We start from the raw sequence: 44,711 nt of genomic DNA, 5'->3' as shown, positions 1-44,711 counted from the left end.
ACAGCAGCTCGACAGCGCCTACCAGCTCACCGACAGCCTCAGCCAGAGTGCGGCGAACCACAACGCCGACGCCCTCGACAGCCGGACGAACCTCAAGCAGGCGGGTGAAGACGCCGACGACCGCTACGGCAATAGCGAACAGCTTTCGGATTCCGATCAGAGCAACGCCCGCGGTGCCACCGACAGCGGCGGCCGGGGCGAAGCGGCACGCATGAAAGCGCCGTGGCTGCATATGGCCTCGCCCGCCGGCATTACGCTGAGCACCCCGGAATCGACCCACCTGGCCCAGGGCAGATCGCTCAGTATCTCCAGTGGCGAGGACGTCAATATCGCCACCGGCAAGAGCCTGGTGGCGTCGATCTCCGAGAAGCTCTCGCTGTTCGTCTACCGCGCCGGGATGAAGCTGTTCGCCGCCCGCGGCAAGGTCGAAGTTCAGGCCCAGAGCGATGCGATGGAGTTGACCGCGCAGAAGGACGTCAAGATCACCTCCACCGAAGGGCGGGTCGAGATCAACGCCGCCAACGGCATCCTGCTGAACAGCGGTGGCGGCTATATCCGCATCGAAGGCGGTAATATCGACGTCCACGGCCCCGGCAAGATCGATATCAAGGGGGCCCAGCACAGCTTTGGCGGGCCGGCGAGCATGGATGCCGCCATGCCCGAGTTGCCGGAGGGCGCCTGTGAGACCCAGTTTGCCGGAGACGATTCGGCTTCTGCGGGTGCCAGCGCGCTATAGCCGGAGAGGCCGAGATCATGGAGCGTCAGAAAACGTCCCCAAAGCAGGATAGCCCGGCCTCTAGGGTTGGCGCGGCCAGGCCGTTCGACCCCAACTGGCTACAGCCGGATAGACATCGATATGCACTATTGAATCCGCTACACGTTGCGTCCAGCGATCGCGACGACCTGGATAGCCACACGTTGAAAACGCCGAGCGTCAAGGTACGTGATCCGCTGCTACCTCAGTTGGTCTGTTTGGAGTCACTCTCGCTGACACAGCGTGAGCATCTGGCCAAGCGGATCGAGCAGTACGCCAAGCGCGGTAGCGTCTTCCTGTCTGCCTTGCTGCAAAGTGAAGCGGACACCGAAGAGGTGATCAGGCACTTCCGTTTCACTCTCGAACAGCCACGTCCGGGAAGCCGGAGACGCTGGTGGCTACGTTGCTACGATCCGCGAGTTTTTCGTCACTTGTGCTGGCTGCTCGAGACCGCGAGCATGGATCGCCTGCTGGGTCCCATCACCTGCTGGCGTTGGCCGAATCAGTACGGCCAGTGGCATGCGCTCGAGCGCCATGAAGCATCCGATCTTTCGACTCGGGCGCCTTTGCTGTCTGCCTCACAGTCGTCGTGTATCGACCGCATGGCCTCTCTCAACGCCGTCATCGACCGGCTGGCCATGCTGAAGCCGGAAGCCGTGGCCTCGTTCGACGACTACAGGGATTTGGACGGTCTGCTGGTCAAGGCACAGCAGCTCGGCTTGACCGACGCCGAGGGCCGCCAACTCTACGCCGAGCAAGCCGCTCGTTTTCACCCACACATTCACGATCACCCCGAGATGCGACGGCGCCTCGATCAGACGGTCGAGACACAGGGCAGCTACGTGCGCCGCTGTGAAGACCTCTCAGCCCAGTCGTTACTCGCCATGGCACGGGAACTGGAGACCATCACATGAGTGGAGCATCCGAGGACGTACAGTCGATCGCCAATTGTCGCGTGTGCCAGCGCAGCGGGTTGCCGATTCTGCCGCTGCGATATGCCGTCACGCGAACGGATGGGGGAGATCAGGCCGGGCATCCTCCTGGCCCCGAGATTAGTGGCGCTTTGCTCGATGAGAGCCTCACGGCAACGCCATTACCTGAAGGGCAACGCTATACGCTCAGGCTGCTGCGCGCGGGGTTTCTCTACGTGTTCAACGAGACGCGTGGCCGCTGGATCGGCCATGTCGTCACCGACAAGGGCTATCTGATCGAGTACGTCGACGTCTCTCACGACGAAGTGGTGGCGATCGATCCCGATAGTCCGCAGCCCATCGATGGCCGCTTGCAGCCGCCTGCCGACGAGCAGGAGTTCGCCTGCGCCGCCAACCCCTCGCACGCCTATCCCGGGCGCTGCGTGATGATTCCCGGTGCCGACAAGGCCGATAACGTCTATCTCTCCTTTTCCGACGGGGCCTGGACCAAGCGGGTGTGGAAAGAGCACGCGACGAACGCGAACCAGCGACGTGACAACATGCGTCGGGTCTCGCTCGGGGCATGGCGTGGTGGTAGCGCGCCCTACGCAGAGTCGCTGGAAAAATTGGGGGACATCGTCGCTGAGGCCGGGCGTATCTGGACGCCGCCGGATCAGCATGGTGCTTCCGGCACATGGCGGCCCGGCGCTTCGGGAACCTGGGAGCGTCAGGACGGACACGCTTTCGAGTTCAGCCCATTTCCGTTCCATGGCATGAAAGAGCAGGTCGAGGGACTCAAGCGGTGGGCAGACGAGCAGGCCGAACCGCTGGATATGACACCCATGCTGGTCGCGCTGGAAGACCCGGTGGGGATTTCGGCAGATCTGGCTGGTTTGATGGCGGTGCGTCTAAAGGAATTCATGAACAGCGATGGACGTCGCTGGCCCCTTGCCACTGCTGCCACGATCAACGCGCTGGAACCTGCCATTCGAGAACAGGCCAAATTCCGCTATATCGACAAAAGAGTTGATTCAGGGCCTCTGCATCGACCCATCTTCGCCGGTCCCGGACAGCCACCCTGGGAAGAGCAGCAACGTGTCCATGCCTATCATGATCGTCTGGAAGCAAGTCGAGAGGCAGGCACAGACTTTTTCAAGCATGAGCGTGATAAAGCACGGAAAGAGGTTTCCGAGGGAATCACTCCTGAGGAGCTCCAACGGGAAGCCGATGACGCTTGGGAGCGATACCGTAGTCGCTTACGGGATGGCCAGCCTGAATTCTGGAAACAGACGCAGTTCAAGCCGGAGCAGGAACGTTTCGATCAGAACGTTATGTTGCCACTGGTTCATGCCCACCAAGCTTGGCTGACAGGGTCTTCCATCCAAAAGCAATTCGAAGCCCACTTCGACGACGAAGATGCCGAATCAGGGCAGGCATTTACCGATACAGTGGTGTTGTGCATCCAAGACACGCAGCAGTACGGCCCCGCTTTTGAAAAGTACGTAGAGTGGCTAACCGCACCCAGCATCACCGACGACAATTGGTTGCTGCGTGGTTTCCTGCTCAATTTGAAAGTGGTTCGTGACGCTGTCAACACGCAGGCAGCGCCAGAACTGAAGATTGATCAAGTTGCAACGCTATCGTGGACTGGTCTGGTATCAAGCTACCAATCTGCGACCGAACGCTTCCCAGACACGCAGGCGGCTCCCGGAAGATTACTGGGCGCAGTTATGGCTCCCATGCTGAGCGCGTTGGACGAGCAGACGGTTCGACCGGCGCTGATTGCGCTGGGTGTTATTTCGGGCCGCAAGGTAACCCATACGCGTGTGTCTGGACATGTCAGCGATGCCATCGATGGACTCATCGCAGAGATGCAGCGTGTCAACCCAGCCCTGCAAGGCGCCGATCAAACCTTGCTCAAGGAAAAGCTGCGGATCGAGACTCGTGGCAGTTATCGCCATATGCAATCACTGGGCAAAGGCAATTTCGATATTTCCATGGTCTTCGATACACTTTCCATCGAGGAAATCGATACCTCTAGCGACGGGCGCACGGTCGCTAACCGAGTCGGTGATACGGTCATGGATTACAATCAATGGCGCCGGACACAGGGTTCGGTCTGGGGCTCTATTGGGGATCGCAACACTCAGCTAGGTATTGTTAGCTTAGTCTTAGGCATGTGGGCACTTCGGGCCCAAGGAAAAGCTATGGATGAGGCGACTGCCGAGAATCGCACCGAAACGCAATGGCGTTTTGGGGCGCTGGTTGCGGGTGCCGCTGGCTCGGTCGCGGATACGGGTCATGCCATTCTGGAACGCTCCAGTCGGGTAGGCGGAAGACTGTCACAAAAAGCCGGCAAGATATGGCAAGGTGTGTTCCGGATTGGCGGAAGATTATTGGGTTTTGCGGCCGCGGTGGTGATGTCTTTCTGGGATCTTCATAATGCTTACGACAAAGCGCTAAAGGGGAGCGTTCTCTTAGCAAGTCTCTACTTGGGGTCTGCCGTTTTTGGAGCAGGTGCTTTTATTGCATTAACCTTTTTAAGCGCAACTGGGATTGGCATTGCTCTGGCAGCGGCAGCAATCGTAGTAAACATCTTTATTGCGTTGATGAGCAATAATGCGCTTCAAGATTGGATGGAGAAATGTTACTTCGGCGTAGAAGACTCCGATGAACGATTCCCGAGCTTTACATCTGAAACTGATGCATTTGAAGCCTTGAGCAATAATTAGGAACTAAGATATGAACTTCAAAGGTCTCGGACCCTATAAGTGGAAATACAAACTTAACCGTCCTCTGACCGACGAGGAAAGAAAAAACCATTTGGATGTAAAAAGCAGCGCGAGTAGAGAGATAGACGATGATCTCTCTGTGATTCGCTTAAATAGCACGTACTTAGAACTTGTAGATCGTTGGTATGCTGACAAAGGGCATGCTGTGATCTACGGAGCTCTGGGGGCATCCCCCATGATTTATGGTGTAGTAGCCGGACTACAGGTCACCATTGAAAAGATTGATCACCTTGAGATTGCATTATTTGGCATAGTGGCCTCCGCAATATGTTTTGCCATCTTGGTCATGTTTCTATGGTTTATTCACCTTGAAGCATTCCGTCGCACCCATTATCCTATCCGTCTAAATCGTAAAGCTCGCATGGTTTATGCCTTCAAGCCCAACGGATCAGTTATCCGTGCCTCGTGGGATCATATTTTTTTCTGCAAAGACAGTCACTATGTGCCCTTAATGGGCCGAAGGTTTTACGATATACGCGCGCACATCCTGGGTGAAGATGGCCTCACAGTTCGGGAAACCTTTACGCTGGGATATCCCTATTTTGGTGACGAGGAGCGTCTCCCCCTTCTGTGGGAATATATCCGAAGTTATATGGAAGACGACAAAGGTGTAAAGAAGAATTATGAGGCAACCAAGCTTTGCATGCCGGTTGGTGAGCGTCGAGAAGGTCTTTATTTCGGTGTCGTTCGAGGCTTTGGTATAGCGGCTTTTTCACCTTTCATTGCACAGGCTTTGATGTCGCCTATTTGGGCGGTGATTACTTGGGGGCGACTAATTGCCATGTACACAAGCCGCGTTCCACGTTGGCCTCAAGAAATTCAAGCCGAGTGCAGAGTCGATGAGAGCGATCCTTACCGTAAAGACTGGCATGACAACAAGGAGTTCAGTTTTATCGAAGGTCCATGGCCTATGATCTGGTTTGTGATCGGTAGTGCGGTCGCGGCATTAACGATTTATTGGACGATAGCCAGTATGGTTAATGCCATGTGAAGATGTCTCTGTGGCGCTTTTTAACGTGCATTAAGATTCCTGGCGCTTTGCATTTGGCTCTGGTGGTTAGAGAAACTTGAATATGAATATTACCGGCCTGGGGCCTTATAAATGGAAATATAAAATAGATAGGCCATTGGTTGAGGAGGAAAAACTTAACTGCCTCCACAAGAAAGACAAAGCTAGCAAAGAGCCTGATTATGACCTTTCTGTAATTTGTCTTAATAGTACTTACATGGAGTTGGTTGACCGATGGTATTCTAGCAAGGGGCATGCTGTAGTTTATGGGATTATGGGAGTGGCCCCTTTTGTTTTGGGCGCGGTTATAATGCTAGTTGCTGCTTTGGAAAGGCAGGGCACTTTTGCGATGTGGTTTGGGCTTGGGATTTCTTTCCTTTTTTCGCTTGTGGCGATTTGTTTTTTTTATTTGTTTTGTCTTGAGGCATTTCGAAGAACTCACTACCCTATTCGAGTTAATAGAAAAAATAGAATGGTTTATGCTTTTAAGCCCGATGGAAAGATTATTAAGGCATCTTGGGATGATCTGTTTTTTTGCAAGGCCTCAAGCAAACCTCCTTTAGGTGAAAGGGATTATGACATCCGCGCTCATGTCCTTGATGCTGATGGCGAAACTATTCGAGCCACCTTTACTCTGGCTATGCCGCACTCGGGAGCAGAAGAACGACTTGTAGATCTGTGGGAATATGTTCGGAGGTATATGGAAGAGGATAAAGGGGTGGTGGAAAACTATGAGCTGACTCAGTTTTGCTGGCCTATCAGTGGGCGTCGTGAGGGCGTGCGGTATGGCATAATTGGTGGGTTTAGTCCCGCGGCTGTTGCTCCGTACTTAATTCAGCTACCTTTTTCTCCGTATTTTGCTTTGATTACTTGGGGTCGTTTGATCGCCATGTATACGAGCCGTGTGCCACATTGGCCGGAATCTGTAGAAGCTGAATGCAGCGTTGCCGATAACGATCCTTATTTCAAAGACTGGAGAGATAATCGAAAATTATCTTTCAAGCAAGGCGTTGTGCCTGTAATTGGGTTTGTTATCGGAAGTATATTTTGGGGTATCGCCACTTACTATGCAGTTACAAATCTGATGCATGCTATGTAAGCTCCTTGTCTATTCGGGCACACTAGCTGCTGGCCTGGCGACCGAACTGATAGGTGGTGGTAATGCACATGCTCCAAAGTTAGCTATTGGTGCTGGAGCTATTGGGCTAGGTGGGTGTCCTCCATGAGGCCGCCGCGGAGTAATAAACGGAGCCCCTGACTGTTTGAAAGCTGTCAAGAGTATGGGGTTAACATTTCTTCATGTTCTGAGAGTTGTCTTATGCGCATTTCTGGTTTTCTCTTCTTTGGCGCTCTGTCTTTTCTTGTGAGTGGCTGCGATGGTGACATGGGCTGGGGGGAAGAAAAATCTTCGGAGATAGAGCCGTCGATTGAGTTTAGCACCAGTTTTCGCCCAATGCTGGATACAAAACACCTAGTGTCTGCGATTCTATCGGGAAGTGGAATGGCCCTGGAAAGCGAGCCAGGGGATAACCCGCCTCAGTATGCCGATTTGGCGTTTTTTCCTGTTCTTAATGCTGAGGAATTTGAAAAAATGGCAGACTCGTCTTATGGCCACTCACGTGGCCATTTGCCAAATCTATCTAGTACTGACTTCGATAAAAACTTTGTTTTCTTGGTTGCCTACCCCCGCTCTGATTCCTATCAAGCGGCTCGATCGGGAACGCAGGCGCTTTTCTTTACCAAGGTTGAGGTGGGCTATCCGGATGACAAGGTTGCATTGAAACTGTCGGCTAGTCGTTTAGGGGAGATGAGTATGGCCACCATGCTCTCTGGGGGCTGGAAAGGAGAGCTTTACGTAGTAGAACGACGTAAACGCGATCAATTAGAGGTCAGTATTGGCGATAAATCCTACCACTACTCACTCTGTAATGCTAATTGCTAGAGGGCGGTTAGTTTGGTTGTATGGAGACGAGATTGTCGACAGCAGTCGTCGTGTTCAATCACTTGGTAAATGAAATTTCGATGTGTCGATAATCTTCGACTCGCTGTCCGTCGATGAAGTCTATATATATGTCGATAGGTGTATGATCATTAATCGAGGTGGTGACTCGGTTATGCGTTGTAATTAGTGTGGCAAGCAGAATTCTCGGTTTGGGTCTGTGTTGGAGGGCGCAATACTCAGCTAGGTATTGGCACCCCTGTTTTAGGCATGCGGGCTTTTTCTGTCCAATGCCAATTCATGGACGAGAGAGTTGCCGATGAGCACATTGAAAAACAATGACGTTGAGTATGTCGATGTTATTTTTTGGCATTGTAATTTTTTCGAGAGCTGGGTTTAATGTCTTCTTGAACCTTGTGGTTCTAGTGATAACGGCTGTTATTGGCTTCCTTTGACTTGATAGAATAGGTAAGCGGCTTGATAAAACTATTTTTTTGGGAGTAACAGGAATGGCAGTTTTCCTAGCGTTAAAGCCCAAAGGGAATCAATGCTGGCTATGTCGGACGGCAACGAAGAGAATTAACCATGATGCTTGGTTGGACTCGACCTTTTCAAATTAATCGGCGCATATCTCAAGAAGAGATGCGCTCTCATTTTCTACTGCAGAAGGCTTCCTCCTATCTGCCAGACCCTTATGGTGCGCTTATTCGTTTTAATTCTGAGTTCTGTGAGATGATCGACTGTAGTGAGCGCCAAAGAGGAATGGCGAAAACACTTGTGTGCCTACTGGGGATCTTCGTTCTTTTTGTTTTCGGGATCTCTGTCTTTTTCATGCTTTTGTCTGATTATTTGTCGCAAGCAATCGGTTTCGTTTTTTTTCTGGTTTTTGTTTTTGTCTTCGCCGTCGTCACGGGAGGAGGAGGTTTGTTTCTCTGGCAAATGTATCTTAGATATGAATTCTTTTCTTGGAGATATTTTCCTGTCCGATTCAACAGGATGTCGGGTAAGGTTTTTGTATTCAGGAGCAAAGAGTTTGGCGGGGTTTTGGCTCTGGATTGGGGTGATATCTATTGGCATATAGGGACGGATGGAACGGGCAAAATATGTACCCTGAGAGGACATGTGTTAAATGGCTCTACGGTTGTTGAAACCTTTTCCGTAGGTAATTTTTTTCATCGGGACGAGGTTTATCGCATACTCTCCCTTTGGTGTTTTCTGGAAAAATATATGGAGCATGGTCCTCAAGACGCGGCTCCTGCTGCTGGAGATGAATTTATTTATTACTCGACGAAAGTGAGTTTTAGGAATTGCTTCGTTAGGGTTGTTTCAAACCTCTCTCCTCTCCTGGTGTCGCTACGCCACAAGCTTTTCTTTCTTTATTATCCAATTTTGTTTTCTTTAGTGCTCACACAATGGCTGGTGCTAAAGTCATGCCGTGAGCCAAGGTGGCCAGAATTTGTTGAGAAGTCATGCGCTCCTCGTGCTAAAAAATCTTTTGCTTGGGTAGAGCCTGAAAGAATTGGCCAGTTCCTAAGTAATGATCTGTTCTATAAACGGCTGCTCGAAAAAGAACAGTTCAACAAGAATTTGTTTGAGAATGGTTCGGGTTTCGTTGGGTTTTAGTTTTTTAGGAGATGTTGTTTTGAAAGGCGATAAAATATTTGTCTTGTGCGGGCTTTTGGTTTTTTTGTCGGGCTGCGAAGGGGGTCAGTCTGAGAAAGTGGAAGCCGTCGTAAGTATTCTCGAGTGCGAGCCTGGCAACATCTTTTATGAGTCAGATGATGCGAAGGCTGTTGTTGTTGCAACTGCCCCAGTCATGGGCCCTCCCCCAGAAGGGCATGTGAGCATTGCTTTCAAAAGCAAAGGGAAAATTTTGAGTACTGGATCAGCTAAATTGCACCAACAGCTCGGGTCGATTGGGTCTAGCGATCCTGATTATACTTCTGTGTATGAAGCGGAAGTCGGCTCGGGTGAACGGTTGGAATCCCTAGATGAGTGCGAGGTTACCAGGTATACGAGTGACTCAGGTAAAGAGGTCAGCTTTACTGTCAAACCGTTCTCGCAATAAAGAGGCTGTCTGTCAAAGTTCGCGGATGACAGTGTGCTGTTAAGGAGCCCGAAGGTGTTGGGTGGTTATAATGTCCGGTGACTTCGATTCAGGCGTGCGAGGCGCCTTATCGATTTGCCTTCGATGAGCCTCGGGGGCACTGGATTGGTCATGTCGTTACCGATAAGGGCTTCCTGATCGAGTAGTCGACATCTCACATGACGAGCTGCTGGCGCTCGACCCCGACGAGCCGGGACCGTTCGATGCCGATATACATGCGCCGGTAGAGGACGACGAGTTTCCCTGTCGCGGCAATCCGGAGCATGTCTACCCAGGACGCTGTATCACGGTACCGGCGGCTCAGGACGCTACAGAGCTTTACCTCGCCTTCTCGGATGACCGATGTCCTCAAACGCTCTCCCGTTCCACCAGCCTCACCCCCAGATCCATTCGCTTCTCCGCCTCCGGGAGTTTGCTGGCAAGACTGGCCAGCAGCAGCCGGGCGGTGTGCTGGCCGATCTCCCGGCGTGGCGGTTCGATGGTGGTGAGAGGGGGCACGGTGCTGGTGGTGAAGTCCAGGTTGCCGAAGCCGGCAAGGGCGATGCGGCCGGGAACGTCCCACGCCTGTCGCTGGCATTCGCACAGTACGCCGAGCGCCACCATGTCGTTGGAACAGGCAATGGCCTCGATCTCCGGATGATCCTGCATCAGAGCGTGGGTCAGTCGTCCGGTCTCCTCGGCGTGGCTGCGTCCGCTCAGCTCCCGCAGTTCGACCGTCCCGCCGGCGGCCTCCACCGTGTCCCGAAAGCCGTGGTAGCGGTCCCGTGCACGCACGTCGCGCTGGAAGTTGGTGCTCACGAACGCCATCCGGCGGCGTCCCTGCCGCAGCATGTGCTCGGCCACCAGGCGGCCGCAGGCGTGGTGAGAGAATCCCACTACCATGTCCAGCCCCGGCTGGCCGTAGTCCCACATCTCGACGATGGGCGTATCGTTGTTGGCCAGCACCGATAGCGACTTGCGGGTGTGCAGGAAGCCGGTCAGCACCAGGCCAGCGGGGTTCCAGCTCAGAATCGAGCGAATCAGCTCCTCCTCCCGCGCATCGTCGAATTCGGTGTTGCCGATCAGCAGTTGATAACCGGCGCTTCGCAGATGGCGCTCGAGGGTTTCCAGCGTCTCCGAGAAGAACGAGTTGGTGATGGTGGGCACCAGCACGCCGATCACGTTGGATCGCGACGACGCCAGCCCGCCGGCCATGGTATTGGGCAGATAGCCCAGCCGGTCGATGGCCGCCTGGATCTTCTCGGCGCGCCTAGGGGAGACCTCGTCCGGACGACGCAGATAGAGTGACACCGTGCTCGGCGACACGTTTGCCAGTCTGGCGACTTCTCCCATGGTGACGCGCTGCGAACCGCGTCGTCGTCGTTTGGCCAAGATTCCGTTACCTCGTTCCCGACCCCGCGCTCGGGTCGGATAAGCAGATGAAGTTTTTTTCGTTCCCCTTTGGGTCCCGCGCGCTAGGCACTGTCGGAAAACTGCCTGCGCTCGCCCATACGGCGTTAAAAATCGGCTGGTGCGCCAGCCCGGTCAAGATGCTCATTTACACCGCGTAAACTCCGCTCTTTCATCGATTTTTGCCTTGTCTAGCCTTCGCTCGTCGACTTTTCAGACAGCGCCTAGTGTAACGGGTCTGGCGCGGCGCTTCGTGAGGGGAGAAGCACCGCGCTCGGACCGCGACCTGGATCGGGGTCTACGACGAATGGACGATAACGACGCGTTGTTCGTGTCTATTCGTAGCGCTACGATTTTAGGCCATGTCGAGGAAGAATTCTCCTGAACGGGCTCGAAAGAGGCCAAATATCTGACGGCAGCGCTGGTTTTGCTTTTTTTCGCAGCGCTACGAAATGGAGCCAACCATGAAGTCACTGCGCTATTCCCTGGCCACCCTGGCCCTGATCGGCACCACCCACGCGGCCGTGGCTGCCGACAACCTGGAGATCATCGTGCCGTTCGCGGCAGGTGGTGCGACCGACATCGTCGCCCGCAGTTTCGAGCCGACCTTTTCGCAACAGCTCGGCGTCACGTCGGTGGTGCGCAATGTCGCCGGTGCCAGTGCCACGGTGGGCACGGCGGAAGTCGCCAATAGCGAGGGCAATCCCAACATCATCGGCTACGAGCCTGCCGGGGCGCTGTCGATCCAGCCCTCGCTGAAGAAGTTGCCCTACGGCCCGGACAGCTTCACCTACATCTGCCGCACCGTGTCCAATCCGATGTTCCTGATGGTCTCGAAGTCCTCCGACATCACCTCGTTCAAGCAACTGGTCGAGGAGTCCCAGGATCAGCCGTTCCTCTACGGCTCCTCCGGCCCGGGGACGCTGCCGCATCTCGCCATGGCGGCGACGGTGGTCAACAGTGATCTCAAGGCAGAGCACGTGCCCTACAGCGGTTCGGGCCCGGCGATGAACGCACTGGCCGGCAACGAGATCCAGATCATGGCGGATACCGAGACCATTCTCGAAAACTATGATCTGCGCCCGCTGGCGGTGTTTGCCGATCATCGTGTCGAGGGCTACGACGACGTGCCGACGGTGGAGGAGCTTGGCCTGCCTGCGCTGGATTTCGCGGTCTGGCAGGGCGTCGTCGCGCCCAAGGGGATCTCCGACGAGCGTGCCCAGCAGTATGCCGAGGCGTGCAAGGTGACGGTCGAATCGGACAAGTTCAAGAGCTTCGCCGACAAGGCCAAGGCGGGGATCGCCTATCTCGGGCCGGATGACTTCAAGGCGTTCGTCCAGAAGCGTTTCGAAACCAACAAGCAGGTGCTCGAGGACGCGGGCCTGGCGCCGTAATCCGTTCTTTCACTCTCTTGTTTTCTCGATCTCCCAGGAGCCGCGGTTCATGTTCGCTTCCTTGATCCACCCTCGGGTATTGACCGCGCTGGCGCTGCTGGTGGCCGGCGCAGGCCTCTCGATCACCGCCTGGCAGGGGCCCGAGAGCGCCATGCTGGTGCCGCGTATCGTGCTCACGATCTGGTGTGTGATGGCGCTGGCGATCCTGGTCGGCGAGCTGATCCGCCATGCGCCGAGGCAACCCAAGGCGTCGCCGCGGGTGGCGCGCTCGCCGCTGCCGCTGCTGATGGCGGCGGTGCTGGTCGCCGCGGTGGCCACGGCGAGCCTCGGCTTCCTGATCCCGGCGCTGCCGCTGGTGGCGTTGACGCTATGGCTGTTTCGAATCCGGCGGCCGCTGCCGTTGGTGCTGGGGACGATCTTGATCGGCGGCGGGCTGTGGTTCCTGTTCCATCACGTGCTGATGATCCGGTTGCCGGCGCTGTTGACGAGTGGTCTGGTTTGATGGAGGGGAATCTGAGATGGACGTGATTCTGGCGGCGGTCGGCGACGCCTTCACCTGGCAGGCGCTGCTCGCCATCGTGATCGGCACCTGGGCGGGCATCATCATCGGCGGGCTGCCCGGGCTGGGCTCGGTGGTGGGCTTGACGATCTTCCTGCCGTTCACCTTCGGCATGGATGTCATCACCAGCATGGCGCTGCTGATCGGCGTCTACTGCGGTTCGGTCTACGGCGGTTCGATCACGGCGATCCTGATCAACACGCCGGGTACGCCGCAGTCGGCGGCGACCACCTTCGACGGCTACCCGATGACCCAGCAGGGTCGGGTCGACGAAGCGCTGGGCTGGGCGACCTTCGCCTCGTTCTTCGGCGGCGTGCTCTCCTGCGTGCTGTTGATCTTCTGTGCGCCACAACTGGCCAAGTTCGCCGTCAACTTCGGTTCGATCGAGGTCTTCGCGCTGGTCTGCCTGGCGATGCTGTGCATCGTCGGGATCTCCCGCGGCAGCCTGCTCAAGGGCCTGGTGTGCGGGATGATGGGGTTCTTCTTCTCGACGGTCGGCAGCGACCCGATCACCGGCGCCGACCGTTTCACCTTCGGCACCTATGCGCTGAGTTCGGGGCTGGATCTGATTCCGGTGGTGGTAGGGGCGTTCGCGCTATCCGAAGTCTTCGTTCGCTTCTCGGCCCGTGACGAGGAGGCCACCACCATCCCGGAGGCGCGGCTGCGCTTCCCCAGTTTGCGCGAGATCGGTCGACGCCTGATCGAACTGGTGCGGGGCTCGTTCATCGGCAGCTTCGTCGGTGCCTTGCCGGGTACCGGCGCGGCCGCGGCGGCCTTCATCAGCTATGCCGCGGCCCAGAAGCTGTCGCCGCGGCGGGCCAACCTGGGCAAGGGCGAGCCGGATGGCATCATCGCCTCCGAGTCTTCCAACAACGCGGTGACCGGCAGCGCCTTCATTCCCACCCTGGCGCTGGGCATTCCCGGCGACGTGGTCACGGCGATGATGATGGGCGCGATGGTGATCCATGGCATCACGCCGGGGGTACGGCTGATGGCGGACCAGGCGCAGACGGTCTACGCGCTGTTCGTGGTGCTGATCATCGTCAACGTTGCCATGCTGATTCTCAGCAAGCCCTCCATCGGCCTGTTCCGCTACCTGTTCAAGCTGCCGCTGGGCTTCGTCATGGGCGGCATCGTGATGTTCAGCTTCATCGGTGCGGTGTCGGTACGCGGCAATCCGCTGGATCTGGTGGTCGCGGCGCTGACCGGGATTCTCGCCTACGTGCTACGCCGCGGCGGCTATCCGCTGGCGCCGCTGATCATCGGCATGGTGCTGGGGCCGGCGCTGGAGAGTTCGCTGCGCCGGGGGTTGTTGATCTCGCGAGGCGATTTCCTGTCGTTTTTCACCCATAGCGGTATCGCCACCACGCTGTTCGTGCTGATCGGTCTGTTCCTGGTCTGGACAGTGGCGGCGGGCATACTCGACTGGCGGGCAAAAATCGCTGATCGTCGCCAGCCAGCGGAGTCCGGGGCAAGGAGCGCCACGACACAGGAGGGGCGGCCATGACGCTGACGCTCGTCTCGTTTCTCGGCTTCACGGCGCTGGTTGCGGTCATTTCCTGGTGGAAGACGCGGCGCGACGATCTCAGTCAGATATCGGGCTATTTCCTGGCCGGGCGCAGCCTGAGCTGGATCGTGATCGCCGGCTCGCTGTTTCTGACCAACATCTCGGCGGAGCAGTTGACCGGGCTCAACGCCAACGCCTTCAGCAACGGCGCCAACGTGATGGCGTGGGAGACCGTGGCGGCGCTGACCCTGATCGTGCTCGCCTTCGTCTTCCTGCCGCGCTATCTGCGCTCCGGCATCGGCACCGTACCGCAGTTTCTCGAGCACCGGTACGGCCGGCGCATGCGAATCGTCGCCTCGTTCATCTTCATCTACGCCATCGTCATCGGCTTCCTGCCGTTCGTGCTCTACGCCGGCGCGATCACCCTCGGCCAACTGTTCGATATCGGCACGCTGTTCGGCATCGGCCAGACCGCCACCACCTGGGTGATGGTCATCGCCATCGGCGTGGTCGGGGGAATCTACGCGGTCTTCGGCGGGCTCAAGGCGGTGGCGGTCTCGGACACCATCAACGGCATCGGCCTGCTGATCGCCGGGCTGCTGGTACCGATCCTGGGGCTCTACACGCTGGGCGGCGGCGATCTGTTCGGCGGCTGGCAGGTGATGACGACCCAGGCGCCGGAGCGGCTCAATGCCGTCGGCACCTCGCCGGACGCCAACATCCCCTGGTACGGCATGATCTCCGGCGTGCTGCTGATCAACCTGTTCTACTGGTGCACCAACCAGGCGATCGTGCAGCGGGCGCTGGGCGCGCGTTCGCTGGCCGAGAGCCAGAAGGGCGTGCTGGTCGCCGGATTCCTCAAGATGGCCGGGGTGCTGATGCTGGTGCTGCCGGGCATCATCGCCTGGCATCTCTACCAGCAGGGCATGCTGGAGATCCCCACCAAGCCGGGGAGCGAGGCGCTCAACGCCGATGTCGCCTATCCGGTGCTGGTGCGCTCGATCCTGCCGCCCTGGCTGACCGGCTTCTTCTGCGCGGCGATGTTCGGGGCGATTCTCAGCTCCTTCAACAGCGGCGTGAACAGTCTCTCGACGCTGATCAGCCTGGATATCTACAAGTCGCTGATCAAGCCGAACGCCACCGACCGCGAGACCGTCCGCGTGGGGCAGCTGTTCGCCACTGCCACCATCGCGATCTGCATCGTGATCGCGCCCTATATCGCCAACGCCGACAGCCTCTACACCCTGATGCGCACCATCATGGCGGTGATCAACGTGCCGATCTTCACGGTGATTCTGTTCGGCGTGATCTCCAAGCGAGCGCCAGCGCTGGCGGGTTACGTCGGCCTCGTCTTCGGCATGGCGTTCTTCTACCTGACGCACTTCGTGCTGGGTGACGATCTCGGCTTCGTCCAGGTCCACTGGCTGCTGCTGGTGGGGATCAACTTCCTGCTGATGCTCGGCGTGATGACGCTGGTGCGCCTGCTGAAGCCGCTGCCCGAGCCGGTCGAGATCCCGGACACGCGGGAAGTCGATACCACGCCATGGCGCTACGCCCGGCACGCCAGCTGGTTGCTGGTGGCGCTGTTCGTGCTGGTCTACGCGGCGCTGTCACCGCTGGGCGTGACCTCTGCTTCCGGCTCTTTCGTCATTGTCCTGGGCGTCAGCGGGGTCACTCTGCTGCTGCTTTACGGCCTTTACCGCCTGATCGCTTCTCGCCTGCGCGGCAAGTCCGCGCAGATGGCCCGGTCCAGCACGTAAGTTCATCCCATTCTCTATCCGTTGCGGAGTCACTCTCCATGAAGATCACTGATCTCAAGACCCACGTACTGGCCGCGCCGCTGGAACAGCCGTTCTCGTTCTCCCAGGGCTGGGTGCATCAGCGCACGGCGATGCTGGTGGAGATTCACACCGAGGATGGCCTGATCGGCTGGGGCGAGTGCGTCAACCACGGGCTGCAGCCGCCGCAGGTTGCCCAGGCGATGGTCGAACACGCGCTCAAGCCGCTGGTGATCGGGCGTTCGGTGTTCGAGCGCGAGGTGCTGTGGGAGACGATGTACAACCACACCCGCCCCTACGGCCAGAAGGGCGTGGCGCTGTTCGGCATCGCGGCGATCGACATCGCGCTGTGGGATCTGGCCGGCAAGGCGCTGGGCCAGCCGATCCACCGCTTGATGGGTGGCGCGTTCCGCGACGAGATCCGCCCCTACGCCACCGGCTTCTATCGCCGCGAGGGCGGCAACTATCCCGAGGAAGTGGTCGAGGAGGCGCTGCGCCATCAGGCCAACGGCTACCGGGCGATGAAGATCAAGACCGGCTTCGGCATCGAGGCGGACATCCGCGACATGCGTGCGGTGCGCGAGGCGGTGGGCGATGAGATCGCGCTGATGATGGATGCCAACTGCGCCTACAGCGTGCCGGCGGCGCGACGCATCCTGATGGAGCTCGAAGAGACGCGGGTGCATCTGTTCGAGGAGCCGCTGAGCCCGGAGAACCGCCACGGCTATCGCGAGCTCAAGGGCGTTTCGCGTACCTGGATCGCCGCCGGCGAGAACGAGTATTCGAAGATCGGCTACCGCGACTGGATCAGCGAAGGTGCGCTGGACGTGATTCAGCCGGATATCGGCGCCGCCGGCGGCCTCACCGAGTGTCGCAAGATCGCCGCGCTGGCCCAGGCCTTTCACGTACCAATGATCCCGCACGTCTGGGGCACCGGCGTGGGGTTGGCGGCCGCCGTCCAACTGATCGCCACCTTGCCGCCGCAGCCGCTCTCGCTCACCCCCGACGAACCCATGCTCGAGTACGACCAATCGGCGCATCCGTTCCGTCAGGAGCTGATTGGCGGCGAGTTCCAGCTCAACGCCAACGGCTGTGTCGAAGTGCTCGACAAGCCGGGCCTCGGCATCGAGATCGATCGATCCATCATCGACCAGTACACCGTCCAGTAACTGGCGCCCACAGGAGATCTCATGAGTCAGAACCGTAAAATCCTGCTGCTGGGCGTCGATGGCCTGATTCCCGAGCTGGTCGAGCGCTTCTGCGCCGAGGGCGTGCTGCCGAACATCCAGCGCCTGCGCGACGAGGGTGGCTCGACGCGGCTGCTGCCCTATATCTCGACCTGGGGCGATACCAATTTCGTCACCTTTCTCACCGGCCAGGCGCCCGGCACCAGTTGGGTGGGCCAGCGCCTCCCGCCCAGCGGCACTGCACACCTGCTGGAGCTGATGCGCGACGCCGGCCAGCGGGCGGCGCTGGTCCATTTTCCCGAAAGCCTGGTGCCCGCGGGCGAGCGCGATCTCTGCTTCGCGCCGTTCTGGAGCGGCAGCGGACCGGCGCCGATGGAGCTGGCGCCGGCGTGCCTGCACAGCACCCATCTCGACCGGTGGACATCGACACCATCGACCGAAGCGCTGGGCTGGCCACCCACCGGCACGCTGGCTCACCACCAGAAGCACAATCGGTTCGCCATCGAGCGCACGAATGACGGTTTCGTCGCGTTGATTCCCGCCCATCGCGGCGAGCCGGTACCGGTAACGTTGCGCCTCGACGGGGAGCGTCTGCGTCTCGAGATCGCGAAAGCGGAAGCGAGCCTGAGGGTCGGCGAATGGAGCGACTGGCTGCCACTGGCAGACGAGCACGCCATTGAGGGCAAACCGGCGGCGGTGCGCTTCAAGCTGCTCGATCTCGACGTCGCCAGCGGCAGGATCGACCTGCTGCAGTCCCAGATCACCGCGCCGGAAGGCAGCAGTGGCAGGCCGGGCCTGGCGCGCCGGCTGATCGAGCGCCACGGCCCGTTCATCTCCAAGTGGGCGGTCTCCGCCGACCCGGACACCCGCTACTTCGAAACCAGTTTCGAAGAGGGGCGCTACCAGCTCGAGTGGCTGGTCGACAGTGCGTTGACCCTGCTCAATGACGAGGGCTTTTCGCTCTTCGCCACGGTCTTCCGGCTCAACGACGAGACCCATCACACCTGCCTCGCCCAGTGTGATCCCGAATCCAAGTTCTACACGGCCAGCGATCACGAGCGTTATCTCGACGTCATTCGGCGCTCGTACCGCATTCTCGATGCCGCCGTGGGTCGGGCGTTGGTGGGCTGCGACGAGGACACCATGCTGGTGCTCGCCTCCGACCATGGCGACGTGCCCAACTCCCACCTCTGTGATATCCACAGGCGGTTGGCCGAATTCGACCTGTGCACGATCGACGGCGAGGGCAAGCCCGACGTCGCCGCGAGCCAGGCGTTGCTCAAGGACGAGCGCGGCGGGCTGGAGATCTTCGTCAATCGCGACCTCGTGCCGGCAGCCGAGATCGAGCGGGTACAGACGCGCATCCTCAAGGCGCTGACCACCTGGTATGTCGATACCGACACCGGCGAGCGTAACGTGGTCGCGCTGGCACTCAAGAAGCAGGACGCCAGCCCGCTGGGCTACTGGGGCGAGCGCATGGGCGACGTGCTCTTCGCCTACGCCCCCGGCTTCGTCTGGGGCACCAACCAGCGCGGCGATACCGTCGACGAACTCGTCACTCCCGGCGCCAACCACGGCCCGCAGGTGCCCACGGCCAGCACCGGGTTCGCCTCCAACCACGGCGTGGCTTTCTTCCACGGCGCCGACATTCGATCAGGCGTCGAACTGCCATTCGATACCGCTCGCGGCATCCAGCGCATGGACAGCGCCGGGGCGACTTTCGCCCGACTGCTGGGACTCTCCACCGACTCGCTGGACGGCAAGGTGCTGGAGGGCATGCTCGAGCCCACGCGACGCGAGCGGGGTTAAACCTGCGCGATATAGCAGTAGTGGGTCGTGCACAGCCGTGAGGTGCGCAGTTCCAGTGGCTCTCCCTGATAGTCGCTGGCGATGCGACGAATCTGGATGAGCGGCGTTCCCTCCGCGACGCCGAGATGATCGGCGTCGTCCTTCGTGGCCAGGACGGCTGTCAGCTGCTCGTCGGCACGGGCAATGCTGACACCGTAATGCTGCTGGTAGAGCTGGTAGAGCGTATTGGGCAGGATCTCCGGCTGTTTCTCCAGGCCCGGAAACCGCTCCGCGTCGACGACGATCTCCTCCACGAGTACCGCTTCACCATCGAGCTCTCGCGTCCGGCGAATCCGGACCACCTGCGCGCCCTCGGCAAGCCCGAGAAGCTCTCTCTCCTCGGCTCTCGCCTTGCGCCGGCTGCGGCTGAACACCCGCGAAATCGGCAGCATCCGCTCGCCGTCATGGCGAACGATATTGAAGAAACGAAACAGCGTCCGGTCCGTGTCGTGGGTGGCCACGGCCGTTCCCTTGCCCTGCCTGCGGACCACGATGTTGTCGTTGACCAGCTCGTCCAGCGCCTTGCGCAGCGTTCCCACGCTGACGCTGTAGCTGCTCGCCAGTGCCGATTCGCTGGGAATGAACGTTCCCGGCGGCCACTCGCCGTCGGCGATCCTCTCCATGATCAAGTCTTTGATCTGTTTGTATAAAGGTTGAAACGTCGGAGCCTTCGGCACGCTCATGGCAGTCATCTTGTCCCTGTTGAAGGTAGCGCTTTGACGAGGTTGTGACCCCGCTCGCCGACAGTATATAGGCCCAAAGTCTCATCTGGAACATGGTTGACTGTCTTTTAAACTATGTCTTATATATGAGTTGCGGTTTTTCAGTCACTACCAGCGAGGACGGGACATGAGTGTCGATTTTGTCGTGCACGACGCCGATGACGATGTGGGCGTCGTGGTGGTGGAGGGCATCGAGGCGGGCCAGAAGGTGACCGGCTGGATCATGGATCAGGATCGGACGATGGAGTGCGAGGTGAAGAGCGCGATCCCCATCGGCCACAAGCTGGCGATCCGCGATCTGAAGGAGGGGGATGCCGTCATCAAGTACAGCGTGGACATCGGGCGAGTGGTGCAGCCGATCCGCGCGGGAGAGCACCTTCACGTTCACAACGTCAAGACGAAGAGGTGGTAAGCATGGAACTCAAGGGGCAAACCTTTCTCGGCTATCGCCGTGACAATGGTCGGGTCGGTATCCGCAACCACGTCATCATTCTGCCGGTCGATGACATCTCCAACGCCGCCGCGGAGGCCGTCGGCAACAACATCAAGGGCACGTTGGCGATGCCACACCCTTATGGCCGCCTGCAGTTCGGTGCCGATCTGGACCTTCACTTCCGGACACTCATCGGCACCGGCTGCAATCCCAACGTGGCAGCGGTGATCGTCATCGGTATCGAGCCCGGCTGGACGCAGAAGGTCGTCGATGGCATCCGGGCCACGGGCAAGCCGGTGGAGGGGTTCTGGATCGAGCAGAATGGCGACCACAACACGATCTGCGCGGCATCGCGCAAGGCGCGGGAGTTCGTGCAGTACGCCAGCGAATTGCAGCGGGAAACCTGCCCGCTGCACGAGCTGTGGGTCTCCACCAAGTGTGGCGAGTCCGACACGACCTCGGGGTGCGCGGCCAACCCCACCGTGGGCAATGCCTTCGACAAGCTGTACGGCGAGGGATGCACGCTGCTGTTCGGCGAGACCTCGGAGCTGACCGGGGGCGAGCATCTGGTCGCCGAACGCTGTGTGTCACCGGCGGTTCGCGAGAAGTTCCAGGCCACCTTCGATCGTTACAGCGACATGATCGATCGCCACAAGACCAACGATCTCTCCGAATCCCAGCCCACCAAGGGCAACATCGAGGGCGGGCTCACCACGATCGAAGAGAAGGCGCTTGGCAATATCCAGAAGATCGGCAAGCAGTGTCGCGTCGATGGCGTGCTGGACAAGGCGGAGTCGCCGACCGGCAAGGGGCTCTGGTTCATGGACTCGTCGTCGGCCGCGGCCGAAATGGTCACGCTCTGCGCTGCCGCGGGTTTCGTGGCGCACTTCTTCCCCACCGGCCAGGGCAACGTCATCGGCAACCCGATCCTTCCCGTCATCAAGATCTGCGGCAACGCGCGAACCGTGCGCACCATGAGCGAGCACATCGATGTCGATGTCACCGGCCTGCTGCGTCGTGAGATCAACCCCGATCAGGCGGGAGACCAACTGCTGGAAATGATGCTGAGAACGGCGAACGGGCGTCACACCAACGCCGAGGCGCTGGGGCATCGCGAGTTCGTCTTCACCCGGCTCTACGAAAGCGCTTGAGTCGCGCCACCCCTGGAGATCGATAGTCAGTCGGCGGCCCGCACTTCTCGCAAGCGCGAAAGCGTACGAGGCGGGCCGGATGTTTCCATATCAATACAAGAGTGAACATCATGCGCCAGCGAAACACGATCCATGCCTTTCTCAAAGCCGCGTCGGCAATGGCCGCCGCGCTCCTGTTCTCCACCACCCTGCAGGCCCAGGAGAGCCAATTTCCGGAACGGGACGTGCAGTACATCATTCCCTTCGGCCCCGGCGGGGAGTCCGACATCAGCGCCCGCCTCCAGCAGAAGTACTTCCAGCAGATCACCGGAAACCAGCTCATCATCCAGTACATGGCGGGTGGCGGCGGCGCCGTGGGCTGGTCCCAGCTCAACGAGATGGATGGCGACGGCTACACGATCATGGGCACCAACCTGCCACACATCATTCTCCAGCCGATGCAGCAGGGCGCCGGATACCAGACCGAAGATATCGAGAACTTCATCTTCTTCCACTATTCGCCGGATGCGCTGCTGGTCGCCAACGACAGCCCTTACAAGACGCTGGACGACTTCATCGCGGCGGCGAAGAAGACGCCTGGCGCCGTGACCGTATCCGGAAGTGGCACCTACTCCGCCAACGACATCGCCAATCAGCGTTTCGAGGCGCTGGCCGACATCACGACCACCTACATTCCCTTCAAGGGCACGGGGGCCTCGGTAGCGGCACTGCTCGGCGATCAGGTACAGGCGGAGTGGGGCTACACCACGACGGCGGCGAACCATAGCGACAAGATGCGCCCGCTGGCGGTCGCCACCGATGAGCGCCACCCGCTGTTTCCGGACGTCCCCACGTTCAAGGAGCTGGGATACGACATGACCGGCGGCGCCTATCGCGGCATTGCCGTTCCCCGCAGCACTCCCGAAGACGTCACGCGGAAACTCTCGGAGATCTTCTCCGACATCAACGCCAATCCGGAATTCAGAAAGTCCATGGAAGCGCTGGGCTTCGTCCTGATCGATGAAGACGTGGACCAGGTCGAGGATTTCCTTGCCGAGCAGCAACGCCAGTACCAGCGGGTGGCGGAGCGCATGGAAGCTGGCCAGTAAGGCTCACGGCTCTCGCGGAGGGAGATCATGGAAACTCTGGGTTTTATGCTGGCCGCGCTTTCGCCATTCAACCTGCTGCTCGCCGTTGCCGGCGTCGCGGCGGGTATCATCATCGGTTCGCTCCCCGGCCTTTCGGCCACCATGGCGGTAGCCGTGCTGGTGCCGGTGACCTTCGGGATGCCGACAGAATCGGCGCTGATCCTGCTCGGGGCGATCTATACCGGCGCCATCTACGGAGGCTCCTACGCTGCGATCCTGGTCAACACGCCGGGCACGCCCTCGGCCATTGCCACGACGTTCGACGGCTATCCGATGGCGCGACGTGGCGACGGCGATCTGGCGGTCACGCTGTCGACGCTGTCGTCGGTGATCGGGGGTCTGGTCGGGGGGCTGGCGCTCTTCTGCCTGGCGCCGCTGCTGGCACTGGTGGCCCTGAAGTTCGGCCCGGTCGAATATTTCTGGCTGGCGATCTTCGGCCTGACCCTGATCTCGTCGCTGTCGGAGGGCTCGACGCTCAAGGGGTTCATCGGAGCGGGAATCGGCCTGCTGCTGTCGACGGTCGGCGTCGCCGTGGTCGGGGGCGATACCCGATACACCTTCGGTTCGCAGTTTCTGCTGGGCGGGGTCGAGACGATCTCGGCACTGATCGGGCTCTACTGCATTCCGGTCCTGATCGAGCTGGTCGCGACACCGAGCGAGCACCTGAAGCCGCCCGAGGCCTCCCGCGGGGTGCGCTTTCGCGAGGGAGTGACGCTGATGTTCAGAGGCAAGTGGAACGCCTTGCGCAGCGCCATTATCGGCACGATCGTCGCCATTCTGCCCGGCGCGGGAGGCTCCATCGCGAGTCTCGTCTCCTACTCCGAGGCGCGTCGTGCGTCGCCGCGATCGGAGCAGTTCGGCAAGGGCGAGCCGGATGGCATCATCGCGACCGAAACGGCCAACAACGCCACGGTGGGCGGCGGTTTCATCCCCACCTTCGTGCTCGGGATACCGGGGACACCCCCGGATGCGGTCATCCTCGGTGCCCTGCTGGTACAGGGGTTTCGCACCGGGCCGGAGATGTTCACCACCAACGCCTCGGTGACCTACACCTTCATGGGCGGGCTGCTGGTGGCTACGGTCCTCATGCTACCCATCGGGCTGTTGATCGGGCGCTACGCCTTCAAGTCCATCGTGAGCGTGCCCAAGGCCATTCTGGTGCCGACGATCGCGTTCATGACGATCATCGGCACCTATGCCATTCGCAACAATCCGTTCGACGTGGTGGTGATGGTGGTGCTCGGTGTGGCCGGGTGGTTGCTGGCGCGGTGGGGAATCAAGCCCTCGCCGATCGTACTGGGGCTGATCCTCGGCCCGATCGCCGAGCAGGGTTTCGTGCAGGGCTACCTGATGGGCAACGCCACCGGCTCCGTGGCCGGCGTGTTCTTCGGCCGCCCGCTCTCCCTCGGCATCATCGCGCTGACCGTTCTGTTCGCGCTTTATCCGCTCTGGAGCGCGCGACGAAAACGCACACAGGGGGAGGTGGTGGCTCATGAACAGTCGACCTGACTTGCACTCATCGGGATCCGCCGGCGTATCGATCGCCCTGGGTCTGGCTACCGTGGTGCTGGCCGCCGGGGCGCTCTGGTTCGCGCGCGACATGTCGATGCTGGCGGCCATTTTCCCACGCACGATCGGCGTTCTATTGCTGATCTTCGGGTGCTGTCTCGTGGTACAGGCGCTGCGGGGGCGGGAGCGGGTATCGCCTCAGGCACCCGGCCACTGGGGGCGGCAACTGGCGCTGGTGGTGATCGTGCTGGCATGGAGCCTGACGCTCAAGTGGCTCGGCTTCCTGGCCTCGAGCGTACTGGCCTGCGTGCTGCTTATGGGAATCGCCCACTTTCACGCCTGGTCGGCGCGACGCGTGGTGGTCTATCTCGTGACCCTGCTGTTGATCATCGCCGGCTTCTACGGACTGTTTGCGGGATTGCTGAACGTGCCGTTGCCGCGGGGCCGATTCTGGAGCTGACTCCGGCTTTGTACGAAAACTGCCTGTGCTCGGCCATACGGCGTTAAAAATCAGCTCAAAATACTCATTTACATCCGTAAACTCCGTACTTTCGCTGATTTTTGCCTTGTCTGGTCATCGCTCGACGACTTTTCGTACATAGCCTTGGCAGCCCTACGACGATTTTTACCGACAGATGGAGTATCTAAATGGTTGACGTAGTGATCAGCGAGTTCATGGATGCCGCCGCCGTCGAGACGCTGACGCGGCGTCATTCGGTCCACTTCGATGCCGCGCTGGTCGAGGACCGGGAGCGGTTGCTGTCGATGGGGGAGGGCGTGCGTGCGCTCATCGTGCGCAATCGAACCCGTATTGACGAGGCGTTGCTTTCCCGTTTTCCCGACCTCGAGGCCGTGGGCCGACTCGGCGTCGGTTTGGACAATATCGACGTGGCGCGTTGCCAGGAGCGCGGCATCGCCGTGCTTCCCGCCACCGGCGGCAATGCTTCGGCGGTGGCGGAGTATGTCATCACGGGCATGCTGATGCTGCGCCGCGGCGCCTATCACTCGACGGCCGCGGTGCTCGATGGCGACTGGCCGCGGCAGGCGCTGGTCGGCCACGAGAGCCAGGGATGCGTGCTCGGGCTGGTTGGCTTCGGCGGTATCGCGAGAGAAGTGGCAAGGCGCGCCCAGGCGCTGGGCATGAGCGTGATCGCGTTCGATCCCTTCGCCGATCCGAAGGATCCGGCCTGGCAGATGGCGGAGCGTGTCGAGACGATCGAGTCCCTGCTGACCCGCAGCGACGGCGTGAGCCTCCATGTGCCGCTGACCGAGCAGACGCGCCATCTCATCGACGCCGATGCGATCGCCTCCATGCGCGAGGGCAGCGTGCTGATCAACACCGCCCGAGGCGGGATCGTCGACGAGGCGGCGCTCACCGAGGCCTTGTGCGAAGGGCGTATCGGTGGCGCCATGCTCGATGTGTTCGAACGCGAACCCCTGCCCGCCGACAGCGTCCTGACGCGCGCCCGGGCCTGCAATCTGGTCCTGACGCCCCATGTCGCCGGCGTCACCCATGAGTCGAACGTCACTATCAGCGCCATGACCGCACGCAACGTGAGCCGGGTGCTGGAGGACAACGCATGAGCCGCCGGCGACTATCGATTGCCCAGGCCCGCGAACTGGCCATGCAAGCCCTGCTGGGAGCGGGCGTGGGGGCTCGGGAGGCCGGAGTCACCAGCCGGGCGCTGGTCGCCGCCGAATGCGACGGTCTCTCCTCCCATGGCCTGGCTCGACTGCCGTTCTATCTCGATCAGATCCTGAGCGGCAAGGTCACCGGCGGCGCCGTCCCCGAAGTCCAGGTCAGCGGCAGCGTGGTTCACGTCGATGCCGGGCATGGGCTGGCGTTTCCGGCCATCGCGGCGGGGGTCGACCGCGTCGTGCCGGTGGCGAAGGTGCTGGGGGTCGCCGCTATCGCGATCCGGCGCTCTCATCACTTCGGGGTGGCCGGTCATCCGGTGGAGTCGCTGGCCCGGTCCGGCCTGCTGGCGATGGCGTTCAGCAACGCGCCCTCCGCCATGGCGCCCTGGGGAGGAAAGGTGCCGCTGTTCGGCACCAACCCGATCGCCTTCGCGTCCCCGCGAGCCTCGGCCGAACCGCTGGTGATCGATCTGTCGCTGTCCAAGGTGGCGCGGGGCAAGGTGATGTTGGCCAAGAAGGCCGGCGACACGATACCTGCCGGCTGGGCCATCGATAGCGAAGGGCGCGACACCACCGATCCCGATGCGGCCCTCGCCGGCAGCATGGTGCCCATGGGCGATGCCAAGGGCGCTTCGCTGGCGCTGATGATCGAGCTGCTCACGGCCGGGCTCACGGGTGGCCACTTCGGCTTCGAGGCGACGTCGTTCTTCGACGCGGAGGGAGAGCCGCCCAATGTGGCGCATCTGCTGCTGGCGATCGACCCCGCTCGCTTCGGCGCCGGCTATCTGCCCCGGGCGGAGCGGCTGTTCTCGGCGATGCTCTCGCAAGAGGGCGTGCGGCTCCCGGGGCAGCGACGCTACGACTTGAGACGCCAGGGCGAGCTGGAGGGCATCCTGCTGCCGGAAACGCTGGTCGACTCGCTGCAGCGCTACGCCACGGCCCCGCCCTGATCAGGGCCTGGGCGGCGGCGGGGCTCTCCTCGAGGTGAGAACGTCTGCGCCACGTGTGCCTCACTCGTCGATCAGGCCGCCTTCCTCGTGAAACGGATAGGGCCCGGCATGATCGCCGATCACGCCGTGGTGGGTGATCAGTTCATTGGCGTGCCAGAGATGGAGCTGGTACCCCGGCGGTTCCATGACGAAGGCGGAGGGGCCGTCCTCGCGCAGGTCGAGGGCGACCTGGTGGGCGGTGCTGGGGCAGCAACTGGCGATGGTGCCGGCGAAGCGCTGGAAGATCGTGCGATGCACGTGGCCGCAGAGAATGCGCTCCACGTTGGGGTAGTCGCGCACGATCGCGGCCATCCCGCTGGCGCCGGCCAGGCCGATGGCGTCCATGTGCGCGATGCCGGTGGCGAATGGCGGGTGGTGCATGAAGATCAGGGTTGGGCGTTCGGGCTGCTCGGCCAGCCGCGTGGCGAGCCAGTCGAGTCGCTCGGCGCAGAGTTCGCCGCGGCTCTCGCCCGGCACCAGGGTATCCAGCGCCAGCATCCTCAGCGGGAAGCGTTCGATGGCGTACTGGATGAACGGGCCGTCGCCGAGATAGTCGTGGGCGGGAAAGGCGTCGCGCAGCGCCTGGCGATCGTCGTGGTTGCCGGGGATCAGATACCAGGGGATCTCCAGCGGCGCGAGGAGTTCGGCCAGCGTGGCGTACTCTTCCGGCCGGCCGAAATCGGTGGCATCGCCGGTGATCAGGACCACGTCGGGCCGGGGAGCGAGCGCGTTGAGTGCCGCCACCGCCGGGGGGAGATAGCGGTCGGTTTCGACCACGCGGTAGGCCTTCTGGCCGGGCCGGCGAATATGCAGGTCGGTGAGTTGTGCGATCAGCATGCAGGGTTCCTGGTTGTCCGGGTTCAGGCCACGCGGGCCTGCTCGATGATGACGGAGACGGCATCGTCCGGCTGCCAGACGGCGTCGGGGGCGGCCAGGGCGGTGAAGCGCTGACCGTCGGCCAGCGCCAGTTCGAAGCGGATATGACTGCCGAGGAAGAAGCGCGCCTGGATTCGGGCGGGCAGCCCCTGGCCCGGGGCCGCGAGCTCGACCTCGTGCGGTCGGAAGGTCAGCGATTCGACGCCGTGGCGGGATGTCACCTCGCCGCCCTCCAGCCGACACAGGGTGCCGAGAAAGTCGGCCACGAACGGGGAGGCGGGGGCGCGGTAGAGCGTCTCCGGCGCGCCGAGCTGCTCCAGTCGCCCGGCGGACATCACCGCCACCCGGTCGCCCAGCATCATCGCCTCCTCCTGATCGTGGGTGACGATGACGCAGGTGATGCCGAGGGTCTTGAGCAGCTTGGCGAGATCCACCCGCAGCTGCTGGCGCAGGCGGGCATCGAGCGCGGTCAACGGTTCGTCGAGCAGCAGCACGCGGGGCTCGATGGCGATCGCCCGAGCCAGTGCCACGCGCTGACGCTGCCCCCCGGAGAGCTGATCGATGCGCCGCTCCGCCAGCGCTTCCAGCTCGACCAGTTCGAGCATCTCCGCCACGCGTCGGCGCCGGCTGGCGGCGTCCACGCCACGAATCTTCAGACCGTAGCCGACGTTCTGCGCCACATTCATGTTGGGGAACAGCGCGTAGCCCTGGAACACCACGCCGACGCCTCGCGCTTCCGGCGCCACCTGGGTGACGTCGTCGTCGCCGAAGTGAATCCGGCCACCCACGTCGGCGCGCTCCAGTCCGCAGATCATGCGCAGCAGGGTGGTCTTGCCGCACCCCGAGGGGCCCAGCAGCGCCAGCGTCTCGCCGGCGTGGATCGACAGGTCCAGCGGCGCCAGGGCGCGGGTGCCGTCGGGCCAGGTCTTGGCGCAGTTGTCGAGCCTGATGGTCAACGGTTGTGTCATGTCGATGAGTCGCTCATGTGCGTGATGGGGTCATGTCGATGCGCCAAGGCCGAGGCTGCCGTGGCGCGTCGAGCGGGCAGCGATCCACTGCAGCCCGACCATCAGCGGCAGCAGCATCAGCAGGAAGACGAGGGTGTAGGCGGAGGCCACCTCGAGACGCATCGAGGCGTAGCTGTCGGCCAGCCCCACCGGCAGCGTCTTGGTCAGCGGCGTATGCAGTAGCCAGGTCAGGTTGAACTCGCCGATGGAGAGCGTCACCACGGTCAGCGCGCCGGTGACGATGCCGCTTCTGGCGGCGGGCACGATGATGTCGAAGAAGCGCCGACGGCGACTGGCGCCGAGGGTCGCGGCAGCTTCGTCCAGCACCACCAGGTCGGCCCCCTGCATGCCGGCGCGCACGGCGCGCACCATGAACGGCAGCGTGAACAGCACATGGCCGATGACGATGAATAGAACGCTACTGCGCAGCCAGCCGACGCTACCCCAGGAGACGATCAGCGCCAGGGCGGTGGCGAGCCCCGGCACGGCGACGGGTAGCGTCAGCAGCTCCTCCAGCAGGCGGGAAAGCCGACCGGGGAACAGCGTCAGCACCCAGGCGGCGGGCACGCCAATGGTGGTGGTGATCGCGAGCGTGGCCAGTGCCACGCCGTAGGAGCGCCAGATCGTGTCGGCGTAGAGATCCCAGACCTGGGCGATCCAGTCCAGGGTCAGTCCGCTGGAAAGGCCGACGAAATAGTTCCTGGTCACGCCGGCGGTGATCGACAGCAGCACCGGGCCGATCAGGAAGGCGGCGACGGCGAGCGTGGCGGCCAGGCCGAGCCGGGTGTCGCAGCGGGAATGCCTCATGCGGGAACTCCTGCGGTCATCTCAATTTCCCCTTGCCGTGCGGGCGGCCAGGCTGTTGGCGAGGTAGAGCACCGCCCAGGTGGCCAGTCCCAGCACCACCGAGAGCGCTGCGGCGACCGGTAGGTTGGCGTAGTTGGTGAACTCGTCGTAGATGGTGATCGGCAGCACGTCGATCCTGGTGCCGAGGGTGAACACGGTGCCGAAGGCGCCCATGGCGGTGGCGAAGCACATCGCCCCGGCCGCGGTCAGCGCGCCGGTCAGTGCCGGCAGCTCGATATCGACGAACCGTCGCCAGGGGCTAGCACCCAGCGTCTGCGCCGCTTCCAGCCAGTGTTTGTCGATCCCCTCCACTGCCGCCATCAGCACGCCGATGGTGCGCGGCAGCAGAAAGTAGAGATAGCCGATGAAAAGCCCTGCCATGCCGTAGGCCAGTACCACCGGTTCACCGGACAGCGCCTTCGAGAGCGTGTTGAGCACGCCCTGGCGGCCGGTGGCGAGAATCACCAGGAAACCCACCACCACGCCGGGAAAGGCGAGCGGGAAGAGCAGCAGTGACATCAGCACCCGCCGCCCGGGAAAGTCGGGGTGGCGGGCCAGGAAACGACTGACGGGCAGGGCGATGACGAGGGTGGCCAGCGTTGCCCCCAGCGACAGCGCCACGGTGTTGATCAGACTCTGCCAGTAGCGGGGCTGGGTCACCACCAGCCAGTAGGCGGAAGCGTCCATGCCCTGTGACGTGGCGGCGCCGATCCCGGCCAGCTTGACCATCGGCAGCAGCCAGAAGGCGAGGAACAGCACCACGGCGGGGGCGGCGATCACCAACCAGGCTCGACGTCGGCCCATGTCGTCAATCCACCTCGTTGGCATAGCGCTGGGAGAAGGCGCGCTGCGCCGCCGCCATCCTGGCGTAGTCCACGGTTCCGGCGCGGGCGTAGTCGCTGTCCGGCAGGAACTTCGCCTGCGCTTCCGGCGACGCCGCGCCGGGGCGGACCGGGCGCAGATAAGCGTTGGCCCAGATCGCCTGGCCCTTGTCGGAGAGCACGTAGTCGAGCACCTTCTTGCCCGCTTCCGGGTGCGGGTCGTTGGCGACCAGACTCATCACGTAGGGCACGGTGACGGTGCCCTCCTGGGGGATCACGAACTGCACGTTGACCTTGTCGTCGTAGCGCGCCCGATAGGCGTTGAAGTCGTAGTCGAGCAGGATCGGAATCTCGCCGGAGAGCACGCGGGCGTAGGCGGTCTGCTTGGGCACGATGGGGTCGTTGGCCTGCAGCTTCCGGAACCACTCGATCGCCGGGGTGAAATCGTCCAGCGAGCCGCCCAGCGCCCCGTTGACCGCAACCGCGCCGACATAGCCCACGAACGCCGACGACGGATCGAGATAGCCGACCATGCCGCGATACTCGGGCTTGAGCAGGTCGTTCCAGGAGTGCGGTACCGGCGCGCCGTTGAGCGCATCGACGTTGACCATGAAGCCCAGCGTCCCGGAGTGGATGGCGAACCACTTGCCGTCGGGATCTTTCAGGCCGTCGGGTATCTCGTCCCAGTGGGCCGGCTTGTAGCCCTGCACCAGCCCCTGCTCGGCGGCCTGGATGCCGAAGGTCACGCCGTAATAGACGACATCGGCGACCGGGTTGTCCTTCTCGGCGGTGATCGAGGCCAGCGACTGACCGGAGTTCTTGTTGTCCTGCGGCACGTGGATGCCGGTATCCGCCTCGATGGCCTTCAACTGGGTGCCCCAGTCGGCCCACTCCGGCGGGCAGTTGTAGCAGATGGCGTTGTCGGCGGCCTGGGCCGATAGCGAACCGAGAGCCGCGACGGTGAATCCCAATGCCGTGACGGCGATACGAAGCGTCTGTTTCAACATGATGAACCGATCCTCTGGTTTGGCGATGCAGTGAGTGGGCGATGCGAGCTGAGTGACGATGCGGCGTCAATGACCATGCATTGGTGCTAATCGACCGGCAGGCGGGCGACGGTGCCGCCCCCGCACAGGCGATGGGGCAGGCGCACGGAGCGACTGCTTTCGCCGCCGAGCGCATTGAGCAGTTCATGGCAGGCCTGGCTGCCGATCTCGGTGCTGGGCTGGTGGACGCTGGCCAGCGACGGCACCATCAGCGCGCCGAAGGCCATGCCGTCGAAGCCGCAGACGGAGAGGTCGTCCGGCACGCGCAGACCCAGCGTCGCCAGTTCCGCGATCACCGAGGCGGCCAGCAGATCATTGGAGCAGAACAGCGCGGTGGGCGGCCTGGGCGAGGAGAGCAGGCTCCTCAGACGAGCTCGGTCCGCCGCGGTGTGCCGGGGCATCGAGACATGGGTCGGTACGGGCAGGCCCAGGCGGGCGGCGCGCTCCAGGACGCCGTCGAGACGCTTCGATGCCCGGTCGGAGGCGTCCAGCGGCCCACTGACCATGGCGAGCCGACGGTGACCGCTGGCGACCAGATGCTCGACCATGTCGCCGGCGGCGGCGCGATTGTCGACGCTGACGAACGGATGCCGATCGCTCTCGTTGTAGGCGAGCACGAATGGCAAGCCGCTGGCGGTGAGCTCGGCCAGCGTGGCGCTGCATGCCGGGTCGGCCACGGTCAGGATCATGCCTTCGACGCGGTGGTCGAGCAGGCTGCGCGCGGCCGCCCGCTCGCGTCGACTGTCGTACCCCGTGGTCGCCAGCATCACGCTGTAGCCCGCCTTCAATGCGCGCTCCTCGGCACCTTCGAAGCAGGCGGCAAAAACCGGGTTGGACATTGTCGGCAGCAGTAGCCCCAGCGTCCGGGTGCTGCCCGATCGCAGGCTGCTGCCCACCTTGCTGGGCCGAAAACCGAGCTGCCTGGCGGTAGCGAGTATCCGCTCGCGAGTGGCGTCGCTGAGCAGCTCCGGCCGGTTGAAGGCACGCGACACCGTGGCTGGGGAAACCCCGACCCGCTCGGCGATCTGGACCAGTGAGGGACGTGATGACGGCATGAGAGCGACTTCGCCTGCAACGATGAAAACGTTTGCAGTCTGGCGCTGATGCATGACGCTGCCATGACGCCGGGATGTCAATTGGATGACGTCGGACAGCTCGACGAGTTCGATATCAACCGTCTGTTTTTGAAGGTTAATTAACGATGGCCTTCAAACTGCTCCGGACCCGCTCGAGAGATTTCATGATCGAGCGCTCGAGTGATCCCAAAACAATCAGACACTACCTGTTTCTCGATTACACAGGACGACAACCAAAAGACAATACTCGTTGGCTGGCGGGATGATGTGGATAGGTAACATGAAAGTAGGGAAGTCGACATAAAAACTGCATGTCTTTGGACTGACTTTCATGACGTGTGCCTCTATGGCAGAGATGCCATCCGTGAGCTGATTTACAAAAAGGTGCCTGTTGGTGTGTAGGTTTTTTTGAAAAACCGTTATCAAAACAGCCGTGCCGATGACAGCGCTTATGATTCAGACAATGATTATCAGGAGTGAATCAAATGCCTATCGAATCAAGAGACAGCGAGCGTCGCTCGGATCCCTGGAGTGAAGCTCCTTCCGGCGGATTCGAACAACTGTTGACAGGAAGTTCTCGGCACGTAAAAGACCCTGTCCCCATCAACGGCCCTATTGGTCTGACTCTACCAACTCCCGAGCGAAGCGAGAAAGGCCAGGAGATGCTCGATAAGCTGGAAGGCGATGAATACGCCCCTTACATGGATGGCAAACCGTCACTAGTGACCATAGACGCGCCTATCTCGCAAGATGACATTGAATACGTCAGCGACGAGTATGTTGGCGGCGGCGGTGTCGTCCTCTCCTACTGGTTCGACATGCTCGAGGTCAGAACCAAGAGTGGTGACAAATTTCTGGTGCAGAAAGACATCACTCCCGAGCTCTACGAGCAGGTCGAATCGAAAATGGAGGGTGGCGATGCGGAAAGCCTCGATGACGAGTATGCATGGTCTAGCGCTGATGTCCCAAAGGATGACAAGAGTTGGCTCGACCGGAAAAAGAACCAGGGCTTCGAAGTCATTACCCCTGATTCCGAGGTTACCCTTCCTACCGGCCTGAATGACTTCGAGTACTCCGAATTCGGGGGTGGCAGTGATGACTTCCACTCCGGCGTTCAGATTACAGTCGATGATATCGATGCGTTTAGCACCGAGGGTGGAACCCTTATCTATAAAGACAGTGATGGCAAGCGCTACGCCGTTTCTGAGGAGTATACGCCTGAGGTCTATCAACAAATCAAGAATCTCAAAGATACCTGGGATGGAATCGAAGAAAAAGTCGACAGCGACGAGTATGAATTGCTCAACGGTAGCGATGACATTCCCGTGTTAAGTGGAGACGACGAAGTCGAGAACGTTACCGACGAGAAGGGTAAACTCGTCGAAGGCGTCAAGCTCATCCATAAAGACGGTGAAACGCTGGTAGTGCTCGAATCTAGAACTCCACAGCACTATGAAACCATCACGGACTATGCAGCAGACAAGCATCGCGGTGAAGCCGATGACCCCTTCCGGGACCGGGACCTGCCACTCGCGAGCGAAACGGACCTGATGGGGGCGGAAACTACGGTTGAAGAGGATGGAGAGTCCCTTTCCGTGGGTGATCTCTTCATGCAGAACCTGAAAGACAAAAGAGACGATACCGACGATAAAGAACTCAAGGATAAACTGGATAAGTACATCCGACTCATGGAGTTGAAGTCGGATCTAAAAAACGGTATTGAAATTCTTCCTTATCAGGTCGTGGACATTGCCGGTGGTGATAGATCGGACTACGCCGAAAGCACGCAAATGATGTCGGAGAGTGACGTTCGGGGCCTCGTTGATGAACAGGCTTTGAGCGAGGAGCTGGAAGGACTTCTCAGTGATGAGGATTTTGCTGAGCTCTCAGAAGAAATGATGTCGGACGCCACCGACAAGTTGAAGGATAAAGATGCACTCGTAGATAAAATCTACTCTTCGATGACCGGTGAGGAAGGGGATGAGTATCTTCTGGCAATAAAGGATCTGGACGATGATGGTTTGAAGCAGCAGGCCCAGAACCGAATGCATAACGATCTCAGTGTGTTGGCAACACTGGATCCGGAGAAAGCGGAAGAGGCTCAGAACCAGATTACCGCCAAGAGCCTGACGATGGACGTTGGCGGCGCCATGGACGAGATTGACGACGAATATGGTAGCGGGGATATTAGCGCGGAGAGTGAGGAGCGTGCAGAGCAGGTTGCCAGTGATCTCGTCAAACCGATGCTTACTGGCATTATCTACTCCAACTTTGGCCTCCAGGCGAGTACGCGCGTCTGGCAGGCGATCGATTCCCTGAAGGCTGGTGATGACGGAAAGCCGGCTGGCTTCGATAAGTTGACCGATAAGGAAAAGGAGCAGTTCAATAAAATAAAGATCGTCAAAGACGTTCTGACGGATGCTTTGAAGGAGGAAGCGCTGAAAGGGACGAAGGCCGGTAAGCTGGACTTCGGTGATATCAGCGATCGTGTCGATAATGCCGTAAGAGACGCAGGGCTTAAAGATTCAGGTAGGGTCACTAAAGAGCTAAAGTCGGGGTTTAAAACCTTCATTGATCGAGAAGCGACTTTTGCCATTGGCGGGCTGGTGGCGCTGGCAAATGCCATTTATCGACGTTCCGGAGACGATTTCGGTGATTCTCCCGAAGAGCGTATGGCTGTTGCGCGCGGAATACTCGTTTTCATTGGCTGTACACCGGGTACTCTGAATACGCTTGATTATATGGGTAATGGTTTCAAGTCGCTCTTCGGTCAAAAGGGTATGATTGAAGCGCTTGGCCTGGACAAGGAGCTATACGATACTTACAAGAAAAATACCGGTACGAAAGAAGAGTTCGTTCCTGACGAACGAGTGGAAGCTCGCCAGAAGATCGATAAGGGTTGGTCTGAGCTCTCGGCACTGATGGAGATAAAAGAAGACCTAAGTGATGAACAGAAAGAAAAGGTTCAGGATGCCGTCGATAAGATACAAGATGGTATTTCAGAAGAGAGAGCGCTGATTGAAAACGATCCTGATCTGACCGATGAGCAGAAGCAACAACAGCTCGATCGGAGGGATGACATTGACAAGCGTATGGACGAGGTTTCCGAAGACGTATCGAACGGAAAAGACACGGAGGCTCAAAAGGCGTTTACAGAAGCCGACGAGAGGAGGCAGCTTCACCTAAAGGCAATCGAACTCCATGATGATAGTTTGGTGAAGCAAGCGAAAGTCGAACAGATCCTTTCCGCAGCGGAGTTAAGAGGTGGGTTTAGCGAGTCTGAGAAGAGCCAGATGGACAGCCTTCTCAAAGATTTGAAGAAAGATAACTCCGAGCTTAGAGATCTCTACGAGAACGATTCAAATCTCAGCGATGCCGACCGGAAGTTCTTTCTTGATGGGATGGATGAAAAGTCAAAGCTTACCAATGAGCTTATCGACGATATCAACGCTGCCGATATTTCCTTCAAGAACAGTCAAGAGCTCTTTGACGATCTGCAAAATCAGACCACAAGCGACATCCGGGATCTTGACCCGCTGAGTGATACGGCTTCAAGAAGTAGCGGCGGTGGTGACCATGTCTACGATGGTTTCAACCAGGCGCTTGATAACGCCGGTGCCGCGGGGCGCGGTGACCAATTCGCCATGAGCGGGGCGCTGCCTCCGGGCACGCAAATACCGGAGGTCGAGAACATTGAAGGTATCAATGACGACGTCAGACGCACGTCGACACCGACCGATACCGACAAGGTCAATCTCTTTGGGCCGGCGCTCAAGGGAATCGGCTATATGACCAATTTCGGCGGTGGCATACTCGATGTCGCCGTGGCGGGTATGGGTCTGGATGCGGCGCTGAAAAATGGCGATGCGATGGATAAGGCCAATGCTTCTCTCGGCATCGTATCGGGAGCCGGATTCACGGCGGCCGGTGCCGCAGAGATCGCTGGGTCGACTATCAGTCCCGGGGCGCGTTTTGCCCCCTTGCGGGCACTGGGTGCGGTCTCTCGACTGGGCGTCGTGCCTGGGCTGAACGTGGTTGGCGTAGCAGTGGGAGCTGTTAGCCTCATTCTTGGCCTGGTTATCAGCCAGCAGAAAAATCGAGAAAAAGAGAAGGAGGTTCTCGGCGATTTTGAGGATCTCGATAGCTATGGCGTGATGGAGGATGACTGGGGAGAGAAACTCAATTTTCTGATTCACTCCGCCGCTGCATTTGAAGGTGAAGAAGGCGCGGGAGATGCACCGGAAAATATCTACTACGACGACGGATTTTATCAGGACAACAAGGAGATCATCGATTACATCGCTGACCATTGGGACAGAGATACCCCCGGCGACTACAAGATCGACGATGGGGAATCCGATGATGATAACGGTGATAGTGGTAGCGGTGGGCTTGGTGGACGGCTAGGGCTGTCTGACGACCCGGGATCCGGCATGCCAGAGTATAGTTGGACCTGGTCCGGCGCCGACGACCTGGTGAGCAAGAAAGATCTCGAGCGAGTCGTGAACAAGGAAATCGGCACCGAGATGGATCAGAAGGCCGCGCAATTCCTACTGGACAACGAGGAGTTTTTTGATCTGCTGGATACGTTTCATAATGGAGGAGATGCGGACAACAAAGCCAGTACCGCAGATATCGACTCTTGGCTTCAGTTTGTCGGCGAGCGTCCCGAAACCGACGATAATCCTATCTTTGAACGAAAAGAGCCGAGCCCGCTTTATGAGGAGTTCTTCTCCAAGGATGTGCCCGTGTGGGATGCCCAGCCGGAGCTCTACGAAGCCTTTACCGAAGAGGTCGCGGAAAATGGCAATATTCCAGAGAAATTTTTTGAAAATCACCTCGATGAAGTGGACTTGCAGGTTCACGGTGAAGAGTTCTTCGAAGATAACAAGGAAAAGATCAGTACTATTGCCGAGAATTGGAACGACTGGAATGGTGGGGACGATATTGTAAGCAAGAAAAATCTTGAGAAGATCAGAGACGATAGCGATCGATCTGATGCTGAAAGAGACGCGGCCAAGTTCCTTCTCGAGCATGAGGAGTTCTTCGATCTGCTCGACACATTCCACAAGCAGGACGATTCAGATAATAAAATCAGCAATGCCGATCTCGATAGCTGGTTCCAGATTATCGGGGAGCGCCCGATCACGGAAGATAATCCGGTGTTCGAGATCGAGGGTGATCCTCTAGACAGCTTGCTGACGGATCATAAGGGGCCGTAACAACGTTCAACCTGCTGCCGCCCAGGCTCCCTCGATCTAGAGATAAAATCTGTCGATATTGCCGTATCAGGAGATTCGTCGATGTCGTCGTCTCGGTATCGTGCACTAACAGCGCACGATATCGGGATGTCCTTATCATGAGTTCGTGGCGCGATTCATGAAGCGTTCGCTGACTTTATTGAATGGAAATTTAGATTCTTAAATACTTCTCCGGTAGCTTCTCGGCGAGAAAATCCATGAACAGCCGCGCACGTTGCGAGAGCGCAGTCTGGCGATAGTATACGACGTTGATGCGCTGGGTCCGGAACCGGGTTTGCTCGGGCAGCACGTCGACGAGAGCGCCGCTTCGGCGTGGGGCGAGGGTCATGTAGTCGGCGAGACAGGCGATACCTTCGCCGGCGAGGACGAGCTCCAGCAGCGTGGGGCCGCTGGACGCCGATAGCGAGGGTTTCACGTGAAACGGCTCGCCGCGGGCGTCGAGCAGCGGCCAGTCGTTGAGATGGTCGAGCTGGCTAAAGCCGAGCAGGCTGTGGTGCGCGAGATCGCCGACGCCGCGCGGCGCACCGTGACGCTTGAGATAATCCGGGCTGGCCAGAAGACGCAGTGGACTGTGGCCCAGCGGCCTGGCATGCAGTGAGGAGTCCTCGAGCTCGCCAATACGGATGGCGAGATCGACGCGCTGTTCCAGCAGGTCGATGAAGCGATCGTGGGTGTCGAGTTCCAGGGTGATGCCCGGAAATCGGTCGCGGAATTCGCCGACGATCGGCACGATCACGAACTGCATGAAGCTCGGCGCTGCATTGATGCGCAAGCGGCCGCGGGGACGGTCATGGCGGTTGGCGATCGCCTCCTCGGCGTTGTCGACGGCAGCAAGAATCGAACGGGCGTGCCCCAGGAACGTCTGTCCCTCCTCGGTCAGCTCCAGGCGTCGCGTCGTTCGTCTCAGTAGCGTCGTCTCGAGTTTCCGCTCCAGCCGGTTGAGCGCGCGGCTGACGCCAGAGACGGTCAAGCCGAGCCGTTCGGCGGCGGCGGTGATGGAGCCGCTGTCAACCACGGCGACAAAGGCTTGCTGCTCTTCCAGGGTGCTTTTCATCGTGTTGCCGCGTTACGAGATTTTGTTGATTTTAAATCAAAAGTGACTTGCCGGCCGGGTGGTTTATCCGAGGCAGTTTCTCGTCACAATGGCTTCCATTCCGCTGTGCTCGGTCATTGCCGAGTGCCGCCTAATCAGTATTGATGGAGAACCATTCGAGATGAAGATTCTGTTGATCAACGGTGGCAAGCCGTTCGCCCATTCCGGCGGTGAGCTCAACAATACCTTCCATGCCGTCGCCGTCGCGCAACTGGCGGAGCTGGGGCACGAGCTCCGCGAGACGGTGATCGAGCAAGGCTACGATATCGACGCCGAGGTGCAGAACTATCTGTGGGCGGATGTCATCGTCTACCAGATGCCGGGTTGGTGGATGGGCACGCCCTGGAGCGTGAAGCGCTACATCGATGAGGTCTTCACCGCCGGCCACGGCTCGCTCTATGCCAATGACGGCCGTTCGCGGCAGGACCCCTCCAAGCAGTACGGCAGCGGCGGCCTGCTTCAGGGCCGGTGCTACATGTTGTCGTTGACCTGGAACGCGCCGCGGGAAGCCTTCGACGAGCCGGGCAACTTCTTCGACGGCAAGGGCGTGGACGGTGTCTATTTCGCATTCCACAAGTCACAGGCCTTCGTCGGACTGGAAGGGTTGCCGACGTTCATCGCCAACGACGTGATGAAGATGCCGGACGTCGAGCGCCATACCGCTGAATATCGCCGTCATCTGCGGGAGCTTTTCACCGACGTTGCAATGTCGAACCGTGGCGTCCACCCGACCGTCACCGCCTGAAGCGCGTCGCCACGGCTAGGCGGTTGGGATGAAATTCACGTTGCCAACGGAAGCGTGCTCGGGGTCGTCAGGACGAGTCTCGCCGACGCCCAGCCGGTAGACAATGGGCGCGAGCACACCGAAGGCGGCCAGGAACAGGAAGTCACCGGCGTATCCGCTGGCTTCCACCACATAGCCCGCGACCAGGTTCGAACTCGCGGCCCCCATGGCGAACAGGGTGCCGAGTACGCCTACCGTGACGTTGTAACGCCCCGTTCCGTGGGTGAGATCGGCGGCCACGATCAGCCACAGTACGCCGAAGATACCGGCGCCGATGCCATCCAGCGCCTGCACCATCAAAAGCCATAGCGGGTCGTTGCTGACGGCATAGAGCGCGCCACGCAGTGGCAGTGCCAGTAACCCGATCATGAAAACCGGCAGGCGGCCCCAGCTTATTGCCCGTCGGCCGGCCCACCACGCGACGGGAATCATCACCAGCTGCGCGATCACGATGCAGGCAGACATGTACAGCGAGGCGGCATCGCGATCGCCGATGGTCAGATACTGACCGACCAGCGGCAGCATCGCGGCGTTGGCGAAATGAAAGAGCACCAAGGTCAGGCCCAGCATCACTATGCGGCGATGCCTCAGCACATCGATGATGCTGCCGCCGGTCAACGGTTTATCCTCGATTTTGCCGCGGGCGGCGTCGTGGTCGATGTCTGCCTCCCGGATCACGAGTACACTGATCAGACTGCCGAGCGCGAAGATCACCAGCGCATAGAACAGCCACTCGATACTCAGGAAGTGAGCCAGCGCGCCCGCCAGCAATGCCGACACCACGTTGCCGGCATGATTGAACACTTCGTTGCGTCCCTGGCGGTGCGGGAAGCGTCGATTGCCGACCATTCCCAGTGTCATTGCCGCCACCGCGGGCAGCAGGAAAGCCGCACTCACCCCCATCAGCGCCTGAAACATCACGATGGCCGGCAAATTGACGAACGCCGGCTGGGTCATCAGCACGCTGCAGATGGCGACGACGAGTGTCGCCACGGCCACCAGCGCCCGCTTGAAGCGCGTGATATCCAGCAACATGCCCGCCGGACTCTGCGCGAGCATCGTCGCGAAAGTCATCGCGGACATCGCCACGCCGATCTGTCCGGCGCTCCACTCGTGGCGAGTCAACAGATAGATGCCGAGAAACGGCCCCACACCATCGCGAACGTCGGCCAGGAAGAAGTTCAGACTATCCAGCCCGATTCGGCTACGCGCCGTGGGTTGGTACGCGGTTGTCTTTGCCATGATTTTCAATCTCGAGAGGCCGTCGGCCAGCTTAACGGATATCGCTCATCTCCCAGAATATTGCCTGCATCATGAACCCGGGCAAGCTGGTGTGACCTCGGCGCCGACCGCCAGCCGGCCTCAGGCGTTGGCGGAGCGGGGCTCGGGCTCCAGTACCTGGGTGTGCAGCGTCCTGCCATCGCTGTCTTTCAGCCGGACGGTCAGCGTCTCGCTCTCGGCGTCCAGATCGGCCTGGCCGAAGAACTGGTAGCCCGCCGAAGGCGGCAGGTTGGACTGGCCCTCCGGCGGGGCCTTGAAGAAGGTCACCTCCGGGCCGAAGGTGGCATCCATCTCGCTGGGGCCGAAGGTGCCGGCGTGGAGCGGTCCGCTGACGAACTCCCAGAACGGCTTGAACGCCTTGAAACTGGCGCGCTCCGGGGCGTAGTGGTGCGCGGCGGTGTAGTGAACGTCGGCGGTGAACCAGACCACGTTACGGATATCGTCGTCACGAATGGCCTGCAACAGCCGGGCGAGCTCCAGTTCCCGCCCGAGCGGCTGGCCGGGGTCATTGTTGGCGATCGCTTCGAACCGATCGCCGTCCGGTACCACCAGGCCGATGGGCATGTCGGCGGCGATGATCTTCCAGGTCGCGGTGGAGTCGTTCAGCGCTTGGCGCAGCCAGCGGAACTGGTTTTCGCCCAGGAACGCGGTGGCCGAGGACTCCTCGCCTTGCAGGTTGGCGCTGTTGGGGCCGCGATAGCTGCGCATGTCCAGCATGAAGACCTCCATCCCCGGCCCGTAGGAGAAACGGCGATAGATCCGCTGCGGGGCGGAAGTGGACATCCGGATCGGCATGTACTCGAGAAACGCCTGACGACCGCGGGCGGCGAGCAGCGCCACGTTCTTCTCCGTATAGAGATCGTTGTCGAGAATCTCCTGCGGATACCAGTTGTTGGTCGTTTCGTGATCGTCCCACTGGGCCAGCATCGGCACTTCGGCGGCGAAGCGGCGGAAGTTGGCGTCGAGGTGGTTGTAGGCGTGCTGGCCGCGATATTCGTCCAGCGTCTCGGCGACCTTCTGCTTGGCCGGCGTGACGATGTTGCGCCACACGCCGCCATCGGGGAGCTCGGTCTGCGCTTCCAGCGGCCCGTCGGCGTAGACCGTATCGCCGGAGTGGATGAAGAAATCCGGCCGAACCTGGCGCATCGTCTCCCAGGTGCGCATGCCACCGCGGGATTCATCGATGCCCCAGCCCTGGCCGACCACGTCACCGGACCAGACGAAGCGAATGTCTCTCGGTTGGGAGGGCGGCAGTTGCAGCCGTCCGACCACCGGCTCGCTCGCCGCGCGTGAATCGCCCAGTGCGGCGAATCGCACCCGGTAGTGAACGGTGTTCATGCCCTGCAGGCCGGTCGCGTCGATCTTGCCGGTCAGGTCGGTGCCGGGTAGCACATCGATCCAGGGCAACTGGCGCGCACCGCGGAACTCGGGGTTGTCGGCGACCTCGACCAGCATCCGCGACGGCATGCTCGCTCTTCCCCACAGCATGGCGCGGTCCGGCAGCACGTCGCCGCTCATCACGCCGCCTTCCACCGTCGGGCGTCGCCCCTCGGCCAGCACGATCGCCGGTGCGCCGAGGAGCCCGATTCCCGCCATACCGAGCCCGACGTGGCCGCTGGCGGCCAGGAAGTCGCGTCGCGTGAAGGGCTTTCGCTGTGTCGGCATGTCTCGTCTCCTCGAAGAGTGGTCGTCGATGAGCGGCAGGCTAGCGCCGCCCCGTGACGCTTGCATGAAGCGGAGACAGAGATATGTGAAGAGACGTAATCGTTTGACGATGGTGAAGATTGGCGTCGTGGCGCTATGCTGCAGAGAGCGGCGACGGAGCGCGGGAGCGCAAGGGGGGCTAGATCATCAAGCGCATCGGCAGTACCGATATTCAGCCACGCCACCGTGCAGTCTGTCACTGCGGTGCGGTGGTGCTCGAACTCGAACTACCCGATGGCGTGGTCGATCCGCGTCGCTGCAACTGCTCGATGTGTCGACGCCGCGGCGCGATCGTGGCGAGCGTGCCGCTGGCGGGACTGCGCATCGTCAGCGGAGGGGAAACCCTGCGCCGCTATCAGTTCAACACCATGACCGCACGGCACTATTTCTGCGGCAACTGCGGTATCTACACTCACCATCAGCGGCGTTCCAATCCGGACCAGTACGGCTACAACATCGCCTGTCTGGAAGGGGTCGATCCCTTCGACCTGCCCGGGCCGATTCCGGTCGGTGATGGCGTGAATCACCCGGCCGACCGGTGACGGCGGGGGCAGCGTCGATCAGCGCGCCTGGGCTGCCCGCCAGGCGTGCAGCTTGTGATAGCTCTCGAGCAGGCGCTGGTGGCGCTCGATGCCTTCGAGCTCCAGGCTGGTGGGCGTCAGTCCGGGGAAGCGCACCGAGCCCTCCACCGCGCCGATGGCGTCCGCCATCTTCGCCTCGCCGAACATGCGGGTCAGGTTGTGACGGTAGTCGTCGAGGTCGAGATCGTCGTCCAGGGCGATCTCGAGCACCGCCGACAGCGCCTGATAGAAGAGCCCGCGGTCGACGGTGTTGTCGTTGAACTGCAAAAACATCTGCGCGCCGTCCAGCGCGTCCTCGAGTCGGCCCAGCGCCAGCTGGATCAGCAGCTTCAATTCGGCGATGGTCAGCTCCGACCACACGGTGTTGTCGTCGAACTCGATCCCGATCAGGGTGACGATCTTCATCTGCTCGTCGAGCTCGCTCTCCTCCAGGCGGTCGAGCAGGGCGGCCAACTGCGCCTCATCCAAGGCGTGCAGGGCGAGAATATCCTCGCGAAAAGCCAGCGCCATGTTGGTGTTGTCCCACACCAGATCCTCGACCGGATAGACCTCGGAGTAGCCGGGCACCAGGATGCGGCACACCGGTGCGCCGAGATCCTCGAAGGTGGCGACGTAGGCCTCCAGCCCCTCTTCCTCGAGAATGGCGAACAGACTGGCGGCCTCCTCGTCGTTCGTGCCGGAGAAGTCCCACTCGACGAAGTCGACGTCCGCCGTGGCGCTGAAGAAGCGCCACGACACCACGCCGGAAGAGTCGATGAAGTGCTCGACGAAGTTGTTCGGTTCACTCACCGCCTGGGCGTTGAAGGTGGGGGGTGGCAGGTCGTTCATGCCTTCGAAGCTGCGCCCCTGCAGCAGCTCGGTGAGGCTGCGCTCGATGGCGACCGACAGGCTGGGGTGCGCGCCGAAGGAGGCGAACACGCCGCCGGTACGCGGGTTCATCAGGGTGACGCAAGCCACCGGGAAGCGTCCGCCGAGGGAGGCATCCTTGACCAGCACCGGGAAGCCCTGGGCTTCCAGCGCCTGCACGCCTTCGAGAATCGTCGGGTACTTCGCCAGCACCGCCTCGGGCACGTCCGGTAGCGCGATCTCCTGCTCGATGATCTGGCGCTTCACCGCCCGTTCGAAGATCTCGGAGAGACACTGCACCTGCGCTTCGGCGAGGGTGTTGCCCGCGCTCATGCCGTTGCTGAGATAGAGGTTCTCGATCAGGTTCGACGGGAACCACACCGTCTCGCCGTCCGAGTGGCGCTGGAACGGCAGCGAGACGATGCCGCGGTCGGTGCGTCCGGAGTTGGTGTCATACAGATGCGAGCCTCTGAGCTCGCCCTCCGGGTCGAAGATCGCCCGGCAGTGGTCGTCGAGAATCTCGCTGGGCAGCGCGTCGTTCGGCCCCGGCTGGAACCAGCGCTCGTTGGGGTAGTGGACGAACTCGCTGGCGGCGATCTCCGTGCCGAAGAACTGATCGTTGTAGAAGAAGTTGCAGGAGAGGCGCTCGATGAACTCGCCCAGTGCCGAGCAGAGCGCCGCTTCCTTGGTCGCGCCCTTGCCGTTGGTGAAGCACATCGGCGAGGCGGCGTCGCGAATGTGCAGCG

The 44,711-nt window shown here is 60.6% G+C and carries 37 protein-coding genes; 24 read left to right on the top strand and 13 right to left on the bottom strand.

Features of this window, described 5'->3' with window-relative positions; all coding sequences use genetic code 11:
• From Q0602_RS02300 to Q0602_RS02265, 8 genes are all read left to right on the top strand, one after another.
• A partial coding sequence (locus Q0602_RS02300) for a DUF2345 domain-containing protein (protein ID WP_298838313.1) occupies positions 1-736 on the top strand: 736 nt, incomplete at its 5' end.
• 128 nt (positions 737-864) lie between these two features.
• Complete coding sequence (locus tag Q0602_RS02295) at positions 865-1,668, top strand: DUF4123 domain-containing protein (protein WP_298838311.1); 804 nt, start codon at positions 865-867, stop codon at positions 1,666-1,668.
• Positions 1,665-4,397 carry a T6SS effector BTH_I2691 family protein gene (locus tag Q0602_RS02290; protein ID WP_298838308.1) on the top strand — a complete coding sequence of 911 codons (2,733 nt, stop codon included), beginning with the start codon at positions 1,665-1,667 and terminating at the stop codon, positions 4,395-4,397. Before Q0602_RS02295 ends, Q0602_RS02290 begins: the two co-directional genes overlap by 4 nt.
• Before the next feature lie 10 nt (positions 4,398-4,407).
• A complete protein-coding gene (locus Q0602_RS02285; RefSeq protein WP_298838299.1) occupies positions 4,408-5,448 on the top strand; it encodes a DUF6708 domain-containing protein in 1,041 nt (346 codons plus the stop codon).
• An 82-nt stretch (positions 5,449-5,530) separates the two neighbouring features.
• The gene (locus Q0602_RS02280; RefSeq protein ID WP_367276904.1) at positions 5,531-6,565 is read left to right on the top strand and encodes a DUF6708 domain-containing protein; all 1,035 of its coding nucleotides are present in this window, start codon (positions 5,531-5,533) and stop codon (positions 6,563-6,565) included.
• A gap of 219 nt (positions 6,566-6,784) precedes the next feature.
• Entirely contained in the window at positions 6,785-7,408 is a 624-nt protein-coding gene (locus tag Q0602_RS02275) for a hypothetical protein (RefSeq protein WP_298838293.1), read from the top strand.
• A gap of 582 nt (positions 7,409-7,990) precedes the next feature.
• On the top strand, positions 7,991-9,028 hold the full coding sequence (locus Q0602_RS02270; protein WP_298838290.1) for a DUF6708 domain-containing protein: 1,038 nt from the start codon (positions 7,991-7,993) through the stop codon (positions 9,026-9,028).
• Between the two features lie 19 nt (positions 9,029-9,047).
• Complete coding sequence (locus Q0602_RS02265) at positions 9,048-9,473, top strand: hypothetical protein (protein WP_298838287.1); 426 nt, start codon at positions 9,048-9,050, stop codon at positions 9,471-9,473.
• A gap of 193 nt (positions 9,474-9,666) precedes the next feature.
• Here Q0602_RS02265 and Q0602_RS02260 read toward each other — a convergent pair whose 3' ends face one another.
• Positions 9,667-9,864 (bottom strand): hypothetical protein, encoded by a 198-nt coding sequence (locus Q0602_RS02260; protein WP_298838284.1) that lies wholly within the window; start codon positions 9,862-9,864, stop codon positions 9,667-9,669.
• Positions 9,861-10,883, bottom strand: a complete 1,023-nt coding sequence (locus tag Q0602_RS02255; RefSeq protein ID WP_298838281.1) for a LacI family DNA-binding transcriptional regulator — start codon at positions 10,881-10,883, stop codon at positions 9,861-9,863. Before Q0602_RS02255 ends, Q0602_RS02260 begins: the two co-directional genes overlap by 4 nt.
• Before the next feature lie 482 nt (positions 10,884-11,365).
• Here Q0602_RS02255 and Q0602_RS02250 point away from each other — a divergent pair, with 482 nt between their 5' ends.
• The 6 genes from Q0602_RS02250 to Q0602_RS02225 are packed head-to-tail and all read left to right on the top strand — an operon-like array spanning position 11,366 to position 19,135.
• Positions 11,366-12,295 carry a tripartite tricarboxylate transporter substrate binding protein gene (locus tag Q0602_RS02250; protein ID WP_298838278.1) on the top strand — a complete coding sequence of 310 codons (930 nt, stop codon included), beginning with the start codon at positions 11,366-11,368 and terminating at the stop codon, positions 12,293-12,295.
• 49 nt (positions 12,296-12,344) lie between these two features.
• Positions 12,345-12,797: a tripartite tricarboxylate transporter TctB family protein gene (locus Q0602_RS02245; protein WP_298838275.1), complete on the top strand. Its 453-nt coding sequence runs from the start codon at positions 12,345-12,347 to the stop codon at positions 12,795-12,797.
• A gap of 16 nt (positions 12,798-12,813) precedes the next feature.
• Positions 12,814-14,361 (top strand): tripartite tricarboxylate transporter permease, encoded by a 1,548-nt coding sequence (locus tag Q0602_RS02240; RefSeq protein WP_298838272.1) that lies wholly within the window; start codon positions 12,814-12,816, stop codon positions 14,359-14,361.
• Positions 14,358-16,121 carry a solute:sodium symporter family transporter gene (locus tag Q0602_RS02235; protein WP_298838267.1) on the top strand — a complete coding sequence of 588 codons (1,764 nt, stop codon included), beginning with the start codon at positions 14,358-14,360 and terminating at the stop codon, positions 16,119-16,121. The genes Q0602_RS02240 and Q0602_RS02235 overlap by 4 nt, the downstream gene beginning before the upstream one ends.
• 38 nt (positions 16,122-16,159) lie before the next feature.
• The gene (locus tag Q0602_RS02230; RefSeq protein WP_298838264.1) at positions 16,160-17,308 is read left to right on the top strand and encodes a mandelate racemase/muconate lactonizing enzyme family protein; all 1,149 of its coding nucleotides are present in this window, start codon (positions 16,160-16,162) and stop codon (positions 17,306-17,308) included.
• Positions 17,309-17,329: 21 nt separating this feature from the next.
• Complete coding sequence (locus tag Q0602_RS02225) at positions 17,330-19,135, top strand: alkaline phosphatase family protein (RefSeq protein WP_298838259.1); 1,806 nt, start codon at positions 17,330-17,332, stop codon at positions 19,133-19,135.
• Here Q0602_RS02225 and Q0602_RS02220 read toward each other — a convergent pair.
• Positions 19,132-19,866: a GntR family transcriptional regulator gene (locus Q0602_RS02220; protein WP_298838256.1), complete on the bottom strand. Its 735-nt coding sequence runs from the start codon at positions 19,864-19,866 to the stop codon at positions 19,132-19,134. The genes Q0602_RS02225 and Q0602_RS02220 overlap by 4 nt on opposite strands.
• Positions 19,867-20,023: 157 nt before the next feature.
• Between Q0602_RS02220 and Q0602_RS02215 the strand changes: the two genes are divergently transcribed.
• The 7 genes from Q0602_RS02215 (at position 20,024) to Q0602_RS02185 (ending at position 26,704) form a co-directional block, all read left to right on the top strand.
• Entirely contained in the window at positions 20,024-20,308 is a 285-nt protein-coding gene (locus tag Q0602_RS02215; RefSeq protein WP_149434988.1) for a UxaA family hydrolase, read from the top strand.
• 2 nt (positions 20,309-20,310) lie between these two features.
• Positions 20,311-21,480, top strand: a complete 1,170-nt coding sequence (locus Q0602_RS02210; protein ID WP_149434987.1) for a UxaA family hydrolase — start codon at positions 20,311-20,313, stop codon at positions 21,478-21,480.
• Positions 21,481-21,590: 110 nt separating this feature from the next.
• On the top strand, positions 21,591-22,568 hold the full coding sequence (locus tag Q0602_RS02205; protein WP_298838249.1) for a tripartite tricarboxylate transporter substrate binding protein: 978 nt from the start codon (positions 21,591-21,593) through the stop codon (positions 22,566-22,568).
• 27 nt (positions 22,569-22,595) lie between these two features.
• A complete protein-coding gene (locus Q0602_RS02200; protein ID WP_298838246.1) occupies positions 22,596-24,116 on the top strand; it encodes a tripartite tricarboxylate transporter permease in 1,521 nt (506 codons plus the stop codon).
• Entirely contained in the window at positions 24,100-24,576 is a 477-nt protein-coding gene (locus tag Q0602_RS02195; protein WP_298838241.1) for a tripartite tricarboxylate transporter TctB family protein, read from the top strand. Before Q0602_RS02200 ends, Q0602_RS02195 begins: the two co-directional genes overlap by 17 nt.
• Positions 24,577-24,764: 188 nt before the next feature.
• Entirely contained in the window at positions 24,765-25,700 is a 936-nt protein-coding gene (locus Q0602_RS02190; protein ID WP_298838238.1) for a hydroxyacid dehydrogenase, read from the top strand.
• Positions 25,697-26,704 (top strand): Ldh family oxidoreductase, encoded by a 1,008-nt coding sequence (locus Q0602_RS02185; RefSeq protein ID WP_298838235.1) that lies wholly within the window; start codon positions 25,697-25,699, stop codon positions 26,702-26,704. Before Q0602_RS02190 ends, Q0602_RS02185 begins: the two co-directional genes overlap by 4 nt.
• Before the next feature lie 60 nt (positions 26,705-26,764).
• Here Q0602_RS02185 and Q0602_RS02180 read toward each other — a convergent pair whose 3' ends face one another.
• The 6 genes from Q0602_RS02180 to Q0602_RS02155 form a co-directional block, all read right to left on the bottom strand.
• A complete protein-coding gene (locus tag Q0602_RS02180; RefSeq protein WP_298838232.1) occupies positions 26,765-27,580 on the bottom strand; it encodes a phosphodiesterase in 816 nt (271 codons plus the stop codon).
• 23 nt (positions 27,581-27,603) lie between these two features.
• Entirely contained in the window at positions 27,604-28,587 is a 984-nt protein-coding gene (locus Q0602_RS02175) for an ABC transporter ATP-binding protein (protein ID WP_298838229.1), read from the bottom strand.
• A 30-nt stretch (positions 28,588-28,617) separates the two neighbouring features.
• Positions 28,618-29,433: an ABC transporter permease gene (locus Q0602_RS02170; RefSeq protein ID WP_298838226.1), complete on the bottom strand. Its 816-nt coding sequence runs from the start codon at positions 29,431-29,433 to the stop codon at positions 28,618-28,620.
• Positions 29,434-29,454: 21 nt separating this feature from the next.
• Positions 29,455-30,276: an ABC transporter permease gene (locus Q0602_RS02165; RefSeq protein ID WP_298838223.1), complete on the bottom strand. Its 822-nt coding sequence runs from the start codon at positions 30,274-30,276 to the stop codon at positions 29,455-29,457.
• A 4-nt stretch (positions 30,277-30,280) separates the two neighbouring features.
• A complete protein-coding gene (locus Q0602_RS02160) occupies positions 30,281-31,300 on the bottom strand; it encodes an ABC transporter substrate-binding protein (protein WP_298838221.1) in 1,020 nt (339 codons plus the stop codon).
• 86 nt (positions 31,301-31,386) lie between these two features.
• Positions 31,387-32,394: a LacI family DNA-binding transcriptional regulator gene (locus tag Q0602_RS02155; protein WP_298838218.1), complete on the bottom strand. Its 1,008-nt coding sequence runs from the start codon at positions 32,392-32,394 to the stop codon at positions 31,387-31,389.
• Positions 32,395-32,900: 506 nt separating this feature from the next.
• On the opposite strand from Q0602_RS02155, the gene Q0602_RS02150 reads away from it, so the two are divergent.
• Complete coding sequence (locus Q0602_RS02150; RefSeq protein ID WP_298838215.1) at positions 32,901-37,637, top strand: hypothetical protein; 4,737 nt, start codon at positions 32,901-32,903, stop codon at positions 37,635-37,637.
• Between the two features lie 190 nt (positions 37,638-37,827).
• Here Q0602_RS02150 and Q0602_RS02145 read toward each other — a convergent pair whose 3' ends face one another.
• Complete coding sequence (locus Q0602_RS02145; protein WP_298838212.1) at positions 37,828-38,730, bottom strand: LysR substrate-binding domain-containing protein; 903 nt, start codon at positions 38,728-38,730, stop codon at positions 37,828-37,830.
• Positions 38,731-38,890: 160 nt separating this feature from the next.
• On the opposite strand from Q0602_RS02145, the gene Q0602_RS02140 reads away from it, so the two are divergent.
• Positions 38,891-39,514: an NAD(P)H-dependent oxidoreductase gene (locus Q0602_RS02140; RefSeq protein WP_298838209.1), complete on the top strand. Its 624-nt coding sequence runs from the start codon at positions 38,891-38,893 to the stop codon at positions 39,512-39,514.
• 15 nt (positions 39,515-39,529) lie between these two features.
• Here Q0602_RS02140 and Q0602_RS02135 read toward each other — a convergent pair whose 3' ends face one another.
• Positions 39,530-40,795 carry an MFS transporter gene (locus tag Q0602_RS02135; RefSeq protein WP_298838206.1) on the bottom strand — a complete coding sequence of 422 codons (1,266 nt, stop codon included), beginning with the start codon at positions 40,793-40,795 and terminating at the stop codon, positions 39,530-39,532.
• Between the two features lie 120 nt (positions 40,796-40,915).
• Complete coding sequence (locus tag Q0602_RS02130; protein WP_298838203.1) at positions 40,916-42,499, bottom strand: alkaline phosphatase D family protein; 1,584 nt, start codon at positions 42,497-42,499, stop codon at positions 40,916-40,918.
• A 251-nt stretch (positions 42,500-42,750) separates the two neighbouring features.
• On the opposite strand from Q0602_RS02130, the gene Q0602_RS02125 reads away from it, so the two are divergent.
• Positions 42,751-43,080 (top strand): GFA family protein, encoded by a 330-nt coding sequence (locus tag Q0602_RS02125; protein ID WP_298838200.1) that lies wholly within the window; start codon positions 42,751-42,753, stop codon positions 43,078-43,080.
• An 18-nt stretch (positions 43,081-43,098) separates the two neighbouring features.
• On the opposite strand, the gene Q0602_RS02120 is transcribed toward Q0602_RS02125, so the two are convergent.
• A partial coding sequence (locus Q0602_RS02120) for an OsmC domain/YcaO domain-containing protein (RefSeq protein ID WP_298838197.1) occupies positions 43,099-44,711 on the bottom strand: 1,613 nt, incomplete at its 5' end.

It is taken from the genome of uncultured Salinicola sp. (assembly GCF_937921195.1).
In the GTDB taxonomy this organism is placed as follows: domain Bacteria; phylum Pseudomonadota; class Gammaproteobacteria; order Pseudomonadales; family Halomonadaceae; genus Salinicola.
The sequence above is the reverse complement of the archived record's forward strand: the minus strand, read 5'-3'. Positions and strand labels throughout refer to the sequence as shown.

Excerpts from the sequence above, each read along its gene's own strand:
- Q0602_RS02145 (WP_298838212.1), bottom strand. The coding sequence starts at position 38,730 with ATGAAAAGCACCCTGGAAGAGCAGCAAGCCTTTGTCGCCGTGGTTGAC.
- Q0602_RS02160 (WP_298838221.1), bottom strand. The coding sequence starts at position 31,300 with ATGTTGAAACAGACGCTTCGTATCGCCGTCACGGCATTGGGATTCACC.
- Q0602_RS02175 (WP_298838229.1), bottom strand. The coding sequence starts at position 28,587 with ATGACACAACCGTTGACCATCAGGCTCGACAACTGCGCCAAGACCTGG.
- Q0602_RS02270 (WP_298838290.1), top strand. The coding sequence starts at position 7,991 with ATGATGCTTGGTTGGACTCGACCTTTTCAAATTAATCGGCGCATATCT.
- Q0602_RS02280 (WP_367276904.1), top strand. The coding sequence starts at position 5,531 with ATGAATATTACCGGCCTGGGGCCTTATAAATGGAAATATAAAATAGAT.
- Q0602_RS02155 (WP_298838218.1), bottom strand. The coding sequence starts at position 32,394 with ATGCCGTCATCACGTCCCTCACTGGTCCAGATCGCCGAGCGGGTCGGG.
- Q0602_RS02220 (WP_298838256.1), bottom strand. The coding sequence starts at position 19,866 with ATGACTGCCATGAGCGTGCCGAAGGCTCCGACGTTTCAACCTTTATAC.
- Q0602_RS02225 (WP_298838259.1), top strand. The coding sequence starts at position 17,330 with ATGAGTCAGAACCGTAAAATCCTGCTGCTGGGCGTCGATGGCCTGATT.
- Q0602_RS02185 (WP_298838235.1), top strand. The coding sequence starts at position 25,697 with ATGAGCCGCCGGCGACTATCGATTGCCCAGGCCCGCGAACTGGCCATG.
- Q0602_RS02150 (WP_298838215.1), top strand. The coding sequence starts at position 32,901 with ATGCCTATCGAATCAAGAGACAGCGAGCGTCGCTCGGATCCCTGGAGT.
- Q0602_RS02215 (WP_149434988.1), top strand. The coding sequence starts at position 20,024 with ATGAGTGTCGATTTTGTCGTGCACGACGCCGATGACGATGTGGGCGTC.
- Q0602_RS02275 (WP_298838293.1), top strand. The coding sequence starts at position 6,785 with ATGCGCATTTCTGGTTTTCTCTTCTTTGGCGCTCTGTCTTTTCTTGTG.
- Q0602_RS02250 (WP_298838278.1), top strand. The coding sequence starts at position 11,366 with ATGAAGTCACTGCGCTATTCCCTGGCCACCCTGGCCCTGATCGGCACC.
- Q0602_RS02130 (WP_298838203.1), bottom strand. The coding sequence starts at position 42,499 with ATGCCGACACAGCGAAAGCCCTTCACGCGACGCGACTTCCTGGCCGCC.
- Q0602_RS02140 (WP_298838209.1), top strand. The coding sequence starts at position 38,891 with ATGAAGATTCTGTTGATCAACGGTGGCAAGCCGTTCGCCCATTCCGGC.
- Q0602_RS02170 (WP_298838226.1), bottom strand. The coding sequence starts at position 29,433 with ATGAGGCATTCCCGCTGCGACACCCGGCTCGGCCTGGCCGCCACGCTC.
- Q0602_RS02245 (WP_298838275.1), top strand. The coding sequence starts at position 12,345 with ATGTTCGCTTCCTTGATCCACCCTCGGGTATTGACCGCGCTGGCGCTG.
- Q0602_RS02290 (WP_298838308.1), top strand. The coding sequence starts at position 1,665 with ATGAGTGGAGCATCCGAGGACGTACAGTCGATCGCCAATTGTCGCGTG.
- Q0602_RS02285 (WP_298838299.1), top strand. The coding sequence starts at position 4,408 with ATGAACTTCAAAGGTCTCGGACCCTATAAGTGGAAATACAAACTTAAC.
- Q0602_RS02135 (WP_298838206.1), bottom strand. The coding sequence starts at position 40,795 with ATGGCAAAGACAACCGCGTACCAACCCACGGCGCGTAGCCGAATCGGG.
- Q0602_RS02205 (WP_298838249.1), top strand. The coding sequence starts at position 21,591 with ATGCGCCAGCGAAACACGATCCATGCCTTTCTCAAAGCCGCGTCGGCA.
- Q0602_RS02235 (WP_298838267.1), top strand. The coding sequence starts at position 14,358 with ATGACGCTGACGCTCGTCTCGTTTCTCGGCTTCACGGCGCTGGTTGCG.
- Q0602_RS02190 (WP_298838238.1), top strand. The coding sequence starts at position 24,765 with ATGGTTGACGTAGTGATCAGCGAGTTCATGGATGCCGCCGCCGTCGAG.
- Q0602_RS02210 (WP_149434987.1), top strand. The coding sequence starts at position 20,311 with ATGGAACTCAAGGGGCAAACCTTTCTCGGCTATCGCCGTGACAATGGT.
- Q0602_RS02200 (WP_298838246.1), top strand. The coding sequence starts at position 22,596 with ATGGAAACTCTGGGTTTTATGCTGGCCGCGCTTTCGCCATTCAACCTG.
- Q0602_RS02195 (WP_298838241.1), top strand. The coding sequence starts at position 24,100 with ATGAACAGTCGACCTGACTTGCACTCATCGGGATCCGCCGGCGTATCG.
- Q0602_RS02165 (WP_298838223.1), bottom strand. The coding sequence starts at position 30,276 with ATGGGCCGACGTCGAGCCTGGTTGGTGATCGCCGCCCCCGCCGTGGTG.
- Q0602_RS02180 (WP_298838232.1), bottom strand. The coding sequence starts at position 27,580 with ATGCTGATCGCACAACTCACCGACCTGCATATTCGCCGGCCCGGCCAG.
- Q0602_RS02240 (WP_298838272.1), top strand. The coding sequence starts at position 12,814 with ATGGACGTGATTCTGGCGGCGGTCGGCGACGCCTTCACCTGGCAGGCG.
- Q0602_RS02230 (WP_298838264.1), top strand. The coding sequence starts at position 16,160 with ATGAAGATCACTGATCTCAAGACCCACGTACTGGCCGCGCCGCTGGAA.